The organism is Enterococcus sp. AZ011 (assembly GCF_050548355.1).
Taxonomy (GTDB): Bacteria; Bacillota; Bacilli; order Lactobacillales; family Enterococcaceae; genus Enterococcus; species Enterococcus faecalis.
The window spans coordinates 330,344-388,014 of record NZ_CP172959.1 but is presented as its reverse complement, the minus strand read 5'-3'; the positions used below and the strand labels follow the sequence as shown (position 1 = coordinate 388,014).

55 protein-coding genes, 1 tRNA gene and 4 pseudogenes (2 of these 60 running past the window's edge) are annotated in these 57,671 nt (G+C 35.5%); 17 read left to right on the top strand and 43 right to left on the bottom strand.

What is annotated here, in order from left to right; genetic code table 11:
• Both IGL36_RS01975 and IGL36_RS01970 read right to left on the bottom strand, forming a co-directional pair.
• Positions 1 to 262, bottom strand: partial view of an aldo/keto reductase gene (locus IGL36_RS01975; RefSeq protein WP_002390484.1) — the beginning only. The gene continues 614 nt to the left of window position 1, outside the view; 262 of the gene's 876 nt are visible here — the first part of the coding sequence; the start codon lies at positions 260 to 262; its stop codon lies beyond the left edge, outside the window.
• 427 nt (positions 263 to 689) lie between these two features.
• A complete protein-coding gene (locus IGL36_RS01970) occupies positions 690 to 1,298 on the bottom strand; it encodes a response regulator transcription factor (protein ID WP_002361211.1) in 609 nt (202 codons plus the stop codon).
• Positions 1,299 to 1,465: 167 nt separating this feature from the next.
• On the opposite strand from IGL36_RS01970, the gene IGL36_RS01965 reads away from it, so the two are divergent.
• Positions 1,466 to 2,146, top strand: coding sequence for an IS6-like element IS1216 family transposase (locus IGL36_RS01965; RefSeq protein WP_010713561.1), 681 nt, complete (start codon positions 1,466 to 1,468; stop codon positions 2,144 to 2,146).
• Positions 2,147 to 2,732: 586 nt separating this feature from the next.
• On the opposite strand, the gene IGL36_RS01960 is transcribed toward IGL36_RS01965, so the two are convergent.
• Genes IGL36_RS01960 through IGL36_RS01950 form a run of 3 tightly spaced genes read right to left on the bottom strand, consistent with a single transcriptional unit; the run spans position 2,733 to position 5,428 of the window.
• Positions 2,733 to 3,215 (bottom strand): PTS sugar transporter subunit IIA, encoded by a 483-nt coding sequence (locus IGL36_RS01960; protein WP_002397631.1) that lies wholly within the window; start codon positions 3,213 to 3,215, stop codon positions 2,733 to 2,735.
• A 10-nt stretch (positions 3,216 to 3,225) separates the two neighbouring features.
• A complete protein-coding gene (locus IGL36_RS01955; protein ID WP_002382840.1) occupies positions 3,226 to 4,728 on the bottom strand; it encodes a PTS transporter subunit EIIC in 1,503 nt (500 codons plus the stop codon).
• Positions 4,721 to 5,428 carry an N-acetylmannosamine-6-phosphate 2-epimerase gene (locus IGL36_RS01950; RefSeq protein WP_002358533.1) on the bottom strand — a complete coding sequence of 236 codons (708 nt, stop codon included), beginning with the start codon at positions 5,426 to 5,428 and terminating at the stop codon, positions 4,721 to 4,723. The genes IGL36_RS01955 and IGL36_RS01950 overlap by 8 nt, the downstream gene beginning before the upstream one ends.
• Positions 5,429 to 5,583: 155 nt before the next feature.
• Between IGL36_RS01950 and IGL36_RS01945 the strand changes: the two genes are divergently transcribed.
• On the top strand, positions 5,584 to 6,402 hold the full coding sequence (locus tag IGL36_RS01945) for a MurR/RpiR family transcriptional regulator (RefSeq protein WP_002358531.1): 819 nt from the start codon (positions 5,584 to 5,586) through the stop codon (positions 6,400 to 6,402).
• 222 nt (positions 6,403 to 6,624) lie between these two features.
• Here IGL36_RS01945 and IGL36_RS01940 read toward each other — a convergent pair whose 3' ends face one another.
• On the bottom strand, positions 6,625 to 6,885 hold the full coding sequence (locus IGL36_RS01940) for a hypothetical protein (protein WP_002397633.1): 261 nt from the start codon (positions 6,883 to 6,885) through the stop codon (positions 6,625 to 6,627).
• 77 nt (positions 6,886 to 6,962) lie between these two features.
• Positions 6,963 to 7,862: an MFS transporter gene (locus IGL36_RS01935; RefSeq protein WP_002397635.1), complete on the bottom strand. Its 900-nt coding sequence runs from the start codon at positions 7,860 to 7,862 to the stop codon at positions 6,963 to 6,965.
• A gap of 89 nt (positions 7,863 to 7,951) precedes the next feature.
• Here IGL36_RS01935 and IGL36_RS01930 point away from each other — a divergent pair, with 89 nt between their 5' ends.
• Positions 7,952 to 8,821, top strand: a complete 870-nt coding sequence (locus IGL36_RS01930; protein WP_002382837.1) for a helix-turn-helix domain-containing protein — start codon at positions 7,952 to 7,954, stop codon at positions 8,819 to 8,821.
• Between the two features lie 187 nt (positions 8,822 to 9,008).
• On the opposite strand, the gene IGL36_RS01925 is transcribed toward IGL36_RS01930, so the two are convergent.
• Positions 9,009 to 10,877 (bottom strand): MucBP domain-containing protein, encoded by a 1,869-nt coding sequence (locus tag IGL36_RS01925; RefSeq protein WP_002404697.1) that lies wholly within the window; start codon positions 10,875 to 10,877, stop codon positions 9,009 to 9,011.
• Positions 10,878 to 11,268: 391 nt separating this feature from the next.
• On the opposite strand from IGL36_RS01925, the pseudogene IGL36_RS01920 reads away from it, so the two are divergent.
• Positions 11,269 to 11,592, top strand: a pseudogene (locus IGL36_RS01920) (DUF3955 domain-containing protein); the annotation flags it as partial.
• 201 nt (positions 11,593 to 11,793) lie between these two features.
• Here IGL36_RS01920 and IGL36_RS01915 read toward each other — a convergent pair.
• The 4 genes from IGL36_RS01915 to IGL36_RS01900 all read right to left on the bottom strand — a co-directional run bounded on the left by IGL36_RS01915 (position 11,794) and on the right by IGL36_RS01900 (position 17,390).
• Positions 11,794 to 13,254 carry a glycoside hydrolase family 1 protein gene (locus tag IGL36_RS01915; protein ID WP_002358669.1) on the bottom strand — a complete coding sequence of 487 codons (1,461 nt, stop codon included), beginning with the start codon at positions 13,252 to 13,254 and terminating at the stop codon, positions 11,794 to 11,796.
• Between the two features lie 21 nt (positions 13,255 to 13,275).
• Positions 13,276 to 15,147: a beta-glucoside-specific PTS transporter subunit IIABC gene (locus IGL36_RS01910; RefSeq protein ID WP_002397628.1), complete on the bottom strand. Its 1,872-nt coding sequence runs from the start codon at positions 15,145 to 15,147 to the stop codon at positions 13,276 to 13,278.
• Between the two features lie 86 nt (positions 15,148 to 15,233).
• Positions 15,234 to 16,049 carry a PRD domain-containing protein gene (locus IGL36_RS01905; RefSeq protein ID WP_002404695.1) on the bottom strand — a complete coding sequence of 272 codons (816 nt, stop codon included), beginning with the start codon at positions 16,047 to 16,049 and terminating at the stop codon, positions 15,234 to 15,236.
• A gap of 1,068 nt (positions 16,050 to 17,117) precedes the next feature.
• A complete protein-coding gene (locus IGL36_RS01900) occupies positions 17,118 to 17,390 on the bottom strand; it encodes a DUF3892 domain-containing protein (protein WP_002358664.1) in 273 nt (90 codons plus the stop codon).
• A gap of 159 nt (positions 17,391 to 17,549) precedes the next feature.
• Between IGL36_RS01900 and IGL36_RS01895 the strand changes: the two are divergent.
• Positions 17,550 to 18,435: pseudogene (locus IGL36_RS01895) on the top strand (IS256 family transposase); the annotation flags it as partial.
• Positions 18,436 to 18,739: 304 nt separating this feature from the next.
• On the opposite strand, the gene IGL36_RS01890 reads toward IGL36_RS01895, so the two are convergent.
• From IGL36_RS01890 to IGL36_RS01880, 3 genes are all read right to left on the bottom strand, one after another.
• Entirely contained in the window at positions 18,740 to 19,777 is a 1,038-nt protein-coding gene (locus IGL36_RS01890) for a PTS sugar transporter subunit IIC (RefSeq protein ID WP_002362381.1), read from the bottom strand.
• A 25-nt stretch (positions 19,778 to 19,802) separates the two neighbouring features.
• A complete protein-coding gene (locus IGL36_RS01885) occupies positions 19,803 to 20,741 on the bottom strand; it encodes a 2-dehydropantoate 2-reductase (RefSeq protein WP_002335374.1) in 939 nt (312 codons plus the stop codon).
• Positions 20,742 to 20,868: 127 nt separating this feature from the next.
• A complete protein-coding gene (locus IGL36_RS01880) occupies positions 20,869 to 21,198 on the bottom strand; it encodes an LPXTG cell wall anchor domain-containing protein (RefSeq protein ID WP_002358661.1) in 330 nt (109 codons plus the stop codon).
• Positions 21,199 to 21,227: 29 nt separating this feature from the next.
• Here IGL36_RS01880 and IGL36_RS01875 point away from each other — a divergent pair, with 29 nt between their 5' ends.
• Complete coding sequence (locus IGL36_RS01875) at positions 21,228 to 21,413, top strand: hypothetical protein (protein WP_002358660.1); 186 nt, start codon at positions 21,228 to 21,230, stop codon at positions 21,411 to 21,413.
• Between the two features lie 31 nt (positions 21,414 to 21,444).
• Positions 21,445 to 22,074: an IS6 family transposase gene (locus IGL36_RS01870; RefSeq protein WP_002397630.1), complete on the top strand. Its 630-nt coding sequence runs from the start codon at positions 21,445 to 21,447 to the stop codon at positions 22,072 to 22,074.
• Positions 22,075 to 22,086: 12 nt separating this feature from the next.
• On the opposite strand, the gene IGL36_RS01865 is transcribed toward IGL36_RS01870, so the two are convergent.
• Together IGL36_RS01865 and bsh are read right to left on the bottom strand one after the other, a co-directional pair.
• Positions 22,087 to 22,281, bottom strand: coding sequence for a hypothetical protein (locus tag IGL36_RS01865; RefSeq protein ID WP_002358658.1), 195 nt, complete (start codon positions 22,279 to 22,281; stop codon positions 22,087 to 22,089).
• Between the two features lie 443 nt (positions 22,282 to 22,724).
• Positions 22,725 to 23,699, bottom strand: coding sequence for a choloylglycine hydrolase (bsh, locus tag IGL36_RS01860; RefSeq protein WP_002355428.1), 975 nt, complete (start codon positions 23,697 to 23,699; stop codon positions 22,725 to 22,727).
• A 141-nt stretch (positions 23,700 to 23,840) separates the two neighbouring features.
• Here bsh and IGL36_RS01855 point away from each other — a divergent pair, with 141 nt between their 5' ends.
• Positions 23,841 to 24,521 carry an IS6-like element IS1216 family transposase gene (locus IGL36_RS01855; protein ID WP_010713564.1) on the top strand — a complete coding sequence of 227 codons (681 nt, stop codon included), beginning with the start codon at positions 23,841 to 23,843 and terminating at the stop codon, positions 24,519 to 24,521.
• A gap of 53 nt (positions 24,522 to 24,574) precedes the next feature.
• On the opposite strand, the pseudogene IGL36_RS01850 reads toward IGL36_RS01855, so the two are convergent.
• From IGL36_RS01850 to IGL36_RS01840, 3 genes and pseudogenes are all read right to left on the bottom strand, one after another.
• Positions 24,575 to 25,519, bottom strand: a pseudogene (locus IGL36_RS01850) (FtsX-like permease family protein); the annotation flags it as partial.
• 7 nt (positions 25,520 to 25,526) lie between these two features.
• Positions 25,527 to 26,714 (bottom strand): hypothetical protein, encoded by a 1,188-nt coding sequence (locus IGL36_RS01845; RefSeq protein ID WP_002397530.1) that lies wholly within the window; start codon positions 26,712 to 26,714, stop codon positions 25,527 to 25,529.
• Positions 26,695 to 28,077 (bottom strand): radical SAM/SPASM domain-containing protein, encoded by a 1,383-nt coding sequence (locus tag IGL36_RS01840; RefSeq protein WP_010713566.1) that lies wholly within the window; start codon positions 28,075 to 28,077, stop codon positions 26,695 to 26,697. The genes IGL36_RS01845 and IGL36_RS01840 overlap by 20 nt, the downstream gene beginning before the upstream one ends.
• A 295-nt stretch (positions 28,078 to 28,372) precedes the next feature.
• On the opposite strand from IGL36_RS01840, the gene IGL36_RS01835 reads away from it, so the two are divergent.
• Positions 28,373 to 29,161 (top strand): 4'-phosphopantetheinyl transferase family protein, encoded by a 789-nt coding sequence (locus tag IGL36_RS01835; RefSeq protein ID WP_010713567.1) that lies wholly within the window; start codon positions 28,373 to 28,375, stop codon positions 29,159 to 29,161.
• A 173-nt stretch (positions 29,162 to 29,334) separates the two neighbouring features.
• On the opposite strand, the pseudogene tnpA reads toward IGL36_RS01835, so the two are convergent.
• The 5 genes and pseudogenes from tnpA to IGL36_RS01810 all read right to left on the bottom strand — a co-directional run.
• Positions 29,335 to 29,655, bottom strand: a pseudogene (gene tnpA / locus IGL36_RS01830) (IS200/IS605 family transposase); the annotation flags it as partial.
• A 925-nt stretch (positions 29,656 to 30,580) separates the two neighbouring features.
• A tRNA-Lys gene (locus IGL36_RS01825) sits at positions 30,581 to 30,654 on the bottom strand.
• An 81-nt stretch (positions 30,655 to 30,735) separates the two neighbouring features.
• The gene (locus IGL36_RS01820; RefSeq protein ID WP_002355364.1) at positions 30,736 to 30,873 is read right to left on the bottom strand and encodes a hypothetical protein; all 138 of its coding nucleotides are present in this window, start codon (positions 30,871 to 30,873) and stop codon (positions 30,736 to 30,738) included.
• Between the two features lie 6 nt (positions 30,874 to 30,879).
• A complete protein-coding gene (gene feoB / locus IGL36_RS01815; RefSeq protein ID WP_002397533.1) occupies positions 30,880 to 33,030 on the bottom strand; it encodes a ferrous iron transport protein B in 2,151 nt (716 codons plus the stop codon).
• On the bottom strand, positions 33,027 to 33,500 hold the full coding sequence (locus IGL36_RS01810) for a ferrous iron transport protein A (protein ID WP_002387693.1): 474 nt from the start codon (positions 33,498 to 33,500) through the stop codon (positions 33,027 to 33,029). The genes feoB and IGL36_RS01810 overlap by 4 nt, the downstream gene beginning before the upstream one ends.
• A gap of 513 nt (positions 33,501 to 34,013) precedes the next feature.
• Between IGL36_RS01810 and IGL36_RS01805 the strand changes: the two genes are divergently transcribed.
• From IGL36_RS01805 to nrdF, 4 genes are all read left to right on the top strand, one after another.
• The gene (locus IGL36_RS01805) at positions 34,014 to 34,238 is read left to right on the top strand and encodes a redoxin NrdH (RefSeq protein ID WP_002355360.1); all 225 of its coding nucleotides are present in this window, start codon (positions 34,014 to 34,016) and stop codon (positions 34,236 to 34,238) included.
• 1 nt (position 34,239) lies between these two features.
• Entirely contained in the window at positions 34,240 to 34,617 is a 378-nt protein-coding gene (nrdI, locus tag IGL36_RS01800; protein ID WP_002355359.1) for a class Ib ribonucleoside-diphosphate reductase assembly flavoprotein NrdI, read from the top strand.
• Complete coding sequence (gene nrdE / locus IGL36_RS01795; RefSeq protein WP_002355358.1) at positions 34,598 to 36,757, top strand: class 1b ribonucleoside-diphosphate reductase subunit alpha; 2,160 nt, start codon at positions 34,598 to 34,600, stop codon at positions 36,755 to 36,757. The genes nrdI and nrdE overlap by 20 nt, the downstream gene beginning before the upstream one ends.
• Before the next feature lie 200 nt (positions 36,758 to 36,957).
• Positions 36,958 to 37,923 (top strand): class 1b ribonucleoside-diphosphate reductase subunit beta, encoded by a 966-nt coding sequence (gene nrdF / locus IGL36_RS01790; protein ID WP_002355357.1) that lies wholly within the window; start codon positions 36,958 to 36,960, stop codon positions 37,921 to 37,923.
• 39 nt (positions 37,924 to 37,962) lie between these two features.
• Here nrdF and IGL36_RS01785 read toward each other — a convergent pair whose 3' ends face one another.
• The 7 genes from IGL36_RS01785 to IGL36_RS01755 form a co-directional block, all read right to left on the bottom strand.
• Positions 37,963 to 39,249 carry a TPM domain-containing protein gene (locus IGL36_RS01785; protein WP_002387692.1) on the bottom strand — a complete coding sequence of 429 codons (1,287 nt, stop codon included), beginning with the start codon at positions 39,247 to 39,249 and terminating at the stop codon, positions 37,963 to 37,965.
• 45 nt (positions 39,250 to 39,294) lie between these two features.
• Positions 39,295 to 39,864, bottom strand: a complete 570-nt coding sequence (locus tag IGL36_RS01780) for a LemA family protein (protein WP_002386098.1) — start codon at positions 39,862 to 39,864, stop codon at positions 39,295 to 39,297.
• Positions 39,865 to 40,022: 158 nt separating this feature from the next.
• On the bottom strand, positions 40,023 to 40,724 hold the full coding sequence (locus IGL36_RS01775) for an MgtC/SapB family protein (RefSeq protein ID WP_002355354.1): 702 nt from the start codon (positions 40,722 to 40,724) through the stop codon (positions 40,023 to 40,025).
• A 95-nt stretch (positions 40,725 to 40,819) separates the two neighbouring features.
• Positions 40,820 to 41,521 (bottom strand): glucosamine-6-phosphate deaminase, encoded by a 702-nt coding sequence (gene nagB, locus IGL36_RS01770; protein ID WP_002379080.1) that lies wholly within the window; start codon positions 41,519 to 41,521, stop codon positions 40,820 to 40,822.
• A gap of 129 nt (positions 41,522 to 41,650) precedes the next feature.
• Positions 41,651 to 42,859, bottom strand: a complete 1,209-nt coding sequence (locus IGL36_RS01765; RefSeq protein WP_002383706.1) for an LCP family protein — start codon at positions 42,857 to 42,859, stop codon at positions 41,651 to 41,653.
• A gap of 149 nt (positions 42,860 to 43,008) precedes the next feature.
• Positions 43,009 to 43,989, bottom strand: a complete 981-nt coding sequence (dapF, locus tag IGL36_RS01760) for a diaminopimelate epimerase (protein ID WP_002361202.1) — start codon at positions 43,987 to 43,989, stop codon at positions 43,009 to 43,011.
• Positions 43,990 to 44,136: 147 nt separating this feature from the next.
• Complete coding sequence (locus IGL36_RS01755; RefSeq protein WP_002361201.1) at positions 44,137 to 44,745, bottom strand: superoxide dismutase; 609 nt, start codon at positions 44,743 to 44,745, stop codon at positions 44,137 to 44,139.
• A gap of 193 nt (positions 44,746 to 44,938) precedes the next feature.
• Here IGL36_RS01755 and IGL36_RS01750 point away from each other — a divergent pair, with 193 nt between their 5' ends.
• On the top strand, positions 44,939 to 45,748 hold the full coding sequence (locus IGL36_RS01750) for a DUF1189 domain-containing protein (protein WP_002355344.1): 810 nt from the start codon (positions 44,939 to 44,941) through the stop codon (positions 45,746 to 45,748).
• A gap of 34 nt (positions 45,749 to 45,782) precedes the next feature.
• On the opposite strand, the gene IGL36_RS01745 is transcribed toward IGL36_RS01750, so the two are convergent.
• Genes IGL36_RS01745 through IGL36_RS01715 form a run of 7 tightly spaced genes read right to left on the bottom strand, consistent with a single transcriptional unit; the run spans position 45,783 to position 51,108 of the window.
• Positions 45,783 to 46,202, bottom strand: a complete 420-nt coding sequence (locus tag IGL36_RS01745; protein WP_002363016.1) for a PTS sugar transporter subunit IIA — start codon at positions 46,200 to 46,202, stop codon at positions 45,783 to 45,785.
• A gap of 9 nt (positions 46,203 to 46,211) precedes the next feature.
• Positions 46,212 to 47,201: a serine hydrolase domain-containing protein gene (locus IGL36_RS01740; protein WP_002397535.1), complete on the bottom strand. Its 990-nt coding sequence runs from the start codon at positions 47,199 to 47,201 to the stop codon at positions 46,212 to 46,214.
• 12 nt (positions 47,202 to 47,213) lie between these two features.
• Positions 47,214 to 48,104 carry an N-acetylmuramic acid 6-phosphate etherase gene (murQ, locus tag IGL36_RS01735; protein WP_002397536.1) on the bottom strand — a complete coding sequence of 297 codons (891 nt, stop codon included), beginning with the start codon at positions 48,102 to 48,104 and terminating at the stop codon, positions 47,214 to 47,216.
• 14 nt (positions 48,105 to 48,118) lie between these two features.
• Positions 48,119 to 48,970, bottom strand: coding sequence for a MurR/RpiR family transcriptional regulator (locus tag IGL36_RS01730; protein WP_002355339.1), 852 nt, complete (start codon positions 48,968 to 48,970; stop codon positions 48,119 to 48,121).
• Between the two features lie 16 nt (positions 48,971 to 48,986).
• Positions 48,987 to 49,463, bottom strand: a complete 477-nt coding sequence (locus tag IGL36_RS01725; RefSeq protein ID WP_002355337.1) for a PTS system mannose/fructose/N-acetylgalactosamine-transporter subunit IIB — start codon at positions 49,461 to 49,463, stop codon at positions 48,987 to 48,989.
• A 30-nt stretch (positions 49,464 to 49,493) separates the two neighbouring features.
• A complete protein-coding gene (locus IGL36_RS01720; protein ID WP_002355336.1) occupies positions 49,494 to 50,312 on the bottom strand; it encodes a PTS system mannose/fructose/sorbose family transporter subunit IID in 819 nt (272 codons plus the stop codon).
• On the bottom strand, positions 50,305 to 51,108 hold the full coding sequence (locus tag IGL36_RS01715) for a PTS mannose/fructose/sorbose/N-acetylgalactosamine transporter subunit IIC (protein WP_002358431.1): 804 nt from the start codon (positions 51,106 to 51,108) through the stop codon (positions 50,305 to 50,307). Before IGL36_RS01715 ends, IGL36_RS01720 begins: the two co-directional genes overlap by 8 nt.
• A 169-nt stretch (positions 51,109 to 51,277) precedes the next feature.
• Between IGL36_RS01715 and IGL36_RS01710 the strand changes: the two genes are divergently transcribed.
• On the top strand, positions 51,278 to 52,048 hold the full coding sequence (locus tag IGL36_RS01710; protein WP_225583261.1) for a sulfite exporter TauE/SafE family protein: 771 nt from the start codon (positions 51,278 to 51,280) through the stop codon (positions 52,046 to 52,048).
• A 43-nt stretch (positions 52,049 to 52,091) separates the two neighbouring features.
• On the opposite strand, the gene IGL36_RS01705 is transcribed toward IGL36_RS01710, so the two are convergent.
• On the bottom strand, positions 52,092 to 52,493 hold the full coding sequence (locus IGL36_RS01705; RefSeq protein WP_002355332.1) for an organic hydroperoxide resistance protein: 402 nt from the start codon (positions 52,491 to 52,493) through the stop codon (positions 52,092 to 52,094).
• Positions 52,494 to 52,713: 220 nt separating this feature from the next.
• Here IGL36_RS01705 and IGL36_RS01700 point away from each other — a divergent pair, with 220 nt between their 5' ends.
• Complete coding sequence (locus IGL36_RS01700; protein WP_002361196.1) at positions 52,714 to 54,240, top strand: AMP-binding protein; 1,527 nt, start codon at positions 52,714 to 52,716, stop codon at positions 54,238 to 54,240.
• 251 nt (positions 54,241 to 54,491) lie between these two features.
• Positions 54,492 to 55,190, top strand: a complete 699-nt coding sequence (locus tag IGL36_RS01695; protein WP_002355326.1) for a glucosamine-6-phosphate deaminase — start codon at positions 54,492 to 54,494, stop codon at positions 55,188 to 55,190.
• A gap of 56 nt (positions 55,191 to 55,246) precedes the next feature.
• On the opposite strand, the gene menC is transcribed toward IGL36_RS01695, so the two are convergent.
• The 3 genes in view from menC to menD are tightly spaced (each overlapping or abutting the next) and all read right to left on the bottom strand, a layout consistent with a single transcriptional unit that may run on beyond the window.
• A complete protein-coding gene (gene menC / locus IGL36_RS01690) occupies positions 55,247 to 56,350 on the bottom strand; it encodes an o-succinylbenzoate synthase (protein WP_002364942.1) in 1,104 nt (367 codons plus the stop codon).
• Complete coding sequence (gene menH, locus IGL36_RS01685; protein ID WP_002364943.1) at positions 56,351 to 57,175, bottom strand: 2-succinyl-6-hydroxy-2,4-cyclohexadiene-1-carboxylate synthase; 825 nt, start codon at positions 57,173 to 57,175, stop codon at positions 56,351 to 56,353.
• On the bottom strand, positions 57,163 to 57,671 hold the 3' portion of the coding sequence (menD, locus tag IGL36_RS01680; protein WP_002364944.1) for a 2-succinyl-5-enolpyruvyl-6-hydroxy-3-cyclohexene-1-carboxylic-acid synthase. Its footprint extends 1,225 nt past the window's final position; only the last 509 of its 1,734 coding nucleotides appear in the window; the start codon falls outside the window, past its right edge — the gene reads right to left on this strand; the stop codon is at positions 57,163 to 57,165. Before menD ends, menH begins: the two co-directional genes overlap by 13 nt.

Below are 57,671 nucleotides of genomic sequence, written 5' to 3'. Positions count from 1 at the left end.
CCTCACGGTTCAAACCAGTTGCCGCTAAGCCTGCTTTAATTCCCGCTCCTGTGCCAGATTCATTGCCATAGATTTGCGCTGTATCGATTAAACGATAACCATTGATAATCCCTTCTTCGACCACTTTTGCTGTCTCTTCATCTGGTATTTGGAATACCCCGAGACCCATTCCTGGAATTTTAGTGCCGTTGTTTAATGTTACTGTATCTGCTAGTGATGTAATCATTTGATTCGCTCCTTTAACGTTTTCTGATATCATCATATACCGTGCCGTACATGCTGTATAGTACGTACTTTTTCGTTTCATAGGAACCAAAAAGTGCGCTTTTTGGTAAATTCGCTTTTTTAGCCTGAAAAATTTTTAACTTTTTTTATTACCTGAACTGCCAGAAACAAAATATACTAGTTTTTTATTAGTTTTTCAGGTATCAGCAATAAAGTTACTAACTGATTTTGGTAGCTTCAATGAAGTTCCATTGATTAATTTTTCATATAGCTAAAATCTAGCCTTACTCCGAGGAACTTGCCATAGGCTTCTTTTAATGTCCAAAAAAAGAAGTTACTACATTAGTACAATTTAAAGTTGTAATTCTCTGAATATCTACTTCTAACAGATAATCTGAAATTACAATAATAAATTTGTTATAAGAATACAACACACTAAATTCTGTTTATTCCAACAAAATTTATTATTGAAGGCGTACATTTATAATACCCAGTTCAATTGCTTTAACAACTGAAGCAATTGCAGAATTTGTTTCTAACTTTTCATTGATGGAATAAACATAGTTACGAAGAGTTCGGTCAGTGATATTCATTTTGGAAGCTATTGCTGATTGTTTTACTCCTTGCGATAAAATTCTTAATACTTCTTTTTCTCGAGGAGTAATTAGGTTGTGCTTTAAATCATGTCTACTTGTTTGAGGAAATATTTTTTTGTCTTCATAGCTTATTTTTTTCAAATTCTCAATCAAAGAGTCAACCGCTATATGTTTGTCTAAAAAGCCATTAGCTCCGATACCAATTGCTTTATCTCTATACTCTGCTAAATCAAATCCAGATAAAAAAACTAATTTTGTTTTTGTTTTTCTCAACACTTCTTCTCCCAATTCCAAGCCATTGAACATACCCATGTGAATATCCATCAAAATTATCGATGGTCGATATGTTTCAATCATTTCAAAAACCGTGATTGGATCTGAAATATATCTAAACTCTTTAACATCTGCATAGTTTTTTAAAGTCATCTCGAGACTTTTCCCAATCAATTTATGGTCATCAACTAGTAATATTTTCATATTGCTCTCCCTTCATACAAGGAATAGTGACCCAAACTTTCGTACCGCTGTTTGGACCTGGTAAAGACAACATCTTAAATGAACCATTCAGCCGGTTCTGTTGCAAAGTTTTAAATCTACTATCAAATAAGGTAGAATAATAGAAAAAGATAGCAGGAGGAATGACGGTGAATCATTTTAAAGGAAAGCAATTTCAGCAGGATGTGATTATTGTAGCCGTGGGCTACTATCTTCGTTATAACCTTAGCTATCGTGAAGTTCAAGAAATCTTATATGATCGTGGCATTAACGTTTCTCATACGACGATTTATCGTTGGGTGCAAGAATATGGCAAACTACTCTATCAAATTTGGAAAAAGAAAAATAAACAATCCTTTTATTCATGGAAAATGGATGAAACGTACATCAAAATTAAAGGAAAATGGCATTATTTGTATCGAGCCATCGATGCAGATGGTTTAACCTTGGATATTTGGTTACGTAAAAAACGGGACACACAAGCAGCCTATGCTTTTCTTAAGCGGTTAGTGAAGCAGTTTGATGAACCGAAGGTTGTAGTCACAGATAAAGCCCCCTCTATTACAAGTGCCTTTAAGAAACTAAAAGAATACGGCTTTTATCAAGGGACAGAACATCGTACCATTAAATACCTGAATAATTTGATTGAACAAGACCATCGTCCAGTAAAGAGACGCAATAAATTCTATCGAAGTTTACGCACTGCCTCTACCACGATTAAAGGCATGGAAGCCATTCGAGGATTATATAAGAAAACCCGAAAAGAAGGTACTCTCTTCGGGTTTTCGGTCTGTACTGAAATCAAGGTATTATTGGGAATCCCAGCTTAAATCATAGATACCGTAAGGGATTTTATTCTTTATTTAAAACTTTGCAACAGAACCTTTTGATTTATTGGTGATTGAAATAATTAAATCCATTTGTTATGTAAGTCTTGATTAGTGTGAAAAAACACCCTCTAATCCAGTCCGCTCTTTTCCAAATACTTAAATAAAAGAATCCACAACTAATTTATCTGTTATTCTATGTAACATACTCAACAAAAGTCACAGTAACTTAACTGTGACTTTTCAGTAAAAATCAATTGTGCATACTGATACAGTAAGTTTAAACTTTTATTGTAATAGTATAATTCTTAATTTGTATTTTTTACTTCTATTCCTAATTGATTTATTCAAAATTATCACAAAATCGTAAAAGTTAAAATTGCATATTCTAACACAAGAAAATCAAAAAAAGATTTTCTTATGTTAATATTTTTGAATATACTAAAGTTCCGATAAGTAGAAAGCACCCTACTGATTTATATAATAGTAGGGTGTTTTGTTAATATAATTTACTTAAATTCTATAACTCACAGTCTATAATCACCTTTTATTCATTTAAATTTAATCCGATAACATACTTAACTCTACGTCAAAGTATAATTTTACCACATGAATCACCATATATAGTTGTATAACTATTTAAGATGACTTCATTAACTTGTTCAGGTTTAGTAAAAACAACTATGACAGATGGATCTTTTCCTGCTTGTTTAATTTGATCAAAATCAACTTCGGCTAATAATGTTTCGGTAGTAACCTTCTCTCCTGCATTAACAAAAATTGAAAAAGGTTTACCCTCCAATTCAACTGTATCTATACCAATATGAATTAAATACTCAATATCTGCATCGCTTTTTATACTAATTGCATGCTTTGTTGGAAAAACAGCTTCAATTCCTCCAGTCAAAGGAGCATATATTTTGTTACCTTCGGGAACAACTGCAAATCCTTCTCCAAGTACTTTTTTTGAAAATATTGGATCATTTACTTCTGAAATAGGAATAATCCTCCCTGAACAAGGAGCAGTAATGGAAATTCCTTCTTGTTTTTTATTTTTAAATAGATTAAACATAAGATATCTCCTAATTCTCAATTTCTAAAATTTGATTAATTTCTTGACTAAGTAAATCAGCTTTACCGCCAAAAACTGCCTGAATACCACCATTCACTTCAAAAACAGCAGTAGCACCTAGTTGTTTAATAGTTTCTTTGTCAACCATTCGGCCATCTACAACAGCTACACGTAAACGAGTAGCACAAGCTTCAACGGATTCAATATTGGTTTTACTACCAAGAGCTTTAATGATTATTTGAGCTTCATCATTTAATGATGTTTTTTTATTTAATTTATTTTCAGCAGTCGTTGGCAACTCTTCTCCCATTCCAGGAATAGCTACTTTAAATTTCTTAATGAAGAAAGTAAATACGCAGAAATAAACAATTGCCCAAGCAATTCCGAAAGGAATTAATTTCAGCCAATTTGTCTTATCGTTTCCTTGGAGTACACCAAATAATAAGAAATCAATTAATCCACCAGAAAATGAATTTCCTACTCGGATATTTAAAATATCAGCAAAATAAAAAGATAGACCATCTAAGAATGCATGAATTATATATAACCATGGGGCTACAAATAAAAACATATATTCAACTGGTTCAGTAATCCCTGTTAAAAATGAAGTCAAGCCACCACTAAAATAAAGTCCACCATTCTTTTTACGATTTTGTTTAGGTATAGCACGATACATAGCATAACAAGCTGCTGGTAAACCAAACATCATTGTCGCGAATCTACCTGCAAAGAAACGAGTACCATAAGTAAATAGTCCTGTATGGTTTGGATCAGCTAGTTGCGCAAAGAAAATATTTTGTGCACCAGAAACAGTAACTCCAGCTACACTTTCTGTACCTCCTAAAGACGTATACCAAAAAAGTGGATAAATAGTATGATGTAATCCTACTGCGCCAGTCAAACGAAGTAAAAATCCATACAAAAAAGTACCTAGACTTCCCATTTGTGCAATATGTTCTCCAACTACTGCTAATCCATTTTGAATTGGTGGCCAAATTAAATAAAAGAAAGAACCGATAATAATTGCCGCTAAACTAGAAATGATTGGAATAAAACGCGATCCGCCAAAAAAGCCCAAAAATTGCGGTAGTTCAATTTTCCGATATCGATTGTGTAGAAATGCAACAGTTCCGCCAATTATAATAGATCCAACAACACCAGTATCAAGAGTTGCATCTTTAGCAGAAAATAACGCAAGAAAGCCGCTGATCGTTGCTGTATACACTAAGTAAGATACTCCACCGGCTAGACCTGCTGTTCCTTTATCCCCGTTTGCTAACCCTACAGCAATACCTATAGCAAAAATCAATGCTAAATTAGTAAAGACAGCATTTCCTGCATAACTCATAATACTTAATACTGTATGGATCCATGGCTGTTCTAAAATTGGATACGCATTCATTGCACTTTCATTTGTTAAAGCACCACCAAGGCCTAAAAGTAAACCTGCTACTGGTAAGATTGCAATCGGTAACATAAATGCGCGACCTAATTGTGAAAACTTCTTAAACATCTTTTTCCTCCTTATTCAATGCATCGACAAATCTTTTAGCAATTTCTTGTGGTCGTGTAATTGCACCACCAACGACAATTCCTGCAACACCCAGCTTTTTAATTTGTCTTGCTTGTTCAGGTGTATGAATTTTCCCTTCAGCAATAACACAAATATTTTCTTGTACTAATTGTTTAATTAATTTCATATCTGGGCCATTTTGTTTTTTGCTCTCCTTTGTATAGCCACTTAAGGTTGTACCAACAAAATCCACACCAGCTTGATAAGCATTCTTTCCTTCCTCAAAAGTAGAAATATCAGCCATTAATAGTTGTTGAGGATACTTTTTCTTTACTTTTTCTATAAAAGTATTAATAGATAATCCGTCATGACGTTTACGTAAAGTACAGTCCAAAGCAATTACCTCCACACCAATTGCAACTAATTCATCTACTTCTCTCATAGTTGCTGTAATAAATGGCTCTTCAGGAGGATAATCTCTTTTTATTATGCCAATAATCGGTAAAGAAACTTTCTCTTTGATTTCCTTAATATCTCGAACAGAATTTGCACGTATACCAACAGCTCCAGCATTTTTAGCTGCTAATGCAAAATATGGCATTAAACCTCCTTCCTCTGTATAAAATGGTTCACCAGGTAGCGCCTGACACGAAACAATTAAACCGCCTGAAATTACTTCTAAGAATTTTGCTTTGTTCAAACTCCACAAACCTCCACTTTTATATTTTTTAGGATTTTTACTCCAAAAAAAGTTTAGCATCCGCTTACATTGTTGTCAAGAAAAATGGAGAATTTTGGAGTTTTTTAATTTTTATAGTGTATAATAAACAAAAATTACATTCTAGAGGAGATTTTATGAATTACATTTATTTAATTAATGAACATTATCCCTTATTAACAAAATCTGAACGAAAAGTTGCTGATTTTATTCTTAACTCTGGAGAATCTATTATTTACAGTACTATGAATGATATTAAAACAAAAGCGAATGTTGGCGATGCAACAATCATTCGCTTTTGTCAAAAACTTGGATTTTCTGGTTTTTCTGATCTAAAAATTGAAATTGCTAAAGAAGATTTTAGCAAAAAAAAAGAACAACCATCTAGTGGTAAATACCACGATGAAGTTGCTAAAAGTTTGATTGAAGTACTTCAGTCTACTTCTTGTTTAATTAATGAAGAAAAATTAACAAAAGCAATCCAACTTATTAATCAAGCAAGCAGCCTATATATTTTTGGTGTAGGATCTAGTGGAAATACTAGTCTTGATTTGGAAAGTATGTTTTTGAGGGTAGGAATACAAGCTAAAGCTGTATTAGATCCTCATTATCAAGCTCAAGTTGCTTCTTTGTTAACAGATAGAGATTTAGTTATTATCTTTTCTTTATCTGGAAAAACAAAAGATACTTATGACTCATTAAAAATTGCAAAAAATAATGGAGCAAAAATACTTGCTATAACGAATTATATTCATTCACCGATAGGAAAATCTGCAGATTTAGTTTTACAAACAGCAATCGAAGAATTTTTAAATGGTGGTTCTTTAGCTGGAAAAATTTCACAACTTTATATTTGTGATCTGTTAGTACATGAATATGAACAAAATAACAAGATTAATTCATTGGATTTAAGAGAAAAAGTCTTACGTTCAATTATTGATAAAAGAATTGAGTGATAATTTAGAATTAGTTATTAAAAAAGCAACAAGATTATACTACATAAACAATATGTAATATGTATCTTGTTGCCTCTATTTATTTAGCATTATTCCTCAAATTATTTTGATAGATATCCTACAATATAATAAGCTCACTATACTATTTGTCTTAATAATAGGGGGTATATGGACATAAAAACGAATCGTTTTTTTATTTTGTATACGGTTAGCCGAGAAAGTTCATTTTCTGTTAGTTATATAAGATAGCATTAAACAACCACCACTTAATAACAATAAATAAATAATCAAAGCCTGTATTCTATGAAAACTAGAAATCAAAGAAAAAATACTCATAACCAATGGCGCCATCATCACCAAGATAGAATTAATTAACCCAACAGAAATAGCTAATTGTTGGGAATCTACAGAAGTCATTAACCAGCCAGACAATTTGGGCGTACTTACACCAACCAAAAAGCCAATAATGGCCAATCCACTCAAAATAACAACAAAATTCTCATAAAAACAACTAATTAGAAAAATGATAATAAAAAGATTCAAGCATAAAACAACAGTAGCTAACTGAACTTTTTTAAATAAAGGTACTCCAAACAGACTCCCATGGCTAAAGAAAGTGTTAGTACTGCTCCAGTTAACGCAACGGTAAAGCTATAGTTACCAATGATCATTTTTGTTTTTTCTACGAATATGATTTGTAATAACGGTAAAAATGCAGCCAATAAGCCATTGATTATTCCCACTTGAAAAACCATTTGAAATAGCTTGGGTTGATATCTGATTTGATTGATTGCCTTTTTCAAAGAATGCCAATACGATTGTCTTTCTATTTTCTTCCTTGCGCCATCTTCTTCATTTGTTGCAACAGAAGAGGTATCCATAGATTTTTGAATAAACAAAAAAATCACACTGACTAAGAAAAAACTTATTGCATTAAGATACGCTAGTCCAGAGTATGAAACAAGTGCTAGCAGTGCCGCCCCTAAAAATTGTGCAATAAAACGAATGATTTGACCAAAACTGTTAGTTAAGCCCAACGCTTCCTCTAACTCGTCATTTGTACAAATTCTACGAATAATCGGAATTCTTAAACTGTTGCTGAATGTTCCAAAACAATCAGACACAAAATTAATACTAATTGTCACACAGATAATAAGCCATGCTTGCCATGAACTGGCAAACAAAATACCTACAAAACAATATAGTATCCCACGAATAAACCCACTCACTATAAGCCATTGAAAACGATACTTTGTCTGATCTGAAAAGTAACCTGAAAGACTTTCTAGTAAATTAGGTAGTGTTTCTAATAAAGCAATAATTGAAATAATTAGAGAATATTGTTTTAACTGACTAGCGTACGTAACTAGTGCCAAATAAAATAACGAATCTCCTGCAATAGATAAAACATTTGCCAACGAGAGTTGACGAAAAATTTTATTTTTTCTGAAAACATTCATTTGATTTCTCCCCCTCCTAGCAGTTATTATAAGAAAAAAGGAAAAAACAACAGGGAAATTGTCGTATTTGACTAAAAAGGAGGAACTTTATGAACACTATTGGAAAACAACTGAAAATCGAACGAAAAAATCGGGGCCTAACACAAAGTGAAATGTGCCAACCCATTCTTTCAACTTCCTATTATGCCAAGGTTGAAAAGGGGTATCATAAGATTGCAGCTGAGGATTTACTATCTATTTTGAAACAAAACAAAATCGATGTAATAGATTTTTTTATTTCACTTGAAAAAAAAGGTGCCACAGACATCTCTTATGAACAATTAATTCATTTAGCATGGAGTGAGGCTCACTTAAAACAAGATATACCTAAATTACACCGCTTAAAAAAATCGGTTGATCATAATCAAGTGATGTCAAAAAAACAAAAAGCATTACTTTTAGCACTCCTCGATTTATCAATTGCTGGGCTCTCCGATAGTTTAATTTCTATGCCTCCTGATACTAAACAATTATTACAAAACTATTTATTCACGCTACCAACTTGGAATAAATTAAAATTATCTGTTTATGGAAATGCACTCCGAGTTTATACTATTGAAAGTAATCAATTATTCATTAACAGTATCTTAAAAAAAGAACTTACTTCTTATACGCTTTCTAATCGATGTATTATTTTAACAATTCTCTTAAACTTTATTAGTATATGTATTGAATCAAATCAAGATAAATTAGCTTCTAACTATCTTGAATTCATCAATAGAGAAACCTCTTTTCCAGAGAATTTTTTTCAAAAAACTCTTGGTCACTACTTTACTTTATTGCTATTAGCCAGACAAAATAAGCAGATTCCTATGGAAGAATTAACAGCTATCTACAAAGTTTTAACACTTACTGGTTTGTCCCAATACGCAACAGAACTAGAAATTTTTTTTAAAAATCATACCTCTATTGTCAATTAAGTAGATAAGAACTAATTTAAAAAATCGAATTTTTTGAAGAGTATAGCACTACCTTGATATTCAATGTTCTAGAATTAGTATTGGATTTTTTTGTATAGTCGTAAAAAAATACCCCAAATAATTAGACATGGTATCTAATACTTGGGGCACTATTACGTTGTTTGTAATTAAAAAAATTATTAATCCCTTATTTGTCTTGCTTTAGCCTTTTAATAACAAATACAACAGTAAAACCAACAAAACTAACTACAAGCAAAGCCGAACCCAATGTATTTAATACTAAATTATTATTAAATCCTGTTCTAGGCAAAGATTTATCAATCTTTTTTCCTGTAGAAGTATTGTCCATTTTAACGCTATCATTTACCTTATTTTCTTCTTTAAATTCAGTATTCGATGTTTTGTTAATTTGAGCTTTATTCTCTTCTTTTAACACATCAATTTTTTTATATACGTAAACTATCTCTTGATCATTCTCTGTAAATACACCAGAAGCATTTCCCGTTAACTTTTCAAATTGATAACCGTCAAATGTTTTTTGCTCAGTAGAATACTCCTTACCTACAATGTCTGTCTTAGTAATAGGATCAATTAATTGATTTCCCTCTTCATCCATATAACGAACTGTTATCGTTGATTGTTTTACAGGAGGAGTTACAATTTTCTTATATACATAAACGATCTCTTGATCACTCTCTGTAAATACACCAGAAGCATTTCCTGTTAACTTTTCAAATTGATAACCGTCAAATGTTTTTTGCTCAGTAGAATACTCCTTACCTACAATATCTGTCTTAGTAATAGGATCAATTAATTGATTTCCCTCTTCATCCATATAACGAATTGTTATTGTTGACTGTTTTGTAGTCGGGTAAGTCACCGTTACCTGTTTATCATCAGTAACTGTCAATAGATGCATGGGTTTTTGTGGAGTGGTTGAAGTCTCTCCTGTATCGGGGTTTAAGTAAACTTGATCATAGTAATAATTAAGATCTCCTTGCACAGTTGTATTTATAATTCCTTGCTGATTAGGTATTTGTGCCACACTAAAAGTCTTTTCTTCTCCACTTTTCAAATTAAATGCTGGAAAATCGATATCGGATAAAGTTATGTTTTCAAGATCACTCGTACCGTCATTTTTAACTGTGTAGGTTACAGTAATTTCTTTATTTGGATTACTTATTTTTTGTTCTGTTGTCATATCAAGTTTTATAGAAGCATGAGGAATTAATCCTAGATTTGCTATTGCATAACTGTGAACATACGGATTTTGAGTATCATTACTTTCAGTAAATGTTCCATCTAAATTGTAGTAACCACTGACTGTTTGGAGAGGAGCTTTATTATCAAAGTAATAGAAACCATCTGCTGAAAATTGTGAACTATTAACAATACTTGCTTTATTGGATTCAGTAATAGTTAACCATTTTGGTAGTTGACTAGGATTAATGTAAATGTAATTAATGTATGAGCTATCTTCGGGTACATTTTGAGCAATCCAGTTAGCTAAATTTAGGTTCCCAAAACCTGTTCTGTATGGTACTTCTGCATTATCCATAAGCGGATTAGCATCAGAAAATTGCTTTGAAACACTTTCGTACTCCGTCCAATCATCTGTTTCCATAGCTTTATCTGTTATTTCCGACCAATCTTTATTTAAATTCTGCTTTACCCATGCTGACTTAGGCTCAATAACAGCTGTAGCAGAATTAATAGGGGTTGTAGTAGATCCAGCATTCAAATGATTATTTCCTGGATAATCAAATCCTACCGTCAAATCCTTATTTGTAAAGGCTAGTTTATCAAAATGAATAGCAGGTGCTGACGGTTCATTTTGGTCTTGTATTCCATTGCCATTTAAATCAAACCAAATACGTGAACCATAGATAGGCAGAGTATCATCTGCAAATGCAGTGATTGCCATTCCCCCAAACGCAAAAATACATACTACTCCGAAAAGTATTTTTTTTATCATTTCTTCCTCCTTGAAATTATATTTTATTTTGTTTTTAACCCTAATTACATAGAATATACACAAATTAAGAAATTTTTTCAAATTATAAAAACTACCTTAAAAAACAACATAAAGAGCAATAGACATAATAACTTTAAGATAGTAGTAATTTATTTGAATATCACTATTATCCCCTAAATTAAAGTATACCCATAATTTACAAAAGATTGTTCTAAATATATAAAGAAAAAGTCAAAAACTTTTAAGTTTCTGACCTCAATTGTTTTTAGTTGAAAATGCATCTGTCACTTTTCTTTTTAAGTGGCAAAATAATTTGTTGTTAAATGGCAAATGGCTCCTATGTCAATACTCCGAACAAAAAAGTCGAAAGAAATTCTAAATAGCTGTTAAAAGTGAAAAATGAGAGAACGGGGTGGATCAATGAATATAAATTAGATCATACGTTTATCCATTAACAAAAAGAAGACGCACTTCGCTTGATGAATTGATTTTAGGAGGAAGTAATGTGAATAATATGACTGAAAAGTTAATCCAGGATGGCAGTAAGACAAGACGAGCAAAACTAAATATGATTACCACATTGATTGGGAGTTTTCTACTATTTTTTGGTTTTGCCTGTTTTTTCATCAAAATGAATTCAGTAGAATATGTTGATGCAGCTGGCATTTTACACGAAAATTTTTACCTTTTACCGATTGGATTTCTTTTCCTTTTTGCGGGAATGATTGTCTTTTTAGTCACAGGGATTAGATTTATCATAGAGCTTGTTCGGATAAAGGCAGAGCAAACAAAATAAATAAAAGAGCGGAAAAAACGTTTGATCTAATCGAATTTTTTCTATCAAAAACATAGGCAAAAAGGATTTGGGACAAACACTCATGAGATCGATCGCTCTCATGGATGTTTGTCCCAATCGCTTTACGTATGAGATAAAAAATTTTCCTACCTATATTTTTTCAAAGCCATTTTTCTTTTTCTTCTTGCTACTTTTCAGGACTTATACTTTTTCTCCGTTAGAAGCAATCACTTCTTTATACCAGTAGAATGAATCTTTGCGATAACGCTCTAAACTGCCTTTTCCTGTGTCATCTTGATCGACATAAATAAACCCATATCGTTTTGACATTTGCGATGTCCCACAACTAATTAAGTCAATGCACCCCCAAGGAGTATACCCCATCAAATCAACGCCTTCTTTCACTGCTTCACGCATTTGCTGAACATGCTTACTCATGTAGTCAATTCGATAATCATCATGAATCTTCTTATCTTCGGTTAATACATCCTTTGCTCCCAATCCATTTTCACATACAAATAATGGTTTTTGAAAACGATCATACAACTTAATTAAAGAAATTCTCAACCCAATTGGATCGATTGGCCAATCCCACTGTGATAACTCTAAATACTCATTTTTAATTGGACTGTCAAATGTTCCCGCTAACTTAGATGCATCCTCTCTTGCTTCAGCCACGTGAGACATATAGTAACTGATCGCAACAAAGTCTACTGTACCGTTTTTTAAAATTTCAGCATCTTCTGGTTCAATATCAATTGTCAAATTATTTTCAGCAAAATAACTGTAAATATAACTTGGATAATAGCCACGCGCTTGAACATCTGGATAGAACATATTCAGTTGATTAGATTTTACTGCCTGTAACTGATCTTCTGGCTTCGTCGTATGAGCATATGCTTCGATTTGATTGATCATACAGCCAATTTCAACATTAGGGACAATTGCTTTCGCCGCTTTTACAGCTAATGCACTAGCCAAAAACTGATGATGAGATGCTTGGTAAGCAGCTTCTAACGAATTTTCCACCAAATCTTCCAGAACTCCAGCTCCAGTGTATAAACTGTTTAAATTCATATTCATTTCATTAAATGTAATCCAATAACGGACTTTGTTTTTGTATCTTTCTAAAATAACTTTTGCATATTTTTCAAATAAAGAGACCAGTTCTCGGCTAATCCAGCCATTATATTTTTTGGTTAACTCAATTGGCATTTCATAGTGAGACATTGTTACTAGAGGTTCGATACCATACTTAGCGCACTCATCAAAGACCGCATCATAAAATGCTAATCCTTCTTCATTCGGTTCATTTTCTAAACCAGTAGGAAAAATTCGCGCCCATGAAATCGATAGTCTGAAACACTTAAACCCCATCTCAGCAAACAACGCAATATCTTCTTTATAATGGTGATAAAAATCAATCCCCCAACGTTTTGGAAATAGATACTTCTCAGAATGCTTTGTATACTCTTCTAATTCACTTGACGTAACATTAAACGTAAAATTGTTCACCGTCCCAGAAGCATAAGGATCTTTATATGCTGCAAAGTCGGAAGTAGACAATCCTTTTCCTCCCTCTAAATAGGCTCCTTCAATTTGATTGGCCGCTGTAGCGCCGCCCCATAAAAATCCCTTTTTAAATCCTTGATTTGCGTTCATACTTTATTTCTCCTTTTTTATTTATTGAATACACATCATTAATCTTGATGTTTTTGATTCTACATTTTCATCGCCTGTAATAATAATATCTAGAAATTCTGCACTATTAGTGACAATAACCATTGTTGTTTCATCGTACCCTTTATCAACAATTTCTTTCAGGTTGTACCTAAGCAAAGGTTGCCCTTTGTTTATCGTTTCTCCCTCTGAAACAAATCGCTCAAAATATTTTCCTTGTAAATTTACCGTATCGATTCCTACATGAATCAACACTTCCGCCCCCTTAACCGAACGCAACCCGATCGCATGATTTGTTGGAGTGGTCATGGTGATCTCACCATCAAAAGGAGCATAGATCGTATCCCCTAATGGTTTAATTGCTACCCCTTTTCCCATCATTCCACTAGAAAAAGTCTCATCAGAAACAGCTTCTAAAGGAATTAAACTCCCTTTCATAGGCGAAAAAATCTCAATAGGTTGGTTCGATTCTTGTGGAATTGACTTTAGACTAGATGTCTTTTTATCCGTTGTTTCCTCCTTTTCATCTTCTTCAAATCCCCAAAGCATAGTCAAAACGAAAGAAACAACAAAACTTGCAATGTAACCGATCACAGCATAAATAAAATTATTGGAGTTTTTCATAATATAGGTTGGTAATGCTGTAATACCAGGAATTGAAAATGCGGTTGCTTTTACAGCGAAAAAACCAAAAATTGTTCCGCCGACCCCGCCTCCAATTAAAGAAGCATAGAAAGGTTTTTTCAAGCGTAAAGTAACTCCATAAATTGCAGGTTCAGTAATGCCAAAGACTGCTGGAATAAACGTTGAAAATGCCAAAGACTTGGTTTCTGCCCTTTTTGATTTGAGAGAGACCCCTAAAACAGCCCCAGCTTGTGCACTATTGGCGACCAAATTCATCGGTAGCAACATAATGTCATACCCAAACTTTTGAAGACTGGCAAATGTTCCAGGGAAAAAAGCATAGTGCATTCCTGTCAAAACAATTAGAGGCATTAGTCCTCCCATTAACAGTCCTGCTAACGGTCCTGTGACATTAAATAAAGTTGTAAAGATTTGTTCCAAATATTTACCTAAAAAATTACCTAGCGGAGCAACGAATGCTAATAAAATCGGTGCTGTAATCAATAACGATAACATTGGACTAAATACAATATTAACCGTTTTAGGAACAATTTTATCCATCCATTTATTCACAACGCTCAATAACAAAACACCTAAAATAATAGGCAGTACAGTAGAAGAATAGTTATTTAATGGAATCGATAGTCCAAACATTGATAGTGGGCTTGCACCATCTGCTGCACCATTTACTAATGTTGGATACATTAACATTCCCGCTAAAGCCACTGCTAATGATTCTTTGGTCTTAAATTTACGCGCTGCAGTCATAGCTACTAAAAATGGCAAGAAATAAAAGACTCCATCAGATAATACATTTAATACTGCATATGATGAACTTTCCACAGACAACCAGCCAAAAACGACAAACAGAGCCATCAACCCTTTAATTAAACCAGAACCAATAATTGCGGGCATTAAAGGGGTAAAAATACCGCTAATGACATCAAAAATAGTATCTAAGACATTCATTTTTTTCTTGTTATCCGTTGTCTTTTCTTTATTTGAGTTCGCTAATTGCTTATCAATTTCCTGAAAGACCTCTGCTACTTTAGCACCGATGATTATTTGATATTGACCTCCACTAAACTGACTGCCTATCACCCCATTTAATTGATTAATTTCTTTCATGTTAACCTTTGCATCATCCAACAGATTAAATCTCAAACGTGTAATACAATGCCAATTTTGAGAAATATTTTCGCTCCCACCTATGAGAGTAATTATTTGTTGCGCTAACAGTTGATTTTCCATATTCTTTCCCTCCTAAGAACGAGAAAAAGCCCAAACGAAAAAATTCCGTTTAGGCTTATGCTCTGTTCAGATAACACACCTTTATGTTATTTTGTTGTAATTCTTTCAATATGAATCACTAAGTAAACCAATTCATCTTCTGAGATTTTCCACTGATAGTCCCTCTCTAGCATCTCTTTAATAATCAGTCCGCAAGCATAACTTTTCATATACCTTTCTTGAATAAGTTCTCTAATCTGTTTATCCATTTTTAAAGATTCTTGACTATTTTTTTGTCGAATAATGAAATAACGAATATGAGTAATAAATCGTGAATAATCGGCAGTCGTTTTATCCAGAATAGTGTCAAAGATTGTCTGCACACTTTTAACAATTTTTTTGATAACCTCAGTAATTTGTAAGGTATCGACCATATTTGGCTGATCGATTTGTGCATTGACAAAATGCAGAGCAATAAAAGAAGCTTCTTCTGGCAGTAAGGTTACGCCCATTTCGTTTTGAACAATTTCCAATGCTTTTTTACCTATTTGATATTCCTTATAGTATAAATGAGGAACTTCCCACTTGATAGGATTATCATTTTCTTGGATAGAATATATTGAAAATGTCAGGTGATCTGCTAAAGAAAATAGTAGGCCTGTACCGAATTTTTGATTTAGAATTAGTTCACCTGATTCAATAATTCTAGCAGAAACGCTTAGAATTTCAGGTTGAAAATTGTCAATTTTATGATCCGTTTGTTCCTCTGCATTCGGAGTAAAAATCTTGCTAATTAAACTTTCATCGATTGAATCCCCTTGTCTCTTTTTAAACCCTATTCCTGTACCAAATAAAACTTTTTCATTTCCCATTTGATCTTGAACTAAAACAATATTATTATTCAGTGTTTTTACTACGATCATTATTCTCACCTCCTGAAAGACAAAAAAAAACACCAAATCCTAAAACCAAGCTTCTTTCATGAATAACTTAAGAATCACTTCGTTTTTTAACTTGGTGGTGCCTGACTATGGATCAGTAACACTCCTGCATCTGTGAACCCATGTTACTATATAAATTTTTAAATGTCAACCCTTACATTCCACCTATTACAAGGAAATATTGGGTACAACATAGTACATTCAACCTGTATTTACCTAAATGTTTTGGACAGTATACGATTAGTGAGGATTGGACAGAAGTGTTTAACTCCGATCCTCGAAGCATGGGAAATCGTCTGTTCCTACCGTTTATTTAGATATGTCTCAGGGGCTCCTTTACTAGATTATAGCGAACAATCTGTCCGTATTTCTAGTATAGGAGCCATATTCTTTTTTTCCCTATGGTATCAGTTAATTTAGGGACAAACGAAACACAAGTAGGGCAAGTTTTTCTACCAATATAAATAATGCTTCCTTCACGCAAATTATTTATAGAATTTGGATGAATTACAGAAAAATTACTTACATTTTTCTGATAAGAAAACATAGTCCCTCTGAATAATATGATACCAAAAATTCCAAGTAGAAAAATTATACCTATATAAATGAAAAGATTTTTATTTCTATTCATAGAAAACTCCTTTGGTTAATAAATATCGCTTATCTATAATTATCAATTAAATATCAAATGATTATATAATCATTTGATATTTAATTGATTCTATTTCGCAATATATTAAAGACCAAAAGTGTTGCTACAACTAAGGCTACTAATTATACCAACGCCTTTTCACAAATCAAGTACTTCTATCGCTGGGTATAACTACTACTTAGGCTAAGCGCTCTTATGTAAACTAAATTATTATAATTAAGCTATCTCATATTTTATAATAGAATCTTTAAAAATATTAGCACTCAAATTATTTATTGTTTGAATAAATGACATCCCACTAATGTTTCTGCTTTTTAAAGGTATTTAAATCTTCTTAGGTTAGTACTATTAATCATTAAAATGAAAAAAGACTACGTGATTAACCGTAGTCATGAAAATTAATCTCTAGGCAATTTTAGCAAATTATCATTTGGTGTATCATTCGGTTCAGATCGAACATATCGCTGTCCATTTCTCATTGCAAGGATTAATTTAGGATATGGAGGAATGTTAACATCAACAGTATTTCCGCCTTTTATAAAATCATAAATTGATTCTTTTGAGTAATATGCGGGTTTTTTGACACCAGTCAAATAAATATCTTTAATTTCTGTAACATCATTTGAAAAACCTTTTGAATCATTCATCCTAATTCTTGTAGCTCTGGCCATTATACAACATTCCCTCCTGTTTTATATATCAATAATACACTACATAATTGAAATAACAAAGTTTAAAAATGTGGATATTTTAAGAGAGTGTAAAATATTTTGTGTAAATAGAAAAAAGGAAGTCCCTTCTGTAGAATAGAGTTACCACAACACATTCACAGAATTCCGCGCGACCGCAACGGCGAGTTCAAGCAACAGACTGTTCCTGCTTATAGACGGACGAATGATACCTTAGAGGAGACCGTCATTCACCTCTTCCGAAAAGGTATTACCATGTCGGAAATCGCAGACTGAAGAAGTAAATGCATTTAAAGTTAGAACTCTAAATGATAAGTATGTCGCTATTTTCATGGATGCTACTTATATTCCTTTAAAACGGCAAACCGTCTCCAAAGAAGCAATCTATATTGCCATTGGTATACGAGAAGACGGCACTAAAGAAGTACTAAGTTATGCGATTGCTCCGACTGAATCGACCTACGTTTGGAATGAGTTGTTACAGGACATTTACTCCAGAGGGGTTCATGATGTCTTACTGTTTATTACCGATGGCTTAAAAGGCATGAAAGATACGATTCACCAGATTTATCCTAAAGCTAAATACCAACATTGCTGTGTTCACGTTTCCCGTAATATTGCTCATAAAGTACGTGTCAAAGATCGAAAAGAAATCTGTGATGATTTTAAGGCTGTTTATCAAGCTAGCTCAAAGGAAGAGGCAAATACCTTTTTAGGGAGTATGATTGAGAAGTGGCAGAAAACTTATCCTAAAGTGACGCAGTCACTGATAAAAAATCAAGATTTATTGACTTTTTATGAGTTTCCGCCTGGTATCCGCCGAAGCATTTACTCAACTAATTTAATCGAATCTTTCAATAAACAAATCAAGAAATACAGCCGCAGAAAAGAGCAGTTTCAAAATGAAGAATCACTAGAGCGTTTCCTAGTATCCATCTTTGATACATACAATCAAAAATTCTTAAATAGAAGCCATAAAGGCTTCCAACAAGTGACGGATACATTAGCTTCAATGTTTACTGAGTAACCCATTATTTTGCAGAAGGACGAGTTATTTACACAAAATTATTGACGCTCCCGGTTGGTACAACAAGAATTGCAGTAGCATAGTCACCATTGATGAAACTACTTAATGATTAAATTGAGCAATTTCTCAAATAGCACAAACTGCTCTTCATAAAACGAAAAGCAGTTCATAATGTATTTAGATATTTCATTGTGCTATTGACCAGAAACACACTATTTAAGGTACCTTTCTCTTTTCGCTGAGATTCACCAACTTCAATTGCACAAAAAAGCGTGAGCACAAGGCTCACACTTTTTCTAGTTGACTATCCTAAAAATTCGAAAACATCTTTACGATCATACAATTTCAAGATTTTTTCAAATAAGATTTGACCTACGAAAGCAGCTACGATTGGTACAACAAACCAGCTGATTAATATTAGAATAATACTCAAACCGGCGTCCAATGAAGCCAACGGACCTACCAACCCTACCAAACCGAAACCAGCAGAAGCAGGAGTCCCTGAGACTGAGAATAACGCTACTGGAATTGCTGAGATGATAGCGGTGAATAGACATGGCACCAAGATAATTGGTTTCCTAAACAAGTTTGGCATCATCATTTTCATAGCACCCAATGCGATGGCCAAAGTAACCCCTGGTTTGTTGACTTTCCAAGAGTTAACTACCAAGACAACTGTTGTTGCGGCAACACCCATAGCGGCTGCACCAGCAGAAACACCGTTCAATTGAATTGCCATACCAATGGCAACTGTAGAGATCGGTGAGATAATCAAGAAAGCAAAGGAACATGCAATCAAGATTGACATCAAAATTGGTTGCAAAGTAGTAAAGGTATTAATTAAGTCACCGATAGCGGCAGTAATCTTGGTTACGTAAGGATATAAATAATAGCCGATTAGACCAGCGCCGATACCAACAACGATTGGTGTTGCAACAATTGCCACGGACCCAAATTTTTCGCCGATCAACAAGATCATGCCGACAGCGATTGATGCAGTAATCATGGTATTGATGATGTCTCCGGTACCAGCACCGATATAAGTAGCTGTGTCAGGATTGAATTTCACAACACCGGAGCCAACGAAAGCTGCACCGGCAACTACTAACATTTGCATTGGTTTGAAGCCAAACTGCACCGCAATCAAAGCGCCAATCAATAGTGGAGTAGCTAGTTGGAAAATAACTGCCATTTGTGTGATCGTTACTGCTAAGGTATTTTCACCAAATAATTTCAAAATTGCTGCCAATACCGCGTTAGGAATCAACCCTACGATGATCCCCGTTGCGGTACCCGCTAATACTTTATTTAAAAATATTTTTGGAGTTAATTTTTCTTCCATTTTCTCATCCTCTTTCTAATGATTACTATTTTGCTCCTAGAATTTCTTCTTTACTATGAACCAGTTGCGTTAAGAAATCACAGTAAGGAGTTACTACTCCATATTTTTTACCTTTACGAGAAATGGCTCCGTTGATGTAGTCAATCTCGGTCAAACGGTTATTTTTTATCAAGTCTTGGTGCATCGATGGGAAATGCATACCAATCGTAGTCGGGTCAAAACAAGTTTCTACATGTTCGATTACTTCGGGAATGTCTAAGTTGACGTTTTCTTTGGCAGCAACAGCTGCAAATTCGTTAACAATAGTCACTACCATGTCATGAGCAGGTTTGGTTGCACCAAGCCCCGCCATATTGACGTCTAAAATCGTGCATAAGCCATTCATCGTACCATTGACACAAGCTTTACGATAAATTGAATAATGAATGTTGTCGGAATATTTGGCATTTAAACCAGACGCGGACAAAGTTTCCGCCAATTTTTTCGCTGATTCTTCTTGGCCAATACCTAGATTTTGCAATTCAACAGACCCGCTGCCAAATAATTTAGCCTTGCCGGGACCTTCTAGACCAGCAGTCCACATGGTGTTGCCGATAAAGATTTTTTCCATCGGTACGAATTTTTCGATTACGTCTTCATGACCGATACCGTTTAAAAGACACAAAACTTCTGTGTGATCAGCAATTAATGGTTTAACATCCTGCAGCATTTTTTCCAACTGCATTGCCTTCGTGAATAAGATAATCAAATCAAATTGCTCACCAGTGGGCACCTCATTCTGATTAACAATTGGGACTTTAACAGTAATTTCTTCGCCATTATAATTAGCCTTCAATCCGTTTTCTTTGATGGCATTGATATGCTCCTGCCAGCCGTCGATTAGCAAAACATCGTTACCACCTTGTTTCAACATCAGTCCGAACCGGGAACCCATCGCGCCGGCCCCTGCAATTGCAATTTTCATAAATAAAAGCCTCCAAACTTAATTTATAATAAGTGAACATTTTCACATTTCTCATTATAGAGTTTTCATTCGGAAACTTCAAGTAGGAGAGTGTAAAACTTGCGACCATGCTTTTATAAATACTTAATTAGATTCTCTTTTTAAAAATGAATGCTGATCCTAATACCATTAATGAACCTAGGACAGACAATGCAATATTTTCTGTTTCTCCTGTTTTTGGTAAAACTTTCATTCTTCCGTCTGAACCTTTAACCGTTACTGTTCCGTCTTTTTGAACGTCTGCTCCAATTTCTTTAGCTTCAACTTTCTTTGTTGTTCCGTCTGCTAATTGAATAATCGGTTTACTATCTTCAACTGCGACAATCACAACGCCTGTATCTGTATTAACTGGGTTTTCGTTTGAATGCTTTTTTCCTAGCTTTTCTTTTATTGATAATTTAAAATATAAATCAAACAACTATTGTATGACAATAACGGGAGGATCCTATGAAAGAAGATAAAATACATGTTTTAAGTTTATTCATATCTAGTATAGTTTTATTCTTAATAACAATTATTTTTCACGAAATTGCTATCGGTCTGGTTATCGCATTAATTTGTTTTCCCATTAGTAATTCTATTGCAAAAAAAGGTTCTGTTGCAAAGTTTTCCAAAAAATCTATTTTAGTGTAAAATTGAGAAAAAAGACAGAGAAGACAGAGTAATGAATCATTTTAAAGGCAAACAATTCAAAAAAGACGTCATTATTGTCGCTGTTGGTTACTACCTGCGTTACAATCTAAGCTATCGTGAAGTTCAGGAATTGTTATATGATCGTGGAATAAATGTTTGTCATACTACGATTTATCGTTGGGTGCAAGAGTACAGCAAAGTCCTCTATGATCTTTGGAAGAAGAAAAATAGACAATCCTTCTATTCATGGAAAATGGACGAAACCTATATCAAAATTAAGGGACGTTGGCATTATCTTTATCGTGCAATTGATGCGGACGGCTTAACCTTAGATATCTGGTTACGAAAGAAACGGGATACGCAAGCAATTGTGACCGATAAAGCACCTTCTCTTGGCTCCGCCTTTAGAAAGTTACAGAGTGTGGGTTTATATACTAAGACAGAGCACCGAACTGTGAAGTATCTTAACAATTTAATAGAACAAGACCATCGACCTATTAAACGACGGAATAAATTTTATCAAAGTCTCCGTACAACCTCTTCCACGATTAAGGGCATGGAGACCATTCGAGGAATATATAAAAAGAACCGAAGAAATGGAACGCTCTTCGGCTTTTCGGTGTCTACTGAAATCAAGGTATTAATGGGAATACCAGCCTAAGATATTTGGAGTTCAGAGAGGGCGCGTTTGATTTTCAAACTTTGCAACAGAACCCTTCACTTTATCGACAAACGCTATAACAAACGGATTCATTTGTAATTCATTTTCATGCGCATAATTTATTTCTGCTGTAAAAATTGGTACATTACTGGGCACCATTCCTAAAACTGACGCAGAAATCATTAAAATAGCACATACTTTTTTCATTTCGATTCAAACTCCTTCACATTTTTTAGTCTTTTAAATAAATACTAATACACCTATCACATTTATAACTCTATATTTTTTTTACACTTCAAAAAAATTATGCGGACAATCGTAGTTACTCTTATAACAAGCTATTCTTCTTATTAAAAAATTACAAGCGTTTACTATTCATTTTTTTATAGAAAATATGAATACAAAAAAACAACTATTCGTTTTATAAGAATAGTTGTTTTTGATATTAATTGTTAAACCCTTTTTTTCTCAAAAATCCACTTTTTCATGTAATACTGTACTTTTTTTGTCATCTTTCCTTAAAGCATCTAATTTGTTTAATTTATCATCAATTACCTAGTAGTTATCAATAACTTAAATCTACTCTTCTATTATTCCCGTTTATTTAAACTCATTTCGAAAATACTTATAAAAACAAGAATTACAACAAATTAATTAGCATAGTTAATTTGTTGTGTTTCCACCATTGGATAAACAATTAAGCTATCCTTCTCTAAATTTTCCTTATTCATATCCACAGCAGTAATTTGACTATTGTCATACGTACGATAGTAATAAATTCCCTTTTCCAGGTTACAACATGAAGAATAAATCGTATACTCATATTTTTCATCACCAACATCACACAATCCTTTTTGTTGTTCGACAGAACTTAAAATATGAAAAAATTGGCTAATACTTTCATATTCTGAACTTCTTGATACAGAATTTAACTTAGTAAAAGTTGCTTTTACAAATCTAGATACTGATGATAAATCTCCTGGCAACCCAATACCACCCATTCCTCTACTATAAATATCTAACTCTATTTGATCTGAAAAATTATTTTTTGGAGTTCTAGTTGAAAGTACACGATAATTGTTTAAATTAAATAATTGGTAATCAAATGTTGGGTTATTTGTTAATACGCCTACAGGATTATCAAATACACGTAAGCCTTCTTTCGTGCTTTCAACCACAATAGATTGCTCTTTATCAGCCAACAGCCAATGGAGAGGGGATAACGGAAGTTCATCACTAAAATTAATATTTACTAAATTAAGATTCTTCAATAATTTTTTTGCTTCATCTACAGTAGAGCATTGGCCCAATACCCAAGGAATAAACTCAAATGGAGAAACATTTTCTTTTCCTTCTTCAATTTTTTTATAATCTGCATAGCCTGAAAAGTTTAATCCAGCCATTCCTAATCCTTTTTCATTTATTGCATCATAATAAAGCGGATAATCAGCAATCCCAGCAGCAATTCCAATTATTGCAAAATGATGATCTAAATTTCCAACTTCTCGAAATGAAAACTTATAATTTCTCGGCGTAATAGTAACCACCTCATTATAAGAAATTTCATAATCAAAATTCCTTCCAAAGTAATGATCTTTTGATACATAAGTAATTGCTGTACACATAATCAATTCCTCCTATATACTAATTCAGTCACTAAAATAGTACACCCAATACTCTTTTTTATCAAATGGTTCTGTTGCAAAGTTTTAAATCTACTATCAAATAAGGTAGAATAATAGAAAAAGATAGCAGGAGGAATGACGGTGAATCATTTTAAAGGAAAGCAATTTCAGCAGGATGTGATTATTGTAGCCGTGGGCTACTATCTTCGTTATAACCTTAGCTATCGTGAAGTTCAAGAAATCTTATATGATCGTGGCATTAACGTTTCTCATACGACGATTCATCGTTGGGTGCAAGAATATGGCAAACTACTCTATCAAATTTGGAAAAAGAAAAATAAACAATCCTTTTATTCATGGAAAATGGATGAAACGTACATCAAAATTAAAGGAAAATGGCATTATTTGTATCGAGCCATCGATGCAGATGGTTTAACCTTGGATATTTGGTTACGTAAAAAACGGGACACACAAGCAGCCTATGCTTTTCTTAAGCGGTTAGTGAAGCAGTTTGATGAACCGAAGGTTGTAGTCACAGATAAAGCCCCCTCTATTACAAGTGCCTTTAAGAAACTAAAAGAATACGGCTTTTATCAAGGGACAGAACATCGTACCATTAAATACCTGAATAATTTGATTGAACAAGACCATCGTCCAGTAAAGAGACGCAATAAATTCTATCGAAGTTTACGCACTGCCTCTACCACGATTAAAGGCATGGAAGCCATTCGAGGATTATATAAGAAAACCCGAAAAGAAGGTACTCTCTTCGGGTTTTCGGTCTGTACTGAAATCAAGGTATTATTGGGAATCCCAGCTTAAATCATAGATACTGTAAGGGATTTTATTCTTTATTTAAAACTTTGCAACAGAACCGTCTCATCTACCTTTTGTACAACAGCTTCCTTGACAGAATGAAAAAAGGTTAACATTCCTACTAGAAGCATAACTGAAAAGGCCAATGTAGATATTAATGAGCTGATTCTTTTAATATTCCAGCAATTTTCTTCCACAGCAACGAACAAAGAAAGTCGGTTAAAACGGAGCGACAAAAAACGAAGAGACGCCAAGGTCCCTGCTATTAACGGATCAAAAATCAAGATTAAACCTGTAAATAGTAAAATTATTTTCATAGTTGTGTATCCACTAACAATTGAAACAATCAAAAGGATAATACCTAAAGCTAACTTAATTCTAAATAAAAATTTTTCTTTAATAGTAGATTGAGACTTAAACGTGCTGCCTTCTTTCTGTTTACTTTCTACTTCGATATTCATACTTTTTAGATTTTTTGAACCGCACCATATAAAAAATAAAATTGCAGAAACAATAACTAGTAGATAAATATAAATTGGAATATGTTCGACCTTCATGTCTTGATAATTAGACAAAAATACTCTTGAAAACACTATGCCTGTGAAAAGTCCAATAACGGCTGTAACAGAACTTAGCAGAAAGCTTTCAATACTTAAAATCTGCTGAATTTTTTTGTATTTCATACCTAACTTATATAGCAGTTGGAATTCTTTCTTTCTCCCTTGAATAACAATCGAGTATGTATTATAAATAATAAATAAAGAAAAACCTACAAGAACTCCCGTCCCTAATTGTAAAAATAATTTCATATTTTTAAAGTCTTTTTTTAATAAATAGTCTGCTAACTCATTTTCAATTCTGTAGTTTATTGTATAAATAACTCCTAAAGAAAATGTCAATAGCAGCATTGTTACAAAAAATATCAATATGATGAAAAGAAACTTACTACTATTTTTTTTTAAATTTTCTCGAATATATATCCACATATTTCTCACATCCTTCATAATGTCTTCAAAAAGATTTTAATGCTTTCTTAAAAGAAAGAAGTACTTGTATTAGACTTATAAATGCCATTACATAGACGAAAATGCTTAGTACTGTTGAACTAAAACCAAATACGTTTAGATAATTCAATGTTATACGTATAATAGAAAAAATCCCTGCAATACCAATAACATATGAAAGAATAAAATAAAGAAACAATCCAATCATTTTTTTGTTTTGAAATTTTTTTAAAATTGAGGTCTCTTTTTTTATTACTCCTGCAAGAAGCAACAATAACTGCCATCTTGTCCCTTCACTACCATATATGATTGTAAAAATATGGTATCCATCACTCGTTGATAGCGGTAATAAACTACTAAAAAGATACCCTATATTAAGAAGAGCTATATAACCAAACCACCAATTATTTGTAATGATAAATAAGCATAATGAGAAAAATATCAGTATACAGTTATTTATCATACCAAAACCTAATATCTTAACTCGTTTCCAACTATCGATCGTATACATATCTGAATAACGAATATATATCACTGGAGAAAATCCCCATTTCAAACGAATGTTTAAGCTTTTCCATCCAACATTATAGTAATTAGATGATAATAAATGACCTAATTCGTGAAAAACAAGTGATCCGCTTCCAGCAAATAAAATAACAATAATATCTACTTTAGTCACATTTAGAATTGAAAAATTTATCTGGCTTATGTAAGAATCTATTAGTTGAACTGGAAATTTAATAATAATAATTGGAAATCCAATTAACATTACAGCTATCAACAATAAATTTAAATAATATATGCCTTTAGTCACTCTCTCAATTCTTTTTTGAATAGCAAATAAAGGAATTTCAAATAGTTTCCGACTATTCAACTCAAACTCGATATTACTTTGACTATTTGTATTTGGGTACGTACACAAATTATGCTTACTTAATATGGTTCTCATTTTTTCGTAGCTAATCGTACTATTTTCATGTAAAAATTCTTTTACTTCTTCAATTTTTTCTTTCTTAAGCAAAGGAATCAAACCTTCAAAAAAAGTATATTGTTCCTTTGAAAGTTTTATATATTTACTTCTTTTTTCACTTATCAAAAAATATTTAGTATCTTTCATAGATTTATCTTTAATAAGAGTAACATCATCAACGACTAGCCCTTTTGATTTATCTAAGTCAAGTTTTTGTGTATCCAAAATTACCAGTCCTTTTTGAAACTTTTTTAAAACTATCCCAAAAAAGTTTATATTCAGCTGATGTTTTATCCATAGTAGCTAAAGTCTTAATAGATTCTTCAATGGTCGTTCTAGAAAAAGTACATCTTGGTGAACTAACTACGTACATATCTCCATGAGATTGAAATTGAATTCCCTTACAAAATACAGAGCAGATTTTTCTTGCAAAACATGCCTGGCATTCAGGTGCATCTTGTCTACTAACATTGGCGATGCCATGTGCTTTTTCATAATTCAATCCTTCTTCTATATTTCCCATATTAAATTTTTCTTCATTTACAAACATTTGACATGGATAGATATGCATATTTGTATCAAAAAACAGCGAGTGTCCTGCATTACAGTCCCTTAAAGAACGATCTTTAGCAATTTGAATGAGTGGAGCAATAATTCCAGAAGGGATTTGATCTGTTTCTCCTTTGTAGAGTTTTCCTATATAATACTGCGTGATTTCTCTAGTAAAGCTTTCTAGATTTGATAGCAAGCGTTCACCAGTAATAGCTAATGATTCTACAGCTGTATCTACAGGTACTATAGCAAGATTTTCCCACCCTAACTCATCCATTGCTTTTGCCCACTTAACTCCATCACCTTGTTGATAATTCTCTAGATGATTTCTATTTATCGTTGCTTGTAAGACATATGAAACACCTTGCTCTTTCATTCTATTTATTCCTTTTACCACATTGTCATATACACTCAGCTTTCCATCTCCCTGATAAATCCTTGCAAGATCATTCAATTTTTTAGGTCCATCCAAGCTTGTAACAATAAATATGTTGTTATCTTTTAGAAATTCTATTGCTTTACTTGAAATTCCAACTAGATTAGTACAAATAGATGTTGGTGGAAATTCCATATCATTTTTTTTAAAGAAATCTTGTGCTTCCTTAACAAATGACTTGATTTCTCTAAAATTAATCATCGGCTCTCCACCAAAAAAGCACATACTTTTGATGCCATCTGAATAATTTTCAAGTGCAAATCTAACTGCATTCATATAGTTTTCTTTAGTAAAAAATGCAGGTTTATCCGATACAGATCCATACTCTCCCTCACCTGCAAAGCAATATGTACAACCGAGATTACATGTTCTAGCAGACATAAATGTCAACGCAACAGTCCCTCTACCTGGAACTTTTTCTACAGCTACATCCGAACTATTTTCCTTTTTAAATTGTTTAAGTAGTTCATCTATCTGTTCGTTAGTCATCTGATCTACGGACAGTTCTTTAGAAACTCTCATCATTCGAGAAGTTTCAGGATGGAAAAAAATATTAAATTGCTCTTGATCACTATTTATTAAATATACCTGATTCTGCATACTTTTCCTCCTCATATATTAGTACTCGCTTCATAAAATCATTTAGTACTCGCTTCATAAAATCATTTTAAATTTACAAATAATGAAATACCATGTATATAGTTTAAAGGAACAGGAATGTAAATTAAATAAGTAAAAGCGGAAAATTGTTATGAATCCATAGATAATTTTTTAGTAATGTTTACACTTTAAATGTTATAGAATAAAATGATAGGTAATATGGATGCCTACAATCTTTTTAAATCATTTTGTCTAGAGATACACCTATTCATAAAATAGCAAGGAGAAAAAAGTATTGCTTAACTCACACATTCTTTTACTAAAATTGAAGTCCAACCCAGTTCCAAAAAAGCTTATTATTTCTTATGGGAAATTTGAATCAAATGATTTTAAATTTCCTATCGCTTTTCTTAGCGAGCGCGAACAACATATTTGTAATAGTTATCGTAATCTCAACAGAAAAATGACCTATCAAATAGGTAGATATGCAGCAAAAACTGCTGTTTCTCTCTTGTTGAATGAATCAAATCTTCAAAAATTAGAAATTCTAGTTGGTTGTTTCTCTCAGCCTATTATTCAGTATGAACAATTCAGCATGCAGGGAGTCTCGCTGTCCCATACAAAAAATGCAACAATCGCACTGGCATTTCCAGCATCAATTTGTGCCGGTGTAGATATAGAACTGGTTTCAAAACAAAAAGAAAATACCCTTTACTCAAACATAGAAAATCATGAAAAAAATATTGTTGACCAATTAGATAAGCAAAACCAAAGATTACAATATAGTGTTTTATTATGGACAATAAAAGAAAGTCTGTCTAAAGCAGTACTAACTGGTTTAACACTGCCATTATCATTTTTTTCAGTAAAGTCCGTTACCTGTCATAAAAATATTTGGGTTTCTGAATTTGTTCATTTCAAAAACTTTAAATGTCTATCTTTTTTTTCTGATCAACATTGGATTTCACTTACTTTACCAGCTTATTTAATTGAGCAAATACAAGAAAGCACGCAGCATAAAGTAGAACTACTTGCCTTTTGGGATTTAGAAATTAACGGAACCGATAATGATATTCATAAATAATGACATAAGCCGTTTTGTTGGGATCATTCCATCTTTCAGGGTAAGTGCCTAGTAACATAATAACCATAATCAAAACCACCCGTGTGAACGGGTAGTTTGTTCTGCGGCTGTAATCCACTATTACCGCCCTAAACCTAAAAGGCTTACCGAAAAAGTTCCCTTCCGCACCACATTTACTTACAGCTCATTAATGGAGCTATTTCATTTTTTATAATTTTTTGTCCTGTGAACGGATCTACTTCTTCAAACACCGTTAGCTGAGCAGCTACGTAATCTTCACGAAGTTGATTACGAATATATTCTTCTATCTACTTTTTATTTATTCCTACTGTATCCACGTAGTAACCGCGACACCAGAATTTTCTATTTCCATAACGATATTTTACTATGCCTATCAAATATAATTAAGCTACCTTTTCCTTTTAAATCCCAATGAATTGAGAGACACTTAATTTCGGAGAAATGCATACTAGCATATGAATATGATCCATACATGTTAACAATTTGGAAGGCTTTTTAATCCCTCGCTAGAAGCTATCCTGAGAGCTTGGGACAAAAAGCATTTTGGATTTTTGTCCCAGGCTTAAAAATTGATAAACGGCGGGAGCAGAAGCAACACTACGCGTTGCTTCGATCTCAACAACTTCTAAGGTGTTTTCTCGACATACGTCTCGTCACAGTACAGCCTTCAAAAGAGCTACAGCTCTAAGAGTTGCGATGTTTCACTGTGAAGCATGAACAGATGAAATCATCGTACCTACTTGGTGAAGGTCCTTCGGAACTTACAAGGATAAAACTGTGACGAGCCTTTGGCGAGAAAACAATAAGCCGAAATTGACTTTCTCACACAAGCGTTCGGTGTATCTTAATCCTTCCAAGTGTTGAAAATCACGAAGAACGTAGTGTTTCGATGATGAACAATACCTACCTGGTCTCCAAACATTATAGAACACCGGGTCCTTCAATTCTAGCATGTTCCATGCGTAGAAATTGATACGAACGAAACGGAATGTAGTGTATCATGCAACATCAACTCGTTCCTCGTTGTGTTTTATGACAATTTTCGGAAATTCCTTCTTATTGGCTTTCTCATGTGAGCATTCGTCGCAGTTTAGCCTTCTTAAGTGCTGAGAAACACTATTTAGCAAATAAATGACATCTGCGATTACTCGATGTATTTGAGCCTTTAGGAGTGTTGAACAGTACCTACGTGGTTCGCGGAGTTAAATACTTCTGTACCGACCTCTTTCAATCTATACAAAAAATTCCAGAGGATTTTCTCCTCTGGACTCGACAGGATTCTACAATTTCTCTTTACCAACATTATTTGACAAAGAGCAAAAAAAGAGAACGCGTACTCCGTCTTCGAAACGTCCTAAGACGCCGACAGAATACCGTTCTCGTGGGTTTGGCACCCAATGGGGGCATAGGGATTCGAACCCTAGACCCTCTGATTAAGAGTCAGATGCTCTAACCAACTGAGCTATGCCCCCGTTGTATAAAATGGCTTTTCAGCTACCTCAATATTGTAGCACTCCGCTATTATTTATACAAGAGGGAATTTTTTTCAGTTGTTATTCTTGTGAAGATTGTTCTTTTTTTACAGGACAAGCTGTTTGACAATCTTCACAACTTTCCCCTTTTTTGATTCGTCGATAGGTGATGATTCCTGCTGTTCCAAAAATTAAAATGGATAAAATAATTGTTGCCATCCGTTATTACCCTCTTTCTAAAGAAGTGATTGCTTGGACACTTTCTTTGCCTGGCTTTGGTTTTCTTATAAGGAAATAAAATCCAGCTAAAACAACACCCATCGCAAAAAAAGTCCCCAGAGTTAGTGTGCCTTTTTCGACTAACACATGGCCTAATTGATAAATCACAAAACTAACCATATAAGCCAAACCGCATTGATAACCAATGGCTCCTAATGTCCATTTGAGGTCTCCCATTTCACGACGAATTGCGCCAATTGCAGCAAAACAAGGTGCACATAATAAGTTAAAAGTTAAGAACGAATAGGCCGCGACTGGCGTAAAGGTGTGTTGCAGTGCGCCCCAGACTTCTACCCCGTTTTCAGAAACATCTTTCACATTGCCAAATAAAATACCTAAGGTACCAATAATATTTTCTTTCGCTATCAATCCTGTAATTGTGGCAACTGCCCCTTGCCAATTACCCCAGCCTAATGGGATAAATAGCACCGCCAACCCTTTACCTAGAAATGCTAGAATACTTTGACTTTCTGGAACGGGTTGAAACGTCACAGAATAATGTGACATGAACCAAATGAGAATACTGGAAACAAAAATAATCGTACCTGCTTTTTTTACAAATGAGCGACATCGTTCATAGGCATGCCGAACCACACTTCTAAGCTGTGGCAAATGATAGGCGGGAAGTTCCATAATGAATGGTGCTGGATCTCCCGAAAAATGCTTAGTCTTTTTTAAAGCAATTCCTGATAACACAATGGAAGCAACCCCTAAGAAATAAGCAGAGGGCGAGACCCAACTTTGGTTAGGAAAAAATGCACCTGCAATCAGAGCGATAATTGGCAACTTCGCTGAACATGGCATAAAAGTCGTGACCATAATAGTCATTCGCCGATCGCGTTCGTTTTCAATCGTTCGACTAGCCATCACGCCTGGGACCCCACAACCTGTCGCAATTAACATTGGAATAAACGACTTACCAGATAGGCCGAATTTCCGAAACAAGCGATCCATGACAAAGGCAATCCGGGCCATATAGCCACAATCTTCTAAAAAACCTAAACATAAAAACAGGACGGCCAGTTGTGGTAAAAATCCTAACACCGCCCCAACACCTGCAATGATCCCATCTAAAATTAAACTTTGCATCCATGGCGCTACTTGCCATTGCGCCAACCAATTTCCCACAAATTGAGGAACCCATTCCCCAAAAAAGACATCATTTAACCAGTCTGTCCCCATTGTACCAACCGTTTGAATAGATAAGTAATAGACCAACCACATCACAAACGCAAAGATTGGCAACGCCAACCACCGATTGGTTACCACTCGGTCAATCTTATCACTGTGAGTAAATGTCATTTCTGTTTTTTTCGTCGCACACAAAGCAATTAATCGAGCAATAAAGGCATAGCGTTCATTAATGATAATCGCTTCACTTTCATCTTGAAAGATTTTTTCAGTAATTTGAATGACTTCTTCAATTTCTTTTTCTTGAAAAGAACTCAATAATAATTGCTCTTTGGTTCGAACATCTCGTTCAAAAAGTTTTAAACTATACCAACGCTGTTGCGTTTCAGGAACAGTATTCCCTAAAATATCAACAATTTCAGCAAGTGCTGCTTCTAAGCGATTATCATAAGAAGGATAAATAACCTCTGTCTCTATGGCATTCGCTCGCTGCTTACTTTGTTTTAAAGCATGATCCAACCCACGATTCTTCAAAGCACTAATCTCAACAACAGGCACGCCTAAGCCATAACTTAACTTTTCACTATTCAATGTTTGGCCGTTTTTTTCCAACAAATCCATCATATTTAACGCACAAACAACCGGTAATCCAGTTTCAATTAATTGTGTTGTTAAATAAAGATTCCGTTCCAAATTGGTCACATCGAGAATATTCAAAATCACTGAAGGTTGGTCCTCCAAAAGATAATCTCGTGCCACAATTTCTTCAGGCGTATAAGGAGAAAGAGAGTAAATCCCTGGCAAATCTTGAATAATGAGTGTCTTATCTTTCTTTGCCACCCCCTCTTTGCGTTCCACAGTCACCCCTGGCCAGTTTCCAACATATTGGTTGGCTCCTGTTAACATATTGAACGTTGTCGTTTTACCGCTATTAGGGTTGCCGGCTAGTGCAATTTGCTGAGTCATTCGCTTTCCTCCTTTTCAACCAAGATTAGTTCCGCTTCACTTTTTCGTAACGTTAGTTCGTAGCCACGTACATTGATTTCAATTGGATCAGCTAAAGGAGCTACTTTGCGAATAAAAATTACTGTTCCTTTTGTTAAGCCCATGTCCATCAACCGACGTTTCACCGCTCCTTGTCCGTGGATCCCTACTATTGTAGCGCGTTCTCCAACTTTTAAGGTATCCAAGGAGACCCAAACTTTCTCATTCGCCGAGCGCTCCTCCACATGAATCGCTTGTAAAATCGTATCTGTCAGCGCAATTCGACTATTATGTAATAAAACAATACCATTTTGATTCTGATAATTGACAAGGACAACTGCTTGGCCTGCAACGACACCTAAATTGTTCAGATGTTTCTTTGTCTGAATATCTGCTTGGACGCTTTCGACTGTATAGACTTTCCCAACTTCTGCCTGCGCTAACGTAATCATTTACTTTCCTCCATGTGAAAAAGTTTCAAACGAAAATGAGAATCGTTCTCAATTAAAAGAATACGCTTGCTTACACGGAAAGTCAATGAATTTCTGGATGTATCTCCTGTTTTCTTCTATTTTCCTTCTATATAGAGACACTTTTTTCAGGTTACTATTTTTGAAAAAAAGTCAGCACTTGTTTTTTATGTTACTAGCTACTGTAAAATCCCACTCATTCAATAACAAATCCGCTTATTTTTTCTTCTTGTGCCTAACTCAAATGTCAACACAACATTTAGTGTTTTTTCACTAAATGTTCTCTTTCAAAATTTTAATTTTTTTGTTTGTCAAACACTGACCAATGTGTTTTTTCTCCTAAAAACGAGGATTCACGTGTTTTCATTTTTCTTTCAAAAACACAAAAACTAGTATTATGAGAAAAACGCACCACAATATATAGTGTTAAAGTGTTGACTTTTTTCTACATAGATTTATACTAGTCTATGTAGAAAAAAAGAGGAGGAACTTTCAATGAACGTAAAAATCTTTTCAAAAAATAACTGTATCCAATGTAAAATGGCGAAACGTTTCCTAAGTGAAAATAACATCGCTTTTGAAGAAATCAATATCGACGCACAACCAGATGCTATCGACTGGTTAAAAGAACAAGGGTTCCAAAGCGTACCGGTAATCACATCTGAAGCAACAACCGTTGTTGGCTTCCGTCCAGACCAATTAAAACAATTGGCTAGCTAAGATGAAACTTGTTTATTTTTCAGTCACCGGTCAAACAAGGCGCTTTATTAAAAAATTGGATTTGCCTGCTTATGAACTTGAGCCAGCGAATCCTTTTTTTGAAATAAATGAGCCTTTTATTCTTGTCATTCCTACCTATGATGCAGAAATTACAGAGGTAGTGAATGACTTTCTTGATTATAAAAGTAACCAAGAACTGTTAGTTGGTGTAGCTGGTGGGGGCAACCGTAATTTTGCTGAATTATTTGTCTATACCGCCAAAGATATTGCCCGCGATTATCACGTTCCGCTTCTATACTCCTTTGAGTTTAGCGGAACAGACGAAGACGTGGAGACCTTTAAGAAAGTAGTGGAAGAAATTGAGTCTAAAAGAAATTAAAGATGTCAGCTATTTCAAACTGAATAACGAGATTAACCGTCCTGTTGATGGTCAAATCCCTTTAAATAAAGATAAAGAAGCACTCGCAGCCTTCTTTAAAGAAAATGTAGAACCGAATACACGTAAATTCAGCTCTGCTGAAGAAAAAATCAACTTTTTAATGAAAGAAGATTTTATTGAAACTGAATTCATCGAAAAATATTCAATGGACTTTATTGAAAAATTATATGCTTTCTTAGATGAACAACATTTCCAATTCAAGTCTTTCATGGCGGCTTATAAATTTTATTCTCAATACGCTTTAAAGAACAACGCCGGAACAGAGTATTTAGAAACATATGAAGATCGGGTTGCCTTTAATGCCTTGTATTTTGCGGATGGCGATGAAGAGTTGGCTTTAACATTGGCGGATGAAATGATCCATCAACGGTATCAACCAGCCACACCTTCTTTCTTAAACGCTGGGCGTAAACGTCGAGGTGAATTGGTTTCTTGTTTCTTAGTTCAAGTAACAGATGATATGAACAGCATTGGGCGTTCAATTAATTCTGCCCTTCAATTATCACGAATCGGCGGCGGCGTAGGAATTACTCTTTCCAACTTACGTGAAGCGGGCGCACCAATCAAAGGTTATGATGGCGCAGCAAGTGGTGTTGTCCCTGTTATGAAATTATTTGAAGATAGCTTTAGCTACTCTAACCAACTAGGTCAACGTCAAGGTGCTGGTGTGGTTTATCTAAATGTCTTCCATCCAGATATTGAAATGTTCTTATCTGCTAAAAAAGAAAACGCTGATGAAAAAATCCGTGTAAAAACGTTGTCTCTTGGTGTTATTGTTCCAGATAAATTTTACGAATTAACACGTAACAACGAAGATATGTATTTATTTAGTCCTTATAGTGTGGAACGTGAATATGGTGTGCCTTATTCCTATGTAGATATTACCAAAGAATATGATAACCTAGTGGCCAATCCAAACATACGTAAACGTAAAATTAAAGCCCGTGACTTAGAAAATGAAATTTCTAAATTACAACAAGAATCTGGCTATCCTTATATCATCAATATTGATACAGCTAACAAAAACAATCCGATTGATGGCAAGATTATCATGAGTAACTTATGTTCTGAAATTCTTCAAGTTCAAACGCCTTCTGTTATTAATGGGAAACAAGAATATGAAGTTTTAGGAACAGATATTAGTTGTAACTTAGGTTCAACTAACATTGTTAATTTAATGGAAAGTCCTGACTTTGGAAAATCTGTCCGCGCTATGACGCGTGCGTTAACTTTTGTAACAGATGCTTCTGAAATTGATGTCGTGCCAACTATCCAAAATGGAAATCGTTTAAGCCATACAATCGGACTAGGCGCAATGGGCTTACACACCTTCTTCGCTAAAAATCATATGGAATACGGCTCTGAAGAATCATTAGACTTTACAGACATTTATTTCATGTTATTAAATTACTGGACTTTAATGGAAAGTAACCAAATTGCGAAAGAACGTAACCAAGTCTTCCATAATTTTGAAAAATCAGATTATGCTTCTGGTGCTTACTTCGATAAATATATTGAAGGCAACTTTACACCAAAATTTGATAAAGTGAAAGAAATTTTCAAAGACATTCAGATTCCAACGGCTGAAGATTGGGCTGCGTTACGCGATGCTGTGAAAAAAGATGGTCTTTATCATCAAAATCGTTTAGCCGTAGCGCCAAATGGTTCAATTTCATATATTAATGATACTAGTGCCAGCATTCATCCAATTACTCGTATGATTGAAGAACGTCAAGAGAAGAAAATTGGTAAGATTTACTATCCAGCGCCTTATTTAGCTAATGATACAATCCCTTACTATACTTCTGCTTACGACATGGATATGCGCAAAGTGATTGATGTCTACGCAACAGCGCAACAACACGTTGATCAAGGAATGAGTTTAACCTTGTTTATGCGTTCAGAAATCCCTGAAGGCTTGTATGAATGGAAAGAAACACCAAAACAAACAACCCGTGACTTGAACATTTTACGTCATTATGCGTTCAACAAAGGGATTAAATCAATTTACTATATTCGTACATTTACAGATGATGCTGAAGAAATTGGCAGCAATCAATGTGAGTCTTGCGTGATTTAATGAAAAGCACTTAAATAAGGCGTTCTGCTTGAGCGTCTTATTTTTTAGGAATGTTCTCTTTTTAAACAGGACATTTTCAGATATACTGGACAAAGAAGAACGGCTGCACACTCCTATTTGGACTCTGTAGAACGTTTTAAGCGAAGAAACGAGACAACTAGTCAAACAGACTGCTGTCCCAGCATACAGGAGGAATAACCATGGCAACGTATTATGAAGCAATTAACTGGAACGCCATTGAAGACGTCATTGATAAATCCACTTGGGAAAAATTAACCGAACAATTTTGGTTAGATACACGGATTCCGTTATCCAATGACTTAGATGATTGGCGGACTCTTTCCGATTTAGAAAAAACTACTGTCGGCTACGTTTTCGGCGGTTTAACTTTATTAGATACTGTTCAATCAGAAAGCGGCATGGATCAACTGAGAAATGATGTGCGGACGCCTCATGAAGAAGCCGTCTTAAATAACATCCAATTCATGGAATCTGTCCATGCCAAAAGTTATTCTTCTATCTTCAGTACATTAAATACAAAAAAAGAGATTGATGATATTTTTGAGTGGACAAATACCAACAAACACCTGCAATATAAAGCAGAACGGATTAACGAAATTTATAAAAACGGTACTCCGTTAGAGAAAAAAATTGCTAGTGTATTTTTAGAAACGTTTTTATTCTATTCTGGGTTTTACACTCCTCTTTACTATTTAGGAAACAATAAACTAGCGAACGTCGCTGAAATTATTAAATTGATTATCCGTGATGAATCAGTGCACGGCACGTATATTGGCTATAAATTCCAATTAGGATTTAATGAATTACCAGAAGATGAGCAAGATAAACTAAAAGACTGGATGTATAATTTACTTTACGAATTGTACGAAAACGAAGAACGTTATACAGAAGAATTATATGATGACTTAGGTTGGACCGAAGAAGTAAAAACCTTTTTACGTTACAACGCCAACAAAGCTTTAATGAACTTAGGTATGGATCCCTTATTTGCGGATACAGCCAATGATGTGAACCCGATTGTAATGAATGGTATTTCGACAGGAACTAGCAACCATGACTTCTTCTCCCAAGTAGGAAATGGCTATTTACTAGGAACAGTTGAAGCCATGAAAGATGATGACTATCTTTACGGTTTAGATAAATAGCAAAAAGCTAGAAACGATCAACGTTTCTAGCTTTTTATTTTACCAACTTCCTGAGGCGCCGCCACCGCCGAATGAGCCGCCACCGAATGAACCACCACTGCCGCTACCAGAACTACTATGATTAGACGGATTGTATTGTGAGTTTAAATAAGCATACGTCAAAACACTACCATCATAACTATATAAAGTATCTCCTACTAATAAACGCCCAAAAGATTGTTTTTTTGCATTTGGATATATACTTAGTAAAGAACCACGCTTAGTGGCACGTCTTATTTTCCCTTTCGTGGCAAATAACGTTGCTCCATTAAGATATAAACAATAAAAAGAAGTCTTTTTCATCTTATTTAATACTTTCTTTGTCTGTTCTGAGTTATTTAGGACAGCCTTTGTTGGTAAACAATTCAAATAATCTTGATACATTTTTTTAACAAGTTTTCTTGTTCTTAAAATTTGTAAAATATAAACAGCACAAATGAGCATCCCAGCAATACTTGCCATTAAAAGAACATTTCTTTTCGTTGTGTTAGTGTTTAACTCTGTTTGTATATTTGTTAATTCATTATCCACTTGTGCGGTTTTTGAATTGATTGCAGCCGATACTTGATCAATAATTTTATTGAGACCTGTATTATAATCCTCGTCTCTAAAAGCCTCTTTTACTTCTTCATTATTAATAATATCATCCGCATAGCTATCCGTTAAAATACTCTCTAAGCCATATCCAACTTCCAAGCGAGACTCGCGATCCTCAATTGCCATTAGAAAAACCACACCATTATTTTTTTCACGATCCCCTACACCTAATTGATTAGCAATCTTATTGCTGTAAGATTCAACAGATTCCCCACTAGGTAACGCAGGAACGGTAATAAGCATAAATTGTGCGCCATTCGCATTTTCCAACAATTGTTGATTCAATTGAAACATTTTCTGTTTAAGTTGATTTGAGACAATACCTGCATTATCTGAAACATAGATATTAGCATCATTAATGTTCAACTGCCCATTCGTTCCAGTAATTGTCACTAATTCATTTTCACCAGTTATTTCTTGTTTAGAAAAGTTATTTATTGTTGTCTGGGTTGACGCTTCAGTCATTTTCCCTGCTAAGATATCGTCTCTCTTTTTTTGTAAGGCATGTTGCTTCTCTCTCAGTGCAGTTTGTTTTGCTTCATAAGAGATTCCCTTTCCTTCATACCAAGCAGCCATTCCTAATATTAAAATCATACTCAAACTAATTACCACAACAATCGTTGTATTCCGCTGATGCTTTTTATAAAACAAACGAACTTTTTCTTGAATTTTTTCGACTTTTTTATCCAACCTTCCTCACTTCTTTCTTTTTAACCCAAATTTTCTACAAATTTTTTATTTAAATTCCACTTGCGGCACTTCTTTTCCCTGCTCTGTCGCAACATAGTTAGTTTTCTTCTCAAATCCTAAAAGTTTTGCAATTATTTTATCAGGGAATTTTGAAATCTGTTGGTTATATGTTTCAACAGCTTGTATATAGTTACGGCGTTCAACAGAAATTCGATTTTCAGATCCTTCTAATTGAGTCATTAAGGTTTTGACATTTTCAGAAGAAGCTAACTTTGGGTAATCTTCATTCAATACTGTAACAAAATTACCTAATCCTTTTTCAATTTGCTCATTTGCTTGCCCTTTTTCAGAAGAAGATTTTGCTCCTGCGTATGCTTTACGTGCTTCCGTTATTTCTTTTAAAACTTCTTTTTCTTGAGTCATACTGCCTTGAACACTACTGACAAGATTAGGAATTAAATCAGCACGTCTTTGCATTACATTCTCTACTTGTGACCATTCTGCTTCGACTTTATTATCTAAAGTAATCAATTGATTATAAGCTTTCATCACAAATGCACCAATAATCACAACGACAACAACAATAATACTAAGAAATTTATTTTTTTTATTCATCTTACTTATCACCTTTCTTTCTAACTCGTAATACAATCATAACTCTTTTGTAATCTTTTTGAAATATTAAACTTAAAAAATCAGTCCTAGGTCCTAGAAGAAAACCGCCATAAGCATTTTAACTTATAGCGGTTGTCATTAATTATAAATAGATGTTTCTACACATTAATCAATCGTAATTTTGTTACATTATTTGAAACAGATAGATCTTCGATAACATCGGCATACGTTAGGCCTTTAGGTAAATCAATAGTATAGATATTCGTATAGATTTTTGTATCATCCACCCAAGAAACATTGAAATTCACATCATAAATTTCAATATGTTTTTCTTCAAAATACTGATTAATAAATTCTTTGGTTTCTTGTTTATGTTGATAGCGAATTTCTAATTTTTTGATTGTTGGTACGTGAATAATTCGTTTGACAATGGTTAAGGCAAATAATACACCGATAAAACTTGTTAAGGCAATCGTATAGTAGCCCATGCCCACCGCGATCCCTAAACCAGCAACGGTCCATAGTGACGCTGCTGTCGTCAATCCGGTGACACTTTGTTTCGTTACAATGATGGTTCCAGCACCTAAAAAGCCGATTCCACTTACAACTTGTGCAATCAACCTTGCTTGATCTGAACGAATGACCCCCGTCAAAGCCGGATTAGCTAACGCATCTTTCAATGCATTGATTGCAATTTGCGACTGAATTAACGCAATAATAGCCGCGCCCATACAAACTAAAATGTGAGTGCGCATCCCTGCTGGGCGATTCTTATATTGTCTTTCAAAACCAATTGCGCCACCCATCACCATCGCTAGGACTAACCGTAAAATAATTTCTGGAATTGTTAGCTGTAACATCCTTTTCACCTCTTCTTCTATTACTTCCAGTATAACAAAAAAAGAACTTGAAACATAAGGAAATCCTTATGTTTCAAGTTCTTTTTCATCAACGATTATAATTTACTTGCAGCTGCATCATCAATGATTACAACAACATCTTGATGGTTTTGTAATGCACTTGCTGGCATGTCTGTTGTTACTGGTCCGTCAATCATTCCTTTAATGGCCTCTGCTTTTGCTTCGCCATAAGCCATTAAAATCATTTTTTTACCTTTCATGATTGAGCCAATCCCCATAGAAACAGCACGTGTTGGGACATCTTCTACTTTGTCAAAATAACGTTTGTTTGCGTTGATTGTTGATTCAGTCAACTCAACGACATGTGTTAAGCTATCTAGAGGTGTGCCTGGTTCGTTGAAACCAATGTGTCCATTTTGACCAATACCTAAGATTTGGATATCTACTGGATGTGCATCGATAATTTTTTCATATTCTGCGGAAGCAGCATCTAAATCTTCTGCTTTACCATTTGGTACAAATGTTTCTTTAAATGGTTTTTTGTCGAATAAGTGTTTGTTCATGAAATAACGGTAACTTTGCTCATCTTCGCCACCTAAACCAACATATTCATCTAAGTTTACAGAAGTCATTTCTGTAAAGTCGATATCACTTGCTGTCATTTCTTTATATAATGTTTCTGGTGTACTACCTGTTGCTAAGCCTAAAACTTTCGCACCATTGTTCATACCTTCTTTAATTAATTCAAACGCTTTTTTGCCGCCTTCTTCTGCATTTGCTACACGGATAATTTGCATTTTGACACGCTCCTTACGGTTTATTTTGGTATAGTCCAATTATAACACCTTCTGAAAAAAATTTCTAGAATAAAAGAAAAAAACTTCTATTTCCATCAGAAATAGAAGTTTTCGAGCTTGTTTAACAGATTAATATTGTGGTGCGTTGGGATCCACATACGTATTTGGATCAGCATAAGCGTTTGGATCTGTGTACGTATTTGGGTCAACGTACGTATTCGGATCGTAGGCTCCTTCTGCTGCTTGTTGCGTATTGCCGTTGTATTCTGTTTGACCGGCTGTGGTGTCCGCTGTGCTACTCGAACTAGTAGAGCTATTGGCACTTGAATCACCAGATTCACCAATCAGTGCAGTATCTGTAACAGCATAGCTAAACTGATTATAAAAGGCTAAATCTTTTTCACGTTCAGAAGCATGTTCTTTTAAACCAAGTTGTTTTCTAAGTGTTGTTTGTGTTTTGTATAAACTATTTGGATCTAGGACTTGATAATAAATATCATCAATAGTTGCACTGTATCCTTGTAATTGTTCAGAGTCAATTGTTTTAAAGGCAGACAAATATTTTGATTGGATGTCCATCATGTCATCCCAAGTTAAGTCTGTTTTTACATTGGCTTCAACAGCATCAAGAATTTTTCGATATTTTGAAACACCATCAAAACTCATGACTTTGCGCACAATTTTCTCAACAACTTCTCGTTGGCGGCGTTGACGACCCACATCTCCTTCAGGATCTTCGTGACGCATCCGCGCATAAGCCAAACCTGTCGTGCCATCTAACTTGATTTTACCTGCTGGAACAGTAATACCGTCCAACGTAAATTCACCAATCGTATTATCTACTTCAATACCGCCTACCGCATCAATCAGGTCTTTTAACCCTTTCATATTGATGGATACATAGTGATGGATGGGAATATCCAGTAATTCTTGGACTGTATTAATCGCCATTTCGGCGCCACCAAATGCATAGGCATGGTTCAATTTGTCTTGTGTGTCATTTCCAACAATATCTGTTAAAATATCTCTATCCAAACTGATCATTGTGGACTTGTTTTCTTTCGGGTTGATGGTTACAACCATTGTAGTATCTGAACGACCTTGTTCTGTTCGACCTAAATCGCCTGTGTCAATCCCCATTAAAAGAACAGAGAATGGTTCTTGCGCATCAATATTGGCCGTGGCTCCTTTATTGGACTTACGGTTAACTGATTGATAGATCCCATTAATTGTTGAATTGGCATCTGAATACATCTTAATCCCGTAAGCACATACCCCAGCTACTACCACTAGCAAGACGCTCAAGAAGCCCAGTACTACTTTTTTCCATAGTTTCATAAGACACTTCCTCGTTTATCTAAGAATAATTCTTAATTCATGCCCTTTATTTTCTCATAGTTTGCTTATTCAAGCAATATTTTTTATTTTTTGGAACAAGAACTTAACACAATTGTAAAATAAAAGAGTGCTTTATCAAGGAACAATTGTTATTTTTGAGAAAGTGTTTGCAGAAATTCTTGATAATGTTTCTGTTCATTCGTTTCAGTAATAGTTATTTTCTCAAATGCACCATTTAGTAAATCAGTCAGTGATCCTTCAATCAAATGCGTAATCGTGGCATTCCCAATTAATTCCATCCAATAACTGCCATCAGACGTTTCGTGGACGACTGTTTTCACCATACCTCCAGCATTTTTGACGGTTATTTCTTCATAAAAAACACCATCTTTCAATAACGTATAAAGTAAACTACTTGCGCACATAGCTGTCCCACAAGCACTTGTAAAACCTACACCACGTTCATACGTTCGAACAAATAGTTGATTTTTGCCAAGAATTTCAACAAAACTCACATTTATCCCTTCTGGAAAATATGGATTTTCATTATTTACATAGGTAGCGATTCGTTCAAATTCTGGACCATTTAAGGTTTCATGATCCACAAATGCTACAAGGTGCGGATTAGGCACTGCTACCGCTGTAAAGCGAATGGTGTTAGATAAGGCTGGTACGATTTCATCAATTAATGTTTGGACCCCTAAATGCATTGGGATAGTGACTGCTTCAAAACTTACTGGTGAAATTTCCACTTGGTAAGTCGCTACTTCTTCAGCTAAATTGGGGGCTTGACGTACTTTCAAATCTGCAAACATTGTTTCAACTGTAAATGATTTTTCTTGGTTTTTTTCAGCTAAATAACGGGCAACCGTACGCAAGCCGTTCCCGCACATGCTTGCTTCACTACCATCGCTGTTAATCACTCGCATTCTAGCATTGGACGTGCCGTGAGTCCCTTCTCCTACCAAAAGTAACCCATCTGCTCCCGCCAATAATCCTGTTTCCCGCGAACATAACTGGATGCGCAATTGCTCAATTTCCTCAGCGGTTAAAGAACGCTCAAACTGTGTTTCATCCAATAAAAAGAAATCATTTTCTGACCCGTGTACTTTTTGCATCATAACATTCATTTTTTTAGCTCCTTCTTTATGTATCCGTTATCTTTCCCTACTTACTTTAGTATGCCATAAACGAACAACTATTTCGACCCTGGATTTGTAAAAGGAAAGAGTCAAATGACAGCCGTCATTTGACTCTTTCCTTCACAATTGGCAAACTTATTTTGCTGCTGCAAAAAGTTCGTTTACTTTATCCCAGTTAACAACGTTCCAGAATGCTTCAATGTAATCTGGACGAACGTTTTTATATTTTAAGTAATACGCATGTTCCCAAACGTCAAGACCTAAAACAGGTGTTTGACCATCCATTAATGGTGAATCTTGGTTTGGTGTTGAAGTGATTTCTAATTTACCGTTATTCACAACTAACCAAGCCCAACCTGAACCAAAGCGGCCAGTTGCAGCTGTTTTGAAAGCAGCTTTCATTTCATCAAAGCTACCAAATGTTTCATCGATTGCTTCTTTAATAGCGCCAGTTGGTTGTCCACCAGCATTTGGTGCCATAATTTCCCAGAAGAATGTATGGTTTGCGTGACCGCCACCATTGTTACGAACGGCTGTACGGATATCTTCAGGAATAGCATTCATATCTGAAATTAAGTCTTCTACAGATTTTTCGCCTAATTCTGGATGTTTTTCAATCGCTGCGTTTAAGTTAGTCACATAAGTGTTGTGGTGTTTATCATGGTGTAAGTGCATTGTTTCCACGTCAATGTAAGGTTCTAATGCATCATAAGCATATGGTAATTCTGGTAATGTGTAAGTCATTTTTTAAATCCCCCTATTTTTTAGTATGTAACATACGTCTTTCATACAACTATTATGATAACAGAGTGAACCGCTTTCTACAAAATAGTTTGCTTGCCAAAAGAAAAGTTTTACAAAAGAGGGAGATTACCTTGTGTTTCCCTCATAAATTCGCTAGAATGACCTGTAGAAGAATGATGTGAGGAGTAAATAAATGAATACATTGCAATTATTTAAGCAGGCCTTTTTTTCAGTTTCAGAATTACGGCATGCGAAAAAAATGGCGTTTTGGAAAGTAATTCTCTATGCTGTTTTTTTAAGTGCTATTTTAGCACTACCTATTACCAAACAAGTCTTTTCTGTGCTACAAGAGGTGCAACAAGATGGCCAAAAAATTGCAGAAAAGTTGCCTGACTTTTCTATTGAAAATGGCACGTTGCAAACAAAGGCCAAAGAATCTGGCTTTATTTATCAAACCGACTCGATTATTTTTACGTTTGATCCAGATGGAAAACGTACAGCCGCTGATGTCCAAAAGGATTTAATTGGTAATGCGTTTGGTTTGGCTTTTTTACAAGATGAATTTGTAGTCGCCTTACCGAATTCAGGCGCAACTGAATCAATTCTAGGCACCGACCAATTTATCTTCCCCTATAGTAAAGGAACCTTAGATGGCGTTAACGCTCAGAGTATCAAGACTGCGCTAAGTGAAGCAGCAATCCCTTGGTGGACAAAACTCATTGTCTTTTTAGTGGCTATCTACCCTGTTCTAATCGGTTTAGTTTTAGACTTACTGATTGCCGCTATCGGTGCATCTCTCTATTCAAAATTACGTTTTTATTCTTTACGTTTGATTGATTGTTTAAAAATTATTACGTATTGTGCTACCGTGCCAGTCATCTTAAGTGCTATTTTAAATTTCGTAAATCCGATGTTTAACGATGGCATCCTAGTTATTTTACTAAGTCTGTTCTTTTTCTTTGTCACAACCAAAAACGAACCACGGAATATCCCTGGTTCTTAAAAAAAGGTGTTGTCTTTGAGACAACACCTTTTTGCTATTCTTCAAATTCTTCTTCATCTGTTAATTCAGGTAAGTCAATCGTGGTCACCGCAGATTGGCCAATTTGCGTTAAATATGCAGCTAATTCATCCACATTTTCCACAGGTGAGACGGCTGCTTCAATTGCCATTGCTAAATTAAGTCCAGCGACTACTCGCAATTGCGGATAAGTGCCCATGGCCATCATAGCCACATTACAAGGTGTTCCTCCTTTTAAATCAGCTAATACAAGCGTCGGGACATTGCCAGCTTCTTTTAAGATTGCTGCCAGTTTTGCTTGCGTGCCGCTCAAGCCATCTTCTGCGGTCATTGACACAATCGCAGCATCTGCTAATTCCCCGACAATCATTTGAGTAGAAGCTAAGGTTTCTTCTGCCATCCGTCCATGGCTCATTAAAATTAATTTTGGTTTCATCATATCCTCCTAAAAATACTGCTGATAAATTTTTGTTCGTGCTTTCAGAAAGCCACGTTCTTCACGAGTGGGATGAATCCGATTCGTCAGCAAAATTAGGGCTTCTTTGGTCTCTTTTTTCATACCAATCGCCGTTCCAGTAAAGCCAGTATGATACAAATAGCCTGCCCCTGCTTGCGTCTTTTTCAATTCCCAACCAAATGTACGTCCCCCTTGGTTCATAGACCAGAGAGCATCGAACATTTTTTCAGAAAATAATGGTTTGCCAGACGGGTAGCGATTGTTCATAAAACACTGAACAAAAGTGAGTAAATCTGATAAAGTTGCAAATAACCCTGCACTGCCGATTGGCGCTTTTAGTTGATAGGCTTTCGAATCGTGGACCACTCCCTGAATAACGCCGCGTTGTTTTGTAATCTCTGTGGGCACTGCCTGGGCAAAATCGCTGACCGTAAAACTTGTATGCTGTAGGTTCATTGGTTGAAATAAGTATGTTTGAAAGCTCTCTTCTAATGAGCAGCGATCCAATACTTGAATAATTTCTCCCAATAAGTAATACCCTAAATCAGAATAAGTGGTTTTCCCTCGTTCAGATAACGAATGCGTTAAAATGATTTCTTGCAAGCTTTTTTTTGTGACATTTTTCTTATCGACAACATCAGCTGGCAGTCCGCTCTGATGCAGTAGAAGCTCCCCAATCGAACAAGATAGTCCTTGATAATCAGGTAGGATTTCCCCCACAGTGGTTGAAAAAGTAAGCTGATTTGTATCGATTAATTGTAACATTCGATTTGTTGTCCCAATAACTTTCGTTAAGGACGCTAAATCATACAGGCTAGCTGATGAAACCTTTTGTCTTGCAAATGGACCAGTATTACCTAAAAAGCCCGTATACTGTTCTGATAAGCTATCTTCTGTGATCGTCCCCCAAGCGACACCCGGAACGACTTGCTGATTAATCAGTCTCTGAATTGTTTCTTGAATTGCGATTTGATTCATTGTTCACCACTTCTATGCTAAAACTTCTGAAATCCGTCCGTCATGTTCTGCTAATAGTTGTTTGGCTTTTTGAAAATCAACGTGGGCTTTCGCCATTACAATGGCTGGTGCCACTTCTAGCTGTGCTGCCTCCAAGTATTCTTTGGCTTGCGATTCCTCGATTTCTGCTGCTTCTTTAATGATATTCGTGGCACGTTGCATTAATTTTTCGTTCGTTGGTTGTACGTTGACCATCAAATTTTGATAGATATTCCCTACTTTAACCATAATCCCTGTTGAAAACATATTTAACACCATTTTCTGTGCTGAACCCGCTTTCATTCTAGTTGATCCTGTAATGACTTCCGGTCCTACAATTGGCGCAATCCCAATTTCCGCCAATTGATTCATCGGACTTTGATTATTACAGGTAACTGAAATGGTTAGAGCGCCCACTTTTTTTCCGTATTCAATTGCGGAAACAGCATATGGTGTCCGACCACTAGCAGCAATCGCAATTACGACATCTCGGGCAGTCAATTGATGTTGCGTTAAATTTTCGATAGCTAATTCTTTCGAGTCTTCAGCGCCTTCAATTGCTTGATACATTGCTTTTTCACCACCAGCTAAAATACCAAATGCGCGTTCTGGCGACACACTATATGTGGGCGTTAATTCAATCGCATCCAAAGCACCTAAACGTCCAGACGTTCCTGCACCACAATAGATTAAACGGCCCCCTTTTTTAAATCGTTCTGCCGCTGCATCAATTGCTGCAGCGATCTGCGGAAGCACCTTTTCAATTGCTTGTGCTACCTTTTGGTCTTCTTGATTTATTAAAGTTACCATTTCTAATGTTGACACTTGGTCAATCTTTTTAGTCGCTTCATTTCTGGCTTCTGTCGTTAATCCTTCTAAGTTCATTTGCTTGCACACCCCTACTTCTCTTTTAGACGGCTGACAAGTTGACTCGTTTCAATCATATTGCGTTCAATTTCTGTGTCTAAATCATCTTGAATTGAACCTAAATACAGAACATCGCCAATTGCCATTGACGAAGCAATCGATGAAATAGCCCCAACTCGAATGAGGTGCTCATTATTGGGGACTAAAAGAACTTCATCGCTCAATGATCGCACGTTTTCTCCATCGTTACTGGTAATAAAAATAACCGTTGCACCTCTATTTTTGGCAATTTCACAGGCGATTAAGGCTTCTTTTGTCAAACCACTATAGGAGACCGTGATCAAAATGTCTTGTGCCGTTGCATAATTTAAAAACTCCAACATCATGTGACTATCATAATTAAAAATTGCTTGGCGACCAGCGCGGTTAAACTTGTGATAAAGATTATAAGTCGTTAAAGAAGAGGCACCAATTCCAACCAAATGAATTTTTTCCGCTTTTTTAACATGCGCGATTGCTCGTTCCAAGGCTTGTTTATCTACTGTATAAAATAAATCCTCAATCGTAGCATTTAATAAAGATTCCACTTTCATACAAATAGTATCCACCGAATCATCCGCCGCTACAATTGGATCAATATCTTTTTTACCGTTACTGGCAGCTTGTACCGCTGCAATGGATAGTTTTAACTCTTCCCAGCTGTCAAACCCTAATTGTTTAGAAAAACGGGTAACTGACGCTGGAGAAGTTTCGCTATTGCTAGCAATTTCGTTTGCTGTTAATGAGAGAAGACGGGTCGGATCCTTCAGTATATAGTCTGCGATTCTCTTATTTACTTTGGAAAAGTCCTTATATTTTTGTCTGATTGAACGGATTGGCTCCATCTTCTCATCTCCATTTCTATTTTATGAAAGTTAAAATTGCTTCGTTTGGTTCAGAAGGGATCATCTGTGCGGTAATAGTCACCCCATTATCTGTTAAACGACGAACGGTTTGAATATCTTCATCGGTTAATGCAACAGATTTTTTAATTGCTCGACTGCCTTCTTTTTGAGAAATATTGCCGACATTGAAGCTCTGTAATGGGACACCGCCATCAATTAAAGCCGCCATGTCTGCAATGTCTTTCGTAATTAAAAAGACTTTTTCTTCATCATAATTGCCTGCTAAAATTTTTTCAATCGCTTTACGTTTCGATAAAATGGATAATTTAACTCCTGCAGGCTTAGCCATTTTTAAGGCACCAATTTGTAATTGATCTTTGACAGCGGCATCATTTACTACCATGATTCTTTGTGCGCCAACCGTATTCGTCCAAACGGTTGCAACTTGTCCGTGAATTAAACGCTCATCTACTCTTGCATGTACAATTGTCATAATAAATCTCTCCTATTATATACTATTTTTTTAAAATAAACCGCCAACCCAAGCCAACATTGGTTGTAAATTGCCTAAAACCATGCCAATTAAAATTAAAACAAAGATTAGCCGTGTTGAATTCATTTTCTTTTTCCCTAGTAACCAATAGGATAAAAGAACAATCCCTAAAGGAATTAATGCGGGTAAAATTTTATCCAACATTTCTTGAACAGATAATGTTACATCTCCCATTTTATAAGTTAAATCTAATTTGTAAGTAATTACCGAAGGAATCAAACCGCCGACCACCGTTAACCCTAAAATAGCTGCACCTTGCGTAAACAATTTCATTTTATCCGCAAATTCTGTCGCAATTTTTTTCCCTTGATGGTAACCAATCCAAGTGAATTTATAGCGAACCCATAGGACCACTGCTCCGGCAATTAACGGGATCAGTAACCCAACAACCTGGCCCCCTTGCGCCATGTAAGCTGCAATCGAAAAAACAATCGCACGATAAATCGCGATAAAAATGGTATCACCAACACCAGCAAACGGACCCATTAGACCTGTTTTCAAGCCAGTAATGGCCGTTTCATCTTCAATGCCAACTTCTTCTTCCAAAGCCATATCAGCTCCGACAATTAAATGCGACATGGCTGGCGTTGTATTCATAAAGCCAAGATGTGTCTTCAAGGCTTTCTTCATAGCTACTGGATCTTCACTGTATAGTCGCTTTAATGCAGGCATCATCACCCAAGCGTAACCAAGTCCTTGCATTTTTTCATAGTTCCAGCCCCACTGATAGCCAAAAAGATTACGGACGTAAACTTTATTAATATCCTTTTTTGTTAATTTGTTAGTCATCAATCTCAACCTCCTCATCATCTTCGTAAATAACCGTGCCACTTGTTGTAGCTGCGCCGCCTTTGTTATGATTCATCACATAAATCGCTGCTAAAGCCAAGCCAACCAGTGCGACACCTAAAACTGAGAAGAATTGGGCCCCATAAGCAAGTAACACGAACCCAATAATAAAATAAGGCCAGTATGTTTTAATTGGCAAGTACCGCATTAAAATAGCAATCCCCATCGCTGGTAAAATAGCACCTGCTGCTTTTAACCCATTCATCACCCAAATAGGAATCCAATTATTGATAGCGTTTACAACTTGTTCACCAAAAGCTAGGCCAATAAAAACTGGGATGACACGAGAAATCGTCCAAGGAAAAATTCCTAAAACATTGCAACGCTCGACCCCTTTATAATTGCCTTCTTCCGCATAGCGATCTGCTTTGTGTTGGAAAAACGTATTAGCCATTCTGCCTAAAATATCTAGTTGTGTCAATAATAACCCAATCGGAACCGCAACTCCGATACCATACTCTGCCCCTTTCCCTGAAATGATTGCATAAGCCGTTCCCATAATGGCCCCCGAAAGAAAGTCTGGGACTGTTGCTCCTCCATAAGTCGCTACGCCTAATGTCATCAATTGAAGCGTTGCCCCAATCATCAAACCTGTTTGAACATCTCCTAAGACTAGGCCAGTAAAAGTTGCAGCAAACAATGGTGTATATGGACCAATCTGAATAGAAATTTGGTCAAGTACACCAACAACTGTGTAAAGACATAAAATCAAAATAATACCAATCGATACTGTCATGCTTTCTCATCCTCCTTGAATGCGTTTTCTTTTTTGTATTTGTAGAATACCATTAAAGAAATATCATTTCAAGTTCTTTTTAAAAATATTTTTAAATGAAATTACATTTCTTATATAATTTTTGTGCTATACTAAAAGAAAACGGTTTAGGAGTGATTATGTGCGGGTTTTGCTGATTTATTTCATAACTATTTTTCTATCCAATACAGTTGGGGCGCTCTCTGGGATGGGTGGAGGCGTCATTATTAAGCCTGTTTTGGATTTTCTTGGGTTCCATTCGTTAAATAGTATTGCGTTCTATTCAAGTGTCGCTGTTTTTGTCATGTCCATTTCTTCGACTTATAAACAGTATCAAAATGGTGTCCAAATTGAATGGAAAAAAGCCGCGAGTATTTCGTTTGGTTCCTTAGTCGGCGGCATGTTAGGTGATTTACTTCTTAATCAGGCGATTGCACTAGCGCCAAATGAAGAAAAAGTACAACTAATCCAATATATCATCATGTTGCTGACCTTGGTTTTGGTTCTTCTCTACAATCAATTTTCCAACTGGCACTTACACCTCAACGGATTGAGCATTTTTCTGATTGTCGGATTAGGCTTAGGGATTCTATCAACCTTTTTAGGCATCGGTGGCGGTCCCATTAATGTAGCTTGCCTTATTCTCTTTTTTGGAATGGATATCAAATCAGCAACTGTCTATTCCATCATTACTATTTTTTTCTCCCAACTCGCCAAACTTGGCAATATCGGCTTGACCACAGGGTTTGCGGTTTTTGATTTGACAATGCTTTGGGCTATTATTCCTGCCGCTTTATTCGGTGGTTATGTCGGCGGTCTTTTCAGTAAAAAATTATCCCAACAACGGGTCGCCCAAATTTATAGTTTAGTTGTTTTTTTAGTTATTTTGTTAAATATGTATAATTTGTGGAGTGTTATCTAAAAAAGAAGCGCTTTGTCGTATAGACAAAGCGCTTCTTTTTTAATTAAATCACTGTTAATTTAACATCTATATTATTTCTTGTTGCTTTAGAATATGGGCAAATTTCGTGGGCTTTTTTAACAAGTTCTTCTGCTTTAGCTTGATCTACCCCATCAATATGAACTTCTAATTCAGCACCAACGCTAAATCCATCTTCTCCTTGGAATAAGGAAACACGTGCAGTTACTGTACTTTTACCTTCGACTTTTTCTTGATCCATCACTAATTCTAATGCACCGTTAAAGCAAGCACTGTAAGCCGCTGCGAATAATTGTTCTGGATTTGTTGTATTTTCTTTCTTGACACCTGGCGAAGCAACCGCATAAGAAAATGATTTATCCGGTGAGTGAACTTCTCCTGCACGTCCACCCGTATTAATGATAGTTGTTTCATAGATTTTTTTCATGTAAATTCCTCTCCTTTGTAAAGTTTTACACTTCTGAGAACTTGTTACTTACATAATTATTGTAGGAAACTTTGTCAGATACAGCAAACGTTGTGCTTGTGAATAATAAAAAATAACATTTAACGTTGTATTTTTGACGTAGAAAAAGAACCCATTCTATGATAGGATAAAGTGAACTTGTACATTTGTACACAAACTATTTTACAAAGGAGACTTTCCCTTGACACACTTACTTGATTATCAACCATTAAACCTCTACACAAACTATCAAGAAGCCGCAGAAAAAACACCAACTGTTCCAATTATTTTTGATGAATCTTTGCCTGCTTTTCCTGCACTTGGCTTAGAAACAACTTATGGTGAAAGCCATCAAGAAATTTTGAAACGGGCATATCAATTAGCCGCTTTAGGTGTAAAAAAAGGCGACAAAATTATTATTTATAAAAGTCCTAAATTCGACACGTATTTACTAGCTGTTGCAGCCTCATATCTAGCAGCCGTTCCTGTAATGGTTTCATACCATTTACCTTTTGAAACAATTGAAGTATTCGTTGATCGTTTAGAAGATCCTTATATTTTATTTGATGATGTGACTGCTGAAAAAGTTCAAGCTGTTCGTAACAGCTCTGCCAATAAAAAACTTTCGGTTGCTTCTCTTTTAGAAGCTGATGCCACGGAAGTTCCTCAAGACGAACTGACTAAAGACGAAATTGCCTACATGACTCACACCTCTGGAACAACAGGTATTCCTAAACTTATCTGTCATTCCAATCACTCTATGGGTTGGCGTACAAAATGGCAAAAAACCATTTTTACAAAAATTGCTGAAAAGAAATTAGTTGGCTTTCATATTTCGCCAGTTCATTCTCGTTTTAACATTGGCGTGTCTTCTTTAATGGCCATGGGCTTCCCTATGATGCCTTTAGCAAATGCTTCGAGCGAAAAAGTCGCTGAAATGTTCAGCACCTATCAACCAATCGCTGTAGAAACACACCCCAATAACTTCGTTCAATGGGTTCGTTTGGCCAAAGAAAAACCTGAAGCTTTCGCTAGTGTCCATTATTATCATTCTACTTTTGATGCAATTAACAACGCTACAATGGTGGCTTTCTTAAAAGCATCTGCTGCCAATGAACCAATTTTCCTACAAGTTTATGGACAAAGTGAATGCGGGCCAATGATCTTACGAGCGCATACTTTAGAATCCCTAAAAGATTCAGATGCTCGTGACATGGGCGTTGGTTTAGAGGATTTAACACAAGCTCGAATTACCGATGAAAAAGGACAAGTTTTACCTGCGATGACGGACGGCCATATCCAATTCTTATCAAAAGGACGGGCCTTAACATATTACAAAGAAGATGCCCGCTTTGCAGAAAATGTCTACGGCGAATGGTGGGACAGCGGCGATTACGGGATGTTAGATGAACGCGGCCACTTATTCTTGAAAGATCGCCAAGTAGATCTAATTGAAAACATCGACAGTAATTTAGCTATTGAAGATCATTTATTGGATGCATTAGATTTCTTAGAAGAAGTGATTATTGTCCGTGGCAAAGAAAATGAACCTCAGCCAATTTTAGCGGTTGTCCCTGGGGAAGAAATGGATTGGGATGCTTGGTGGACACAAGTAGCCGATTTACCACATTTAAACGAACCTATCATTATGGCTTTTGATGAAATCCCTCACACAGCTACTATGAAAGTGCAACGTTTACAACTAGAAAAATGGTTAAAAGAACAATAAAATAAAATTCTTTGTTAAACAGTGTTGGTCAAAAGAACGTTTAGACCAGCGTTGGAGCAAGTGGAACAGAAAGCTAAAAAGTTAACTCGTTGTAGGTTATCTTAAGTTTTAAAAAGAGGGGCAGCCATCGTTTTGACGGCTGCTCCTCTTTCTTTTGCCTACCGTTAATTAAATCCTTTTTGTGAAGAGCTTGACATGGGATGGTTCCCACAAATTATACTTAGCTTATTCAAAGAATGGAGTGAGCAAGTATGAAAATTTTAATTAAACAAGATTTCGACACGATGAGCGAATGGGCAAAAATGTTACTTCTAAGCACGATGAGCCAAGATAAACGAGTGAATTTATCAATTACCGCTGGCAAAACACCAGCACTTGTTTACCAAAAATTAGCCTCGATTGTGAAAAATTCATCTGACTTTGATAATGTTCATTATTATAACTTTGATGAAATCCCTGTTCCTCATCAAAAGGAAGGCATTACTCTGACAGATTTGCGGACGCTGTATTTGACACCTGCGGAAATATCCGAGCAAAACATCCATCCATTAACTGTTGAAAACTTTCAACAACAAGAACAACGGATTGCTGACGCAGGCGGCTTAGATTTGATGTTAATTGGCTTAGGAGCAGATGGTCATTTTTGTGGGAACATGCCCACTACCACTCATTTTAAAAACGAAACCTATCAAGTGACCGTCACTGGTTCAGAGCCTTGGTTTGTTCCTGAAATGATGCAGCCAGGCATGACCTTTGTTACGATGGGGCCAGCCAGCATCATGAAAGTTAAGCATCTTGTCCTAATTGTAAATGGTGAACAAAAAGCTCAGATGGTCAAACAAGTGCTCCAAGGACCTGTCACAGAAACGTATCCTGCCTCTATTCTTCAACTCCATCCAAATTTAACGGTTCTCTTGGATGAAGCCGCAGCGAGTCAATTAGAAAAATAAAAAATTGCGCCTAGATTATGCTTCTCTGCATAGTCATAGGCGCAATTTTGTTATCATTACATGATTTTTTGATACTGACTGTATTTTAGCAAATTCGTCTGGGAAAGTGTAACACCAATACCAAGTCCCTGAGGCACGGTCATTGTCCCTTGCTCTAAAATAAAAGGTTCCGTGATGATATCTTCATAAAAATAGCGTTCCGTTGCTGAAATATCACCTGGAAAGGAAAAGGTAGGCTGTGACGCAAATTGCAAATTCAATGCGCGACCAACACCAGACTCAAACATGCCACCTAACCAAACCAATAAATCATTTTCTTGGCAAAATGTGGCAATCTTCAACGCCTCGTGAATCCCACCTACACGAGGAATCTTCAAATTGATACTACGGCAACTGCCCAATGCTAACGCCACTTGGCAGTCTTTGAGACTACGAATATTTTCATCCAAACAAATTCTTGTCTTCAGTTCTCTTTGTAATTGTGCGTGGTCTAAAAAATCATCTGCAGCAAAAGGCTGTTCAATCATCGCTAATTGATAGTGATCTAAACGTTGTAATTGAGGCAAATCAGCCAATGTATACGCTGAATTGGCATCGACCATTAAAGGCAAGTTAGGAAAATGCTGACGAATCAAAGCAACAGGTTCCACATCATAACCGGGACGAATTTTCAGCTTCACTCGTTGATACCCTTTTTCTACAGCTAACTGAACTTGTTTAAGTAATTGAGGTAAGTCTTCTTGAATCCCTAAACTAATCCCTACAGGAATTTTCCTCCGCGTTGGTCCAAAAAATTCAGTTAAACTCTTCTGTTGCCGTTTGGCATATAAATCCCAGATGGCAGTTTCTAACGCAGCTTTTCCCATCCAATGTCCTTTAACTTCTTCAAAAATTGTTGAAACCTCTTGCGGCTGTTCAAGCGCTTCTGTTAAAAGTAACGGAATTAAATGCTGTTGGATGATGAAGCGTTCGGTTACCAACGTTTCTTGCACATAATCAGGTTGCTCAAAAGCCACTAATTCGCCAAACCCTTGATTTCCTTGCTCATCCGTTATTACAAATAGATCAAACGCTTTTTCTTCCAGGCGACCATAGCTCGTGACAAACGGCGTTTTTAAAGGCAAACGAACCTGATAGGTTTCAATTGATTGAATGTTCATTCAGATGGCTCCTTCCAATAACGCTGTCACCTTTTCATAGAAAATCGTTGGTTGTTCCAAATGGATACAATGTCCTGCTTCAGGAAAAATTGTCAGCCTCAACAACGGTTGACGTGCCTGCATTTTTTTCGCAATCCCAATAAATTTTTGATCTTCGCCGCCTACCAATAAATCGGTAGGAATCGGCTGCAATTCTGCTAGACGTTCCCAGTAACTCTCTTGCGCTCCTGTGCCCATATACCACAAACTACTAGCCAATCCAAAGGCCGATTGGCTCAAACGTTCCTGACGAATGGCCATTTGCTGTGCCACAGACAAGGCTTTTTGCGTTTGAAATAACGGTAATTCTTGCCAAAAATCAATAAAATCCACCAGCGGTTCCTCTAAGAGACGTTCCGCCAAACGATGATCTTGACAGATACGAGCCTGACGTTCTGCGGCGGTGGCCAAACCTGGTGATCCACTTTCCAATAAAAGATGCTGTACCTTTTGTGGATAATGTAATGCAAAACCTAAAGCTGTTCGAGCGCCCATTGAATAGCCTAATAAACAAAAGCAAGGCAAATTTAGCGATTCGGTTAGTTCAGCAAGATCATGGCAAACCTGTTTCATGGTATAACGCTCTGGTGCTACCAAACTAGCAGTCGCGCCATGCCCAGGTAAATCAATGCCTAAAACGTTATAAGGTGTTTGACTGGGAAAAACGGCTGCAAACGTGGCTAACGTTCCTGTGAAACCGTGTAAACAGACTACTGTCGTTCGCTTTGCATCAAAAGGTGTTAACCATTGATAATGGTACTGCATCCCCCGAATTAACCGTTCCATGAAATCCCCTGTCTTTCTACTCGTCTACCAATTTCAGCTAAAATTGATTCGTACAAATGAACATTCTCTTGACGATTTCCTTTGACTTCGATCACTTGAAATTGTGGTTCTTCAGCCGCTGCTTGTAAAGTTTGCTTGAGCTCCACGATTGTTTTGACTTCTTGATACGAAGCACCGTAAAGTTCAGCAACTAACGAAAAATCTAAATCAAGCGGTGTTCCAAATAAAGGCTCGAAATCGTCCTCACGTAAAGTTCGTTGAGATAGAAAAGAGAAAATCCCGCCACCATTGTTATTTAATAAAACAATTGTTAACGGCAACTGATAACGTTTAGCCAAAAATAAACCATTCATATCATGATATAGCGCTAAATCACCAATCAGTAGAACGTTTTGCTGTGTCGGTGCTACGGCACTCATTCCTAAAGCAGTTGAAACAATCCCATCAATCCCGTTGATGCCGCGATTTCCAAACATCCGATAAGGGCGACTATCCA

What these genes read in the sequence shown, in the direction of transcription:
- IGL36_RS01970 (WP_002361211.1), bottom strand. Translation starts at nt 1,298, where the DNA reads ATGAAAATATTACTAGTTGATGACCATAAATTGATTGGGAAAAGTCTC.
- IGL36_RS01960 (WP_002397631.1), bottom strand. Translation starts at nt 3,215, where the DNA reads ATGTTTAATCTATTTAAAAATAAAAAACAAGAAGGAATTTCCATTACT.
- IGL36_RS01955 (WP_002382840.1), bottom strand. Translation starts at nt 4,728, where the DNA reads ATGTTTAAGAAGTTTTCACAATTAGGTCGCGCATTTATGTTACCGATT.
- IGL36_RS01945 (WP_002358531.1), top strand. Translation starts at nt 5,584, where the DNA reads ATGAATTACATTTATTTAATTAATGAACATTATCCCTTATTAACAAAA.
- IGL36_RS01935 (WP_002397635.1), bottom strand. Translation starts at nt 7,862, where the DNA reads ATGAATGTTTTCAGAAAAAATAAAATTTTTCGTCAACTCTCGTTGGCA.
- IGL36_RS01930 (WP_002382837.1), top strand. Translation starts at nt 7,952, where the DNA reads ATGAACACTATTGGAAAACAACTGAAAATCGAACGAAAAAATCGGGGC.
- IGL36_RS01915 (WP_002358669.1), bottom strand. Translation starts at nt 13,254, where the DNA reads ATGAACGCAAATCAAGGATTTAAAAAGGGATTTTTATGGGGCGGCGCT.
- IGL36_RS01910 (WP_002397628.1), bottom strand. Translation starts at nt 15,147, where the DNA reads ATGGAAAATCAACTGTTAGCGCAACAAATAATTACTCTCATAGGTGGG.
- IGL36_RS01905 (WP_002404695.1), bottom strand. Translation starts at nt 16,049, where the DNA reads ATGATCGTAGTAAAAACACTGAATAATAATATTGTTTTAGTTCAAGAT.
- IGL36_RS01900 (WP_002358664.1), bottom strand. Translation starts at nt 17,390, where the DNA reads ATGGCCAGAGCTACAAGAATTAGGATGAATGATTCAAAAGGTTTTTCA.
- IGL36_RS01890 (WP_002362381.1), bottom strand. Translation starts at nt 19,777, where the DNA reads ATGGAAGAAAAATTAACTCCAAAAATATTTTTAAATAAAGTATTAGCG.
- IGL36_RS01885 (WP_002335374.1), bottom strand. Translation starts at nt 20,741, where the DNA reads ATGAAAATTGCAATTGCAGGGGCCGGCGCGATGGGTTCCCGGTTCGGA.
- IGL36_RS01875 (WP_002358660.1), top strand. Translation starts at nt 21,228, where the DNA reads ATGAAAGAAGATAAAATACATGTTTTAAGTTTATTCATATCTAGTATA.
- IGL36_RS01870 (WP_002397630.1), top strand. Translation starts at nt 21,445, where the DNA reads ATGAATCATTTTAAAGGCAAACAATTCAAAAAAGACGTCATTATTGTC.
- IGL36_RS01865 (WP_002358658.1), bottom strand. Translation starts at nt 22,281, where the DNA reads ATGAAAAAAGTATGTGCTATTTTAATGATTTCTGCGTCAGTTTTAGGA.
- bsh (WP_002355428.1), bottom strand. Translation starts at nt 23,699, where the DNA reads ATGTGTACAGCAATTACTTATGTATCAAAAGATCATTACTTTGGAAGG.
- IGL36_RS01840 (WP_010713566.1), bottom strand. Translation starts at nt 28,077, where the DNA reads ATGCAGAATCAGGTATATTTAATAAATAGTGATCAAGAGCAATTTAAT.
- IGL36_RS01820 (WP_002355364.1), bottom strand. Translation starts at nt 30,873, where the DNA reads ATGGCAACAATTATTTTATCCATTTTAATTTTTGGAACAGCAGGAATC.
- feoB (WP_002397533.1), bottom strand. Translation starts at nt 33,030, where the DNA reads ATGACTCAGCAAATTGCACTAGCCGGCAACCCTAATAGCGGTAAAACG.
- IGL36_RS01810 (WP_002387693.1), bottom strand. Translation starts at nt 33,500, where the DNA reads ATGATTACGTTAGCGCAGGCAGAAGTTGGGAAAGTCTATACAGTCGAA.
- IGL36_RS01805 (WP_002355360.1), top strand. Translation starts at nt 34,014, where the DNA reads ATGAACGTAAAAATCTTTTCAAAAAATAACTGTATCCAATGTAAAATG.
- nrdI (WP_002355359.1), top strand. Translation starts at nt 34,240, where the DNA reads ATGAAACTTGTTTATTTTTCAGTCACCGGTCAAACAAGGCGCTTTATT.
- nrdF (WP_002355357.1), top strand. Translation starts at nt 36,958, where the DNA reads ATGGCAACGTATTATGAAGCAATTAACTGGAACGCCATTGAAGACGTC.
- IGL36_RS01780 (WP_002386098.1), bottom strand. Translation starts at nt 39,864, where the DNA reads ATGAATAAAAAAAATAAATTTCTTAGTATTATTGTTGTTGTCGTTGTG.
- IGL36_RS01775 (WP_002355354.1), bottom strand. Translation starts at nt 40,724, where the DNA reads ATGTTACAGCTAACAATTCCAGAAATTATTTTACGGTTAGTCCTAGCG.
- nagB (WP_002379080.1), bottom strand. Translation starts at nt 41,521, where the DNA reads ATGCAAATTATCCGTGTAGCAAATGCAGAAGAAGGCGGCAAAAAAGCG.
- IGL36_RS01765 (WP_002383706.1), bottom strand. Translation starts at nt 42,859, where the DNA reads ATGAAACTATGGAAAAAAGTAGTACTGGGCTTCTTGAGCGTCTTGCTA.
- dapF (WP_002361202.1), bottom strand. Translation starts at nt 43,989, where the DNA reads ATGAATGTTATGATGCAAAAAGTACACGGGTCAGAAAATGATTTCTTT.
- IGL36_RS01755 (WP_002361201.1), bottom strand. Translation starts at nt 44,745, where the DNA reads ATGACTTACACATTACCAGAATTACCATATGCTTATGATGCATTAGAA.
- IGL36_RS01750 (WP_002355344.1), top strand. Translation starts at nt 44,939, where the DNA reads ATGAATACATTGCAATTATTTAAGCAGGCCTTTTTTTCAGTTTCAGAA.
- IGL36_RS01745 (WP_002363016.1), bottom strand. Translation starts at nt 46,202, where the DNA reads ATGAAACCAAAATTAATTTTAATGAGCCATGGACGGATGGCAGAAGAA.
- IGL36_RS01740 (WP_002397535.1), bottom strand. Translation starts at nt 47,201, where the DNA reads ATGAATCAAATCGCAATTCAAGAAACAATTCAGAGACTGATTAATCAG.
- murQ (WP_002397536.1), bottom strand. Translation starts at nt 48,104, where the DNA reads ATGAACTTAGAAGGATTAACGACAGAAGCCAGAAATGAAGCGACTAAA.
- IGL36_RS01730 (WP_002355339.1), bottom strand. Translation starts at nt 48,970, where the DNA reads ATGGAGCCAATCCGTTCAATCAGACAAAAATATAAGGACTTTTCCAAA.
- IGL36_RS01725 (WP_002355337.1), bottom strand. Translation starts at nt 49,463, where the DNA reads ATGACAATTGTACATGCAAGAGTAGATGAGCGTTTAATTCACGGACAA.
- IGL36_RS01720 (WP_002355336.1), bottom strand. Translation starts at nt 50,312, where the DNA reads ATGACTAACAAATTAACAAAAAAGGATATTAATAAAGTTTACGTCCGT.
- IGL36_RS01715 (WP_002358431.1), bottom strand. Translation starts at nt 51,108, where the DNA reads ATGACAGTATCGATTGGTATTATTTTGATTTTATGTCTTTACACAGTT.
- IGL36_RS01705 (WP_002355332.1), bottom strand. Translation starts at nt 52,493, where the DNA reads ATGAAAAAAATCTATGAAACAACTATCATTAATACGGGTGGACGTGCA.
- IGL36_RS01695 (WP_002355326.1), top strand. Translation starts at nt 54,492, where the DNA reads ATGAAAATTTTAATTAAACAAGATTTCGACACGATGAGCGAATGGGCA.
- menC (WP_002364942.1), bottom strand. Translation starts at nt 56,350, where the DNA reads ATGAACATTCAATCAATTGAAACCTATCAGGTTCGTTTGCCTTTAAAA.
- menH (WP_002364943.1), bottom strand. Translation starts at nt 57,175, where the DNA reads ATGGAACGGTTAATTCGGGGGATGCAGTACCATTATCAATGGTTAACA.